43 protein-coding genes are annotated in these 41,039 nt (G+C 31.5%); 9 read left to right on the top strand and 34 right to left on the bottom strand.

Features of this window, described 5'->3' with window-relative positions; genetic code table 11:
* Nucleotides 1-79 precede the first annotated feature (79 nt).
* From E0K96_RS09595 to E0K96_RS09585, 3 genes are all read right to left on the bottom strand, one after another.
* Nucleotides 80-448, bottom strand: a complete 369-nt coding sequence (locus E0K96_RS09595) for a metal-dependent transcriptional regulator (protein WP_087296707.1) — start codon at nucleotides 446-448, stop codon at nucleotides 80-82.
* Nucleotides 449-491: 43 nt separating this feature from the next.
* Nucleotides 492-1,271, bottom strand: coding sequence for a ZIP family metal transporter (locus E0K96_RS09590; RefSeq protein WP_087296706.1), 780 nt, complete (start codon nucleotides 1,269-1,271; stop codon nucleotides 492-494).
* 102 nt (nucleotides 1,272-1,373) lie between these two features.
* Nucleotides 1,374-2,477 carry a uroporphyrinogen decarboxylase/cobalamine-independent methonine synthase family protein gene (locus E0K96_RS09585; protein WP_168082818.1) on the bottom strand — a complete coding sequence of 368 codons (1,104 nt, stop codon included), beginning with the start codon at nucleotides 2,475-2,477 and terminating at the stop codon, nucleotides 1,374-1,376.
* A gap of 121 nt (nucleotides 2,478-2,598) precedes the next feature.
* On the opposite strand from E0K96_RS09585, the gene E0K96_RS09580 reads away from it, so the two are divergent.
* A complete protein-coding gene (locus tag E0K96_RS09580) occupies nucleotides 2,599-3,507 on the top strand; it encodes a LysR family transcriptional regulator (RefSeq protein WP_168082816.1) in 909 nt (302 codons plus the stop codon).
* 41 nt (nucleotides 3,508-3,548) lie between these two features.
* Here E0K96_RS09580 and gap read toward each other — a convergent pair whose 3' ends face one another.
* The gene (gene gap, locus E0K96_RS09575) at nucleotides 3,549-4,565 is read right to left on the bottom strand and encodes a type I glyceraldehyde-3-phosphate dehydrogenase (protein ID WP_087244524.1); all 1,017 of its coding nucleotides are present in this window, start codon (nucleotides 4,563-4,565) and stop codon (nucleotides 3,549-3,551) included.
* 221 nt (nucleotides 4,566-4,786) lie between these two features.
* Between gap and E0K96_RS09570 the strand changes: the two genes are divergently transcribed.
* Complete coding sequence (locus E0K96_RS09570) at nucleotides 4,787-5,383, top strand: ATP-dependent Clp protease proteolytic subunit (protein ID WP_087244523.1); 597 nt, start codon at nucleotides 4,787-4,789, stop codon at nucleotides 5,381-5,383.
* Here E0K96_RS09570 and E0K96_RS09565 read toward each other — a convergent pair.
* The 5 genes from E0K96_RS09565 to E0K96_RS09545 all read right to left on the bottom strand — a co-directional run bounded on the left by E0K96_RS09565 (nucleotide 5,365) and on the right by E0K96_RS09545 (nucleotide 8,545).
* Entirely contained in the window at nucleotides 5,365-5,784 is a 420-nt protein-coding gene (locus E0K96_RS09565) for a hypothetical protein (protein ID WP_168082814.1), read from the bottom strand. The two genes, E0K96_RS09570 and E0K96_RS09565, sit on opposite strands and share 19 nt — an antisense overlap.
* Nucleotides 5,785-5,813: 29 nt before the next feature.
* Nucleotides 5,814-6,359, bottom strand: coding sequence for a uridine kinase family protein (locus E0K96_RS09560; RefSeq protein WP_168082812.1), 546 nt, complete (start codon nucleotides 6,357-6,359; stop codon nucleotides 5,814-5,816).
* Nucleotides 6,360-7,235 carry a DMT family transporter gene (locus tag E0K96_RS09555; protein ID WP_168082810.1) on the bottom strand — a complete coding sequence of 292 codons (876 nt, stop codon included), beginning with the start codon at nucleotides 7,233-7,235 and terminating at the stop codon, nucleotides 6,360-6,362.
* On the bottom strand, nucleotides 7,225-8,205 hold the full coding sequence (locus E0K96_RS09550) for an asparaginase (protein ID WP_168082808.1): 981 nt from the start codon (nucleotides 8,203-8,205) through the stop codon (nucleotides 7,225-7,227). The genes E0K96_RS09555 and E0K96_RS09550 overlap by 11 nt, the downstream gene beginning before the upstream one ends.
* 73 nt (nucleotides 8,206-8,278) lie before the next feature.
* On the bottom strand, nucleotides 8,279-8,545 hold the full coding sequence (locus tag E0K96_RS09545) for a DUF2624 domain-containing protein (protein ID WP_168082806.1): 267 nt from the start codon (nucleotides 8,543-8,545) through the stop codon (nucleotides 8,279-8,281).
* A 164-nt stretch (nucleotides 8,546-8,709) separates the two neighbouring features.
* Between E0K96_RS09545 and E0K96_RS09540 the strand changes: the two genes are divergently transcribed.
* The 4 genes from E0K96_RS09540 (at nucleotide 8,710) to E0K96_RS09525 (ending at nucleotide 13,022) form a co-directional block, all read left to right on the top strand.
* Nucleotides 8,710-9,249, top strand: a complete 540-nt coding sequence (locus E0K96_RS09540; RefSeq protein ID WP_168082804.1) for a TetR/AcrR family transcriptional regulator — start codon at nucleotides 8,710-8,712, stop codon at nucleotides 9,247-9,249.
* 8 nt (nucleotides 9,250-9,257) lie between these two features.
* Complete coding sequence (locus E0K96_RS09535; protein WP_168082802.1) at nucleotides 9,258-10,592, top strand: MATE family efflux transporter; 1,335 nt, start codon at nucleotides 9,258-9,260, stop codon at nucleotides 10,590-10,592.
* 131 nt (nucleotides 10,593-10,723) lie between these two features.
* Nucleotides 10,724-11,272: a LemA family protein gene (locus tag E0K96_RS09530; RefSeq protein ID WP_168082800.1), complete on the top strand. Its 549-nt coding sequence runs from the start codon at nucleotides 10,724-10,726 to the stop codon at nucleotides 11,270-11,272.
* 1 nt (nucleotide 11,273) lies between these two features.
* A complete protein-coding gene (locus E0K96_RS09525) occupies nucleotides 11,274-13,022 on the top strand; it encodes a DUF2207 family protein (protein ID WP_168082798.1) in 1,749 nt (582 codons plus the stop codon).
* 78 nt (nucleotides 13,023-13,100) lie between these two features.
* Here E0K96_RS09525 and E0K96_RS09520 read toward each other — a convergent pair whose 3' ends face one another.
* The 13 genes from E0K96_RS09520 to E0K96_RS09460 all read right to left on the bottom strand — a co-directional run bounded on the left by E0K96_RS09520 (nucleotide 13,101) and on the right by E0K96_RS09460 (nucleotide 23,795).
* On the bottom strand, nucleotides 13,101-13,571 hold the full coding sequence (locus E0K96_RS09520) for an immunoglobulin-like domain-containing protein (protein WP_168082796.1): 471 nt from the start codon (nucleotides 13,569-13,571) through the stop codon (nucleotides 13,101-13,103).
* A gap of 9 nt (nucleotides 13,572-13,580) precedes the next feature.
* Nucleotides 13,581-15,065: a glycerol kinase GlpK gene (gene glpK / locus E0K96_RS09515; RefSeq protein ID WP_168082794.1), complete on the bottom strand. Its 1,485-nt coding sequence runs from the start codon at nucleotides 15,063-15,065 to the stop codon at nucleotides 13,581-13,583.
* 102 nt (nucleotides 15,066-15,167) lie between these two features.
* A complete protein-coding gene (locus E0K96_RS09510; RefSeq protein ID WP_168082792.1) occupies nucleotides 15,168-15,590 on the bottom strand; it encodes a VanZ family protein in 423 nt (140 codons plus the stop codon).
* Between the two features lie 572 nt (nucleotides 15,591-16,162).
* Complete coding sequence (locus E0K96_RS09505; RefSeq protein WP_087936021.1) at nucleotides 16,163-16,558, bottom strand: DUF2178 domain-containing protein; 396 nt, start codon at nucleotides 16,556-16,558, stop codon at nucleotides 16,163-16,165.
* Nucleotides 16,545-16,769 carry a helix-turn-helix transcriptional regulator gene (locus tag E0K96_RS09500; protein ID WP_479684537.1) on the bottom strand — a complete coding sequence of 75 codons (225 nt, stop codon included), beginning with the start codon at nucleotides 16,767-16,769 and terminating at the stop codon, nucleotides 16,545-16,547. Before E0K96_RS09500 ends, E0K96_RS09505 begins: the two co-directional genes overlap by 14 nt.
* 201 nt (nucleotides 16,770-16,970) lie before the next feature.
* The gene (locus E0K96_RS09495) at nucleotides 16,971-17,480 is read right to left on the bottom strand and encodes a Gx transporter family protein (RefSeq protein ID WP_168082790.1); all 510 of its coding nucleotides are present in this window, start codon (nucleotides 17,478-17,480) and stop codon (nucleotides 16,971-16,973) included.
* Nucleotides 17,477-18,253: an HD domain-containing protein gene (locus E0K96_RS09490; protein ID WP_168082788.1), complete on the bottom strand. Its 777-nt coding sequence runs from the start codon at nucleotides 18,251-18,253 to the stop codon at nucleotides 17,477-17,479. The genes E0K96_RS09495 and E0K96_RS09490 overlap by 4 nt, the downstream gene beginning before the upstream one ends.
* On the bottom strand, nucleotides 18,246-18,998 hold the full coding sequence (gene aroD / locus E0K96_RS09485; RefSeq protein ID WP_168082786.1) for a type I 3-dehydroquinate dehydratase: 753 nt from the start codon (nucleotides 18,996-18,998) through the stop codon (nucleotides 18,246-18,248). The genes E0K96_RS09490 and aroD overlap by 8 nt, the downstream gene beginning before the upstream one ends.
* Nucleotides 18,961-19,689: an alpha/beta fold hydrolase gene (locus E0K96_RS09480; RefSeq protein WP_168082784.1), complete on the bottom strand. Its 729-nt coding sequence runs from the start codon at nucleotides 19,687-19,689 to the stop codon at nucleotides 18,961-18,963. The genes aroD and E0K96_RS09480 overlap by 38 nt, the downstream gene beginning before the upstream one ends.
* 140 nt (nucleotides 19,690-19,829) lie before the next feature.
* Entirely contained in the window at nucleotides 19,830-20,162 is a 333-nt protein-coding gene (gene rpoE, locus E0K96_RS09475; protein ID WP_087245822.1) for a DNA-directed RNA polymerase subunit delta, read from the bottom strand.
* A 9-nt stretch (nucleotides 20,163-20,171) separates the two neighbouring features.
* Nucleotides 20,172-21,833 carry an arginine--tRNA ligase gene (gene argS / locus E0K96_RS09470; RefSeq protein ID WP_087245823.1) on the bottom strand — a complete coding sequence of 554 codons (1,662 nt, stop codon included), beginning with the start codon at nucleotides 21,831-21,833 and terminating at the stop codon, nucleotides 20,172-20,174.
* Between the two features lie 65 nt (nucleotides 21,834-21,898).
* Nucleotides 21,899-23,404 (bottom strand): cardiolipin synthase, encoded by a 1,506-nt coding sequence (gene cls / locus E0K96_RS09465; RefSeq protein WP_168082782.1) that lies wholly within the window; start codon nucleotides 23,402-23,404, stop codon nucleotides 21,899-21,901.
* Nucleotides 23,391-23,795: a DUF1934 family protein gene (locus tag E0K96_RS09460; protein WP_168082780.1), complete on the bottom strand. Its 405-nt coding sequence runs from the start codon at nucleotides 23,793-23,795 to the stop codon at nucleotides 23,391-23,393. Before E0K96_RS09460 ends, cls begins: the two co-directional genes overlap by 14 nt.
* A 133-nt stretch (nucleotides 23,796-23,928) precedes the next feature.
* On the opposite strand from E0K96_RS09460, the gene E0K96_RS09455 reads away from it, so the two are divergent.
* Nucleotides 23,929-25,800, top strand: a complete 1,872-nt coding sequence (locus E0K96_RS09455; protein ID WP_168082778.1) for a transglycosylase domain-containing protein — start codon at nucleotides 23,929-23,931, stop codon at nucleotides 25,798-25,800.
* Nucleotides 25,801-26,098: 298 nt separating this feature from the next.
* Nucleotides 26,099-28,672 carry a cation-translocating P-type ATPase gene (locus E0K96_RS09450; protein ID WP_168082776.1) on the top strand — a complete coding sequence of 858 codons (2,574 nt, stop codon included), beginning with the start codon at nucleotides 26,099-26,101 and terminating at the stop codon, nucleotides 28,670-28,672.
* A 29-nt stretch (nucleotides 28,673-28,701) separates the two neighbouring features.
* Here the strand turns inward: E0K96_RS09450 and E0K96_RS09445 are convergent, their stop codons facing one another.
* The 11 genes from E0K96_RS09445 to E0K96_RS09395 all read right to left on the bottom strand — a co-directional run bounded on the left by E0K96_RS09445 (nucleotide 28,702) and on the right by E0K96_RS09395 (nucleotide 38,920).
* Nucleotides 28,702-29,052, bottom strand: a complete 351-nt coding sequence (locus E0K96_RS09445; RefSeq protein ID WP_168082774.1) for a molecular chaperone Hsp90 — start codon at nucleotides 29,050-29,052, stop codon at nucleotides 28,702-28,704.
* A gap of 125 nt (nucleotides 29,053-29,177) precedes the next feature.
* Entirely contained in the window at nucleotides 29,178-29,585 is a 408-nt protein-coding gene (locus E0K96_RS09440) for a hypothetical protein (RefSeq protein WP_168082772.1), read from the bottom strand.
* A gap of 32 nt (nucleotides 29,586-29,617) precedes the next feature.
* On the bottom strand, nucleotides 29,618-30,721 hold the full coding sequence (locus E0K96_RS09435; RefSeq protein WP_087244449.1) for a metallophosphoesterase: 1,104 nt from the start codon (nucleotides 30,719-30,721) through the stop codon (nucleotides 29,618-29,620).
* Between the two features lie 55 nt (nucleotides 30,722-30,776).
* Entirely contained in the window at nucleotides 30,777-31,676 is a 900-nt protein-coding gene (locus E0K96_RS09430) for an N-acetylglucosamine kinase (protein WP_168082770.1), read from the bottom strand.
* Between the two features lie 2 nt (nucleotides 31,677-31,678).
* Nucleotides 31,679-32,773 carry a DUF871 domain-containing protein gene (locus tag E0K96_RS09425; protein WP_168082768.1) on the bottom strand — a complete coding sequence of 365 codons (1,095 nt, stop codon included), beginning with the start codon at nucleotides 32,771-32,773 and terminating at the stop codon, nucleotides 31,679-31,681.
* Nucleotides 32,770-33,906 (bottom strand): PTS transporter subunit EIIC, encoded by a 1,137-nt coding sequence (locus E0K96_RS09420; RefSeq protein ID WP_168082766.1) that lies wholly within the window; start codon nucleotides 33,904-33,906, stop codon nucleotides 32,770-32,772. Before E0K96_RS09420 ends, E0K96_RS09425 begins: the two co-directional genes overlap by 4 nt.
* A 40-nt stretch (nucleotides 33,907-33,946) precedes the next feature.
* Nucleotides 33,947-34,849 (bottom strand): N-acetylmuramic acid 6-phosphate etherase, encoded by a 903-nt coding sequence (gene murQ, locus E0K96_RS09415; protein WP_087244445.1) that lies wholly within the window; start codon nucleotides 34,847-34,849, stop codon nucleotides 33,947-33,949.
* A gap of 11 nt (nucleotides 34,850-34,860) precedes the next feature.
* Nucleotides 34,861-35,895, bottom strand: coding sequence for a MupG family TIM beta-alpha barrel fold protein (locus tag E0K96_RS09410; RefSeq protein ID WP_168082764.1), 1,035 nt, complete (start codon nucleotides 35,893-35,895; stop codon nucleotides 34,861-34,863).
* A 9-nt stretch (nucleotides 35,896-35,904) separates the two neighbouring features.
* Nucleotides 35,905-36,576, bottom strand: a complete 672-nt coding sequence (locus tag E0K96_RS09405) for a PIG-L deacetylase family protein (RefSeq protein WP_087244443.1) — start codon at nucleotides 36,574-36,576, stop codon at nucleotides 35,905-35,907.
* A 2-nt stretch (nucleotides 36,577-36,578) separates the two neighbouring features.
* Nucleotides 36,579-37,523: a GNAT family N-acetyltransferase gene (locus E0K96_RS09400; protein WP_168082762.1), complete on the bottom strand. Its 945-nt coding sequence runs from the start codon at nucleotides 37,521-37,523 to the stop codon at nucleotides 36,579-36,581.
* A gap of 5 nt (nucleotides 37,524-37,528) precedes the next feature.
* Nucleotides 37,529-38,920: a PTS sugar transporter subunit IIC gene (locus E0K96_RS09395; RefSeq protein ID WP_168082760.1), complete on the bottom strand. Its 1,392-nt coding sequence runs from the start codon at nucleotides 38,918-38,920 to the stop codon at nucleotides 37,529-37,531.
* 218 nt (nucleotides 38,921-39,138) lie between these two features.
* On the opposite strand from E0K96_RS09395, the gene E0K96_RS09390 reads away from it, so the two are divergent.
* Nucleotides 39,139-39,933 (top strand): MurR/RpiR family transcriptional regulator, encoded by a 795-nt coding sequence (locus E0K96_RS09390; RefSeq protein ID WP_087244440.1) that lies wholly within the window; start codon nucleotides 39,139-39,141, stop codon nucleotides 39,931-39,933.
* A gap of 39 nt (nucleotides 39,934-39,972) precedes the next feature.
* Here E0K96_RS09390 and E0K96_RS09385 read toward each other — a convergent pair whose 3' ends face one another.
* Complete coding sequence (locus E0K96_RS09385; RefSeq protein WP_168082758.1) at nucleotides 39,973-41,019, bottom strand: serine hydrolase domain-containing protein; 1,047 nt, start codon at nucleotides 41,017-41,019, stop codon at nucleotides 39,973-39,975.
* Between the last annotated feature and the right edge of the window lie 20 nt (nucleotides 41,020-41,039).

Raw genomic sequence — 41,039 nt, 5'->3', positions numbered from 1 at the left:
GTTTTTTTATTCTATCATAGATGACAATTATTTTTAACTCATAAACCCTTTTATTTTCTACAAACAAAGAAAAGCAATCCTAAGACTGCTTCTTTAAAAAGTTTTGAATACATTGTTGTGTTTCGTCACTAATAATATGTTCAATACGACAAGCATCTTCTTCGGCCTGTTTAGCACTCACACCAATAGAAACAAGGAACTCTGTCAAAATCTGATGACGACCATACACTTTTTCTGCAATACGACGTCCTTCATCAGTAAAATCAATATATCCCTTATCATCTACAACAATCAATTGAGATTCTTTTAAAAGTTTAATTGCACGTGATACACTTGGTTTAGAAAAATCCATAGTATGTGCAATATCAATAGAACGAACATATTCATTTTGATTCTTTAAGATTAATATCGTTTCTAAATACATTTCACCTGATTCATGCAAGTCCATTTTTGTCACCTCATATCAATTTATATCATTATAGCACAACTCATCAGCCTAATGCTACATCTAATATCATCATGATGACAAAACCAATCGCAAAGCCAATCGTCGCAATATTTGAATGTGTTCCTTGTGAACCTTCAGGAATCAGCTCTTCTACAACGACATATGCCATTGCGCCAGCAGCAAACGATAAAAGATAAGGCAAGATTGGCACAAAAAACTGTGACAGGACAATCGTTAATATAGCGCCCATAGGTTCAACAATCCCAGATAACATCCCATACAGAAAAGCTTTTCCTTTAGACACTCCTTCACTTTTTAACGGCATAGAAATAATAGCCCCTTCTGGAAAATTCTGTATCGCAATACCCAATGATAAGGCAATAGCCCCAGCAATAGAAACATCGCTATTGCCCATCAAGGCTCCTGCAAAAACAACTCCAACTGCCATCCCTTCAGGAAAATTATGCATTGTGACTGCTAAAATTAACATTGTTGTACGTTGCAAGTGAGATTTCTTTCCTTCTACCTGATGATCCAAATGCATATGTGGAATAGTACGATCTAAAAATAATAGAAAGAAAATTCCCAATAAAAAACCAACTGCCGCAGGTATAAAAGACAATTTTCCTAAACTTGCTGACATATCTAAAGCCGGAATCAAAAGTGACCAGACTGAAGCCGCAATCATCACTCCAGAAGCAAATCCCAGCAGAACTTTTTGAACACGATTATCCATTTTTTGTTTCATAAAGAAAACACAGGCTGCACCTAATGTTGTCCCAATAAATGGTATCATAATACCAATCAAAACAGATGTATTCATGTTTTAACACCTCTTTTCTTTAGGCATTATCTTACTATATATCATTTTATCTTTCAAAATATATGATAAAAATATGATGCCTGATGACATCATATTGAATCTTTATAAGAAATCTTGACATGAAACTAATAAATCAATCTTTTGCCATTGTGTCTTTTCATCAATACAATTTCCTTCTTCAACTGATGCAAAACCACACTGAGGTGATAAGGCAATATTTTGACCTACTATCTTCTTAGCTTCTAAATAACGTTTTTTTATTTCATCATGACTTTCTAAACGCGGATTCTTCGTAGAAATCAATCCTGCCACAAAAGTCACATCTGTTCCTTTTAATCTTGCCCATGGTTCAAAACTTCCAGATCTTTCATCATCATACTCTACAAAAAAAGCATCATATGGAATTTGACATATAATAGGCGCTACTGTATCATAAAATCCTGAAAATAAAGGATATCCTTTGAAATTTCCTTTACAAAAATGATTAGCAATAACCATATCATGTGGTTTATTTTCTAACGCTTTTGTAGAAACTATTCTAAACCACTCTAAAATCTCAGCCTTTTTATATCCTAAATCATTAACCTTTTTAAGGAATGCTTCATCAATCATATATGTCCATGATGTATCATCAATTTGTAAATAACGACATCCATGATTATATAAATCTAAAATAGCATTCTGATATGCAACAGCAATATCATTAATAATTGCTTCCATATCATGACCATAATATGGCGTCTCCTTTATCCCTAATTGTAAAAAATGGTCAACAAAAATCATATTAGGACCTGATATACATTTTTTAGCTGTAATCCCAGGATATTTTTGAGCCAATTGATATAAATAATCCCATGCTTCAATCTCTGCATGTTGACGTTGACAATCATAACTGATTTTTCCTTCAACCATCCCTAATTCAATGTGATGAACACTTCCATTACGTTCTTTTTGTAAATGACGAGTTGTAAAACCATCAAATTCCTTCAACCAATCAAGATGCCACCAGCGACGTCGAAACTCACCATCAGTTACAACTTTCAAACCATGCTGTACTTCTTTTTCTACAAGTTTAGCAATTTCCTCATTTTCAATCTTTCTTAATTGTTCTAACTGTATTTTACCTTCTGCATACTGTTGACGTGCTTCTTTAATTTCCTGTGGTCTTAAAAACGAACCCACAATATCATATTTCCATTTTATCATACAATTTACCCTCTTTCTTTTTTCTATTATAAACAATGGAAGATCTATTGTATAATATAGAAAAATAATGTTTGTTATAGTTTAAAACTATAACAAACATAAATGCACAGGAGGAATTCTTATGACATTACAACAACTCAAATATGTCACAATGGTCGCAAAAAAAAGATCAATTAATGAAGCAGCAAAAGCTTTGTTCATCTCTCAACCAAGTCTAACGAACGCCATCAAAGAACTGGAAAAAGAAATGAATATTACAATTTTCCATAGAACAAATAAAGGTATTATCGTTTCACATGATGGGGAGATTTTTTTAGCTTATGCCAGACAAGTTATAGAACAAGCTGCATTATTAGAAGAAAAGTTTTTGAACAAAAAAGAACATCGTCCACAATTTTCTGTATCATGTCAGCACTACTCATTTGCGGTCAATGCCTTTGTTGATTTTATAAACCAATATGGCGAAAAACAATATGATTTTACACTTAGAGAAACACAGACACATGAAATTATCGAAGATATTGCTCACCTCAAAAGCGAGATTGGAATCTTATACTTATGCAAAGAAAATGAAAAAGTTATATCCCATTTATTACATAGAAATAACTTATGCTTTACAGAAATGCTTTGCACAAAACCTCATGTTTTTATTTCTTCTAAACATCCTTTATCAAATAAAAAGATACTTACATTGGATGATTTAGATTCATATCCGTATCTATCTTTCGAACAAGGCGAATATAACTCATTTTATTTTTCCGAAGAAATATTAAGTACATTAGATAGAAAGAAAAACATCAAAGTAACAGATCGTGCAACACTTTTCAATCTTGTGATTGGTTTAAATGGCTACACAGTGAGTTCTGGAATTATTGACCATGAATTAAATGGTGAAAACATTATTTCAAAACCTTTAGATATTGACGAATATATGAAAATAGGTTACATCACTCACAAAAACATTCCAATCACGCATTATGCTAAAGATTATATTTCTTATTTAAAAAAACATATTTCATTTTCTATATAAAAAATCTTGGGAATACAATGTACTCCCAAGAAGTTTCTAAATTATTTAGTTAATTCAGCGAAATATTTAATAGTTCTAACCATGTTAGAAGTATAAGAATTTTCGTTGTCATACCAAGCAACAGTTTGAACTTCAGTAGTTCCGTTATCTAATGCTTTAACCATAGTTTGAGTTGCATCAAATAATGAACCATAAGTCATTCCAATAATATCTGAAGATACTAATTGTTCTTCAGTGTATCCAAATGATGGAGTTACAGCTGCTTTCATAGCTTCGTTAACTTGTTCTACAGTAACTTCACCTTCAACAACTGAAGTTAAGATAGTTGTAGATCCAGTAGGAACTGGTACACGTTGAGCTGAACCAATTAATTTTCCATTTAATTCAGGGATAACTAAACCGATAGCTTTTGCAGCTCCAGTTGAGTTAGGCACGATATTAACTGCAGCAGCACGTGCTCTTCTTAAGTCACCTTTTCTATGAGGTCCATCTAATACCATTTGGTCACCAGTATAAGCATGTACTGTTAACATGATACCAGATTTGATTGGTGCTAATTTGTTTAATGCGTTAGCCATAGGTGCTAAACAGTTAGTTGTACAAGATGCAGCTGAAATAATTGTATCATCAGCAGTTAATGTTCCTTCGTTTACACCAAATACTACAGTTGGTAAATCATTTCCAGCTGGTGCAGAAATAACAACTTTTTTAGCTCCTGCATCAATATGAGCTTGAGATTTAGCTTTAGAAGTATAGAAACCTGTACATTCTAATACTACATCTACTCCTAATTCTCCCCAAGGTAATTTAGAAGCATCTGCTTCTTTGTAGATTTCGATTTCTTTTCCATCTACTACGATTGAAGATTCTTTAGCTTCTACTGTATCAGCTAAAGCATATTTACCTTGAGCTGAATCATATTTTAATAAGTGTGCTAACATTTTAGGATCTGTTAAGTCATTGATTGCAACAACTTCATATCCTTCAGCTCCAAACATTTGTCTAAATGCTAGACGTCCGATACGTCCAAAACCGTTAATTGCTACTTTTACTGCCATTTTTATGACATCCTCCTTACTAATAATTTATGTCTATATTATAGTCCACAAACCCAAAGAAATCAATAAAAGTTGTGCGCTTTATATAATTTTTTTCACAAGAATGAAAATCTTTTCTCGTTTTTTAACTTCGCTTAACTCAATATTAACGCAAGAAAAAATCAATTTTCTATGAATAATCCAACACAAATTTCTCTATAATGAATTATGGAGGTACACTTATGCATTTTATACCCACTGTGATATTAAAAAAGAATTCTAAAGAATATGCTTATGATATTTTCTCAAGATTATTAGAAGATCGCATTATTATGCTCTGTGGTGAAATTAATGATGAGATGGCAAGCTCCATTGTCAGTCAGCTTCTCTATCTTGAATCATTGGACAGTCAGGCTGATATTGATATGTATATTCATTCTCCAGGTGGCAGTGTTTCCGCTGGTTTAGCTATCTTCGATACGATGAATTTTGTAAAATGTGATGTCTCAACCATCAGTATTGGTCTTTCAGCCAGTATGGGTGCTTTTTTATTAGCTGCTGGCAAAAAAGGAAAACGCTATGCATTAGAAAATAGTGAAATTATGATTCATCAGCCTCTAGGTGGAGCACAAGGTCAAGCCAGTGATATTGAAATTTCTACCCGTCATATATTAAAACAAAAAGAAAAGCTCAATCGCTTATTAGCTCAAATGACCAATCAACCCTTACGTCGTATTAAAAAAGATACTGATCGTGACTATTTTATGAATGCCTATGATGCATTAGATTATGGATTAATTGATGAAGTATTAAAAAACAATCAAGGTGAAACACTTTGATTGTTTTTTAGTATAACTTGTAATTGCCCATCTTCTAGATTTAAACTTTCAATAGGTAAATCAATCTCATATTGAATCTGGTTATCTTTCCAAATGATATGTGAGTCTTGTAAAAAAGACTTCAGAAAACTCATAATAGGAAACTGTAAAAATAAATATTCAACCTTGCCTTGAATATTTTCAAATACAAAGTGCTGATTTTCATATTTCAAATTGAACTCACACAAAACATCAACATGATATTGATTATACAAAACAACTGATGTCAACAAGAGATGATCTTCTTTTATTTTCAAATTCATTTCCTGTAAAACAACATCATACTTTTTTAAAACTGACTGTAAAATAAAGGATAATCCTATTTGCATTTCTGCTTCATTTAAAATCACCATATCACCCATATATTATATGTATAGCGTGATCAAATATGTCATCGTTCTAAAACAGGATACTTTTCAAAAATATCAAAAGCATCAAAATATTGATTTTCCATTGGAATCCAGCGATGAATAAACTGATCTATTTTTTCTGGATTCCTTTTGAATAAACGTTCTTTTTGCATAAGTGGCGAAATCTTCAAAACAACTCCATGCGTATAATAACGTTGTAAAGAAGGATGTAACGCATAGCTACCTTCTATAATGTTAAAGGGTGAATAAGGTATTTCCTGAACTGTTTGAAATGACATCGTCTGACAGTCAAAAGGCTGATAAAAAACAGATTGTTGTAAAGATAAAGGTTTTAAGACCGTTTCTAAAAAGCGTTCATAATGCACATTACCACCAGGTTGCTGCAACCTTTGTGGTGTACGCATTTCTAATGGCAAAAAGAAATCATCCATATGAAAAACATGCGCATGCCATTTTTCTTGTAAACTTTGAGCCAAAGTTGTTTTACCACTGCCACTCATCCCATCAATAGCAAGTAAAAATGATGATTGCTTTGATAAATCATCCATCAGTTCATCCATTCTCATTTAAGCTTCTCCTTCTTGATTTTGACTTTTCACTAAAATAAAAGTCGATAATAAAACAAGTATACATCCTATCACTTTCAATAATGTTAATCCTTCATTCAACCATAAAACACCAACAACAATACTTGTGATAGGCTCTAAAGTTGATAAAATAGCTGTTAAAGATGCACCTAGACAATAAATACCTTTTTGCAGTAAAACAACGCCAATCAAAGATGTCAGCACAGCAACAACAGCTGATAAAATATATGCTTCTATTGGCATGATATGGATACGTCCCAGTACCATGGCTAAAATCAGTATCACGATCGTATTCATAACGACCAGATAAAAATTAAAAACATAGGGACTCATATAACGAATCGAAGAATGATCCATACCCACCATATAATAAGCAAAGAAAACACCTGATAAAATTGCTAATAAAGCACCTAATAAAGAAGATGCAGATGAATCCATAAAACAGAAAATACCTAGGATGGCTAAAACAAGACATAAAATCTGTTGCTTGTTGAGTTTTTGATGATAAAACAAAAAATTCATACAGCATACAAACAATGGATATAAAAAGTGTAGAACCGTTGCACTTCCTACCCCTATATATTCATAAGATGAATACAATAAGACAATTGTCAATGTATTTCCAAAAAAGCCTACTTTGAAAACATCTAAAAGCTGCTGACGATTCAGTCGTAATGATTTTCCCTGATAAAGAACAATAAATAAAAATAACGGCAAGACAAATAAATGCCTTAAAAAAGCCAATTGTATACCATTATTCCCCATTGCATATGTCATTTTCCCAATAGCTGGTGTTACTCCAAAAAGAATAGTGGCAATCATTGTAAAAATAATACCTTTACGTTTAGTATTCATTAAAAAACTCCTTAATTCTTTGACGATCATGTGTATATGTTAATGCCAACATTAATAAAACTCTGGCTTTTTGTGGTGTTAAAGTATTTCCTGGTATACAACAATGATGAGGATCAAACACTTCATCATCAAAGACAATACCTTGTGACACTCTTGAACAACGGACAAAAATAATGCCCTGTTTTGATAAATCTTCAATCGCATGTAACCAGTCCTGACTATAATTCCCACTTCCTGATCCTGTTAATATAATTCCTTGATGATTTAAAGCTAATGAATAGAGAATTTCATGACTTGCACCCGCATAAAAATAAGCAATTCCTACTGCTGGTAAGTCATTATAATTTTGGCTAGAAAAAAGAGATTGAAGAGTATGTTTTTTAAATGTTTTTGAAAAGAAATGAACTTCATGGTCTTGCATATAACCCAAACATCCAAATGCCTTTTGTTCAAAAGCATCCACCTTAAAATTATTGACTTTTTGGATATCTCTACCCGAATATATCGTACTCGAAAAAAGCCCCATGACACCTTGATTATAGGCTTCATCATCAGCTGCCAGACAAACAGCCTGATATAAATTATAAGGCCCATCAGCACTGGTTGCTGTGGCAGGACGCATAGCCCCTGTCACAACAACTGGTTTAGATGTATGTAATGTCAAATTCAAAAAATAAGCCGTTTCATCTAAAGTATCTGTTCCATGGGTCACCACAATACCATCAATATCATCACGTTCAACCAGTTCATTAATCTGACGTGACAACATAATCCATCTTTGTGGTGTCATCTCATTACTATCTACATTCATTAATTGATATTCTTTAATATGTGCAACTTGATTTAACATAGGAATAGATTCAATAATTTCATTAACATCCATTTCTCCTGCATGGTAGGCTACAGCTTTTCCTATCTGTCCTCTCCCAGCAATCGTTCCACCAGTTGCGACAATTGCAATTGTTTTCATATATTCTCTCACCCACAGGACATTCTATCATTTTATGATTGATGAAACAATAAAAAAACCACCTGTTTGGTGGCTATTCTATCTCTTGAAGTAAATAATTCTCATCTAAAAGTGGTTTAAAATTCAAACAAGTTTCACGACTTGTTTTTTGAGATATTTCTGACAATAAGATAGGTGTATACTCATCATTTAAGACTGTGTGAGGATTATCTTGAATGAGATGTAAAATAATCTTTAAATCTCCATCTTCAATTACAATATCATGACGATAACAAAGATTCTGTAAAATCTTTAAAGTCATCTGTTGTAGACGATGGTTCAAGCGATATAAATTCATCATAAGCTCTCCTCCTTTTTGAGTATATTACGAAATTCTTATATACTTTTCTTATTTAAATATATTATAATAGATTTAAAATATGTATACAATGTACACATATTCATGATTTATACAATATTAGACACATTGGTTCAAACTGTCCAATATTGAAGGAGGGGATTTGAATGAGAACTGAATATCGTAACGCAACACGTTCAAAATTATTAATAAAAAAAGCTTTTATTGATCTTTTAAAAGAAAAACCTGCCAGCAAAGTGACAGTCACTGATATTATTCATGAAGCCAATATTAGTCGTGGGACATTCTATGCCCATTATTTAGATACAAAGGATTTACTAGAAAGTTTTCAGCGTGAATTCATTGAACAGATTTTATATTTTACACGTAAAAATCATAAGCTGACATTAGTTGAACAGCTCAATACATTATTAATGAAAATTTTAGATATTTTAAAAAATGACTATGAAACATATTGTATTTTATCTAATCAGGATTTTACATTTGAATTTTATAATGAAATGAGAGATGCAATGATTCAAGAATTACAACAGGAGTTTTCTCTTTCTCCAGAGACCAAAAGAAGACTTCATATATTCATTGGTGGTTTTATGATGTTATTAAGAGAATGGCTTCAAAATGAAAATTTTGAATCTATGGAAGAATATGCCCACACAATGTCTGATCTCATTCTTCATAATTTATAGGGGGGGTTATGAATAATCAGTTAACACATGGTTCTATTACTAAATCATTAATTTTCTTTGCGATACCGATGATTATTGGGAATCTTCTTCAACAGTTCTATAATGTCGCAGATACCTTCATTGTTGGACAGTTTCTTGGTTCCAATGCTTTAGCTGCTGTAGGATCTTCTTTTACTTTAATGACCTTTTTAACATCTGTTATTCTAGGGTTATGTATGGGAAGTGGAATCTTATTTTCAATGTATTATGGTGGTCAACAAATAGATAAAATGAAAACTTCTTTTTTTATTTCTTTTATTGGCATTATGATTTTTACAGTCATTCTAGAAATATTATGTCTCATTTTTATTCATCCTATTTTACATTTTATGAATATTCCCCAAGATATCTATCAACAAAGTTATGATTACTTATTTATCATCTTTATCGGTTTCTTTTTTACTTTTCTTTATAATTATTTTGCTTCTTTATTAAGAGCATTAGGAAATTCTAAAGTGCCTCTTTATTTTCTTGCGATTGCAACCATCATCAATATTATTTTAGACGTTTATTTCATTGTCTCTTTTCATATGGGAGTCAGTGGTGCTGCCCTTGCGACAATTATTGCGCAAGCGGTGAGTGGTTTTGGTATTATGATTTATGTTTTCATCAAACAAAAAGATTTATTACCAACACGTCAACACTGCTATTTTGATAAAGACATTATCAAAAAGATTAAAGATTATTCATTATTAACATGCATCCAACAATCTGTTATGAACTTTGGTATTTTGATGATTCAGGGATTAGTCAATAGTTTTGGTGTCATCACTATGTCTGCTTTTGCGGCAGCTGTGAAGATTGATTCTTTTGCCTACATGCCTGTACAGGATTTTGGCAATGCCTTTTCAACCTTCATCGCTCAAAATCAAGGTGCCAATCTGCCAGAACGTATCCACAAAGGACTCAAATCAGCTGTCCTGATTTCTGGTATCTTCTGTATTTTCATTTCTTTAATTGTCTATATTTTTGCACCTACACTCATGCTGATTTTCATTCATCCCGAAGAAGTTGAAATTATTCGTCAAGGTGTTGAATACTTACAGATTGAAGGTATGTGTTATTTAGGAATTGGATGCTTATTTTTACTCTATGGCTATTATCGTGGTGTTGGAAAGCCTGGCATTTCTGTTGTTTTAACAATTGCCTCTTTAGGAACAAGAGTCGCTTTGGCTTATGCCTTCGCTCCAATATTAGGGACTGTTGCGATATGGTGGGCTATTCCTATTGGCTGGTTCTTAGCTGATACTATTGGTATTATTTATGGTATAAAAAAAGAAAACTGGACAAAACCAAGTAGATAAGATCAAACGCTTATCTACTTTTTTGAAATAAATATTCCATAAAACAATTCTATTTTATCAAATGATTTAACAAAAAATTCACAATTTTTATCAACGAATAGTATATAATGTTGTTATAGGAGGAAAGGATTATGATATTAATAATAGTAGGTATTCTCATTGTTGTTTTGGTATTATATGTGATTGTCTCATATAATGCCCTAGTAAGAGAAAAAAATAAAGTGAAAACAAATTGGGCACAAATTGATGTTGTCTTAAAAAGACGTGCTGATTTGATTCCTAATTTAGTTGAAACTGTCAAAGGTTATGCTAAACATGAAAAGGAAACTTTGGATAGTGTTATGGAAGCCAGAAACACATATATGAATGCTTCTATTCCAAGTGAACAAATGGAAGCAGCGGGAGAATTAACACAGGCCTTAAATAAGATTATGGCTATTAGTGAAGCTTATCCTGATTTAAAGGCGAACACAAACTTTGTCAGTTTACAAAACGAATTGACACAAACTGAAGATAAAATCAGTTTTGCTAGACAATTCTATAATGATTCCGTTTATAGTTATACAAATAAGTTAGAGATGTTCCCTTCTAGCATAATTGCCAGTCTGTTTCATTTTGAAAGATTTGATTACTTTGAAATCAATGAAAATGATAAAGAGATTCCTGAGGTGAAATTTTAATATGAAAAAGAAAATATGTCTGATATTTTCTTTACTACTCATTCTCATACCATCGTTATCTTCTTTGGTTTATGGAGCTGATGCCAATTTAAATGACATCTCTATCCATACAACTTTAAATAATGATGGAAGTGCACATGTGCAGGAAATTTGGGATATCAATATTGAAGAGGGAACAGAAATTTATAAAGTTTTTGATAATATGGGTGATTCTCATATATCGAATTTTAATGTTGTTGATGATCAAGGCAAGCGTTATCAAAATATTGGTGAATGGGATGTTGATCTTGACAAAGAAGACAAAGATGGCAAATGTGGGATGATTCAAGATGGTGATCGTTATGAACTCTGCTTTGGTATTGGTGAATATGGACGAAGAACCTATACTTTTGAATATGATATAGCCAATTTTGTCCAACAATATCAGGATACTCAAGGATTTAACTATGCTTTCTTTTCAGAAATGGAGTTAGAACCTCAACATGTCAAGATTACCGTTTCATCTTCACATGATTTCAACAAAAACAATGCGAAAATCTGGGCTTTTGGATATCAGGGTGTTGTCTATTTTGATCATGGTGATGTCATTATGGAAACACAAAGTGCTGTACCTGAAGGTGCTAAGATGCAATTATTGATGCAAATTGATAATGAAACATTTACAAACGCTCATGTTAATGATCAATCTTTTCAAAAGATATTAGAAGATGCGATTGATGGCAGTGAATATGAAGACGAATTTTATGATCAGGGAGATTATTACAACTCTTTCATGTATAAAGATAATACTGCGATGATTATCGCTATTGTCTTTGCAGTGATAGGATTGATTGGTGCAGTTGTCGTCGTATTGATTGTGGCTTATACAAGAGGTCGTGTTGATTTTCAATTCAACGATCATATTCCATTAAATCATGAACCACCAATGTTTAGAGATATTCCTTGTCAAAAAGATGTATTTCAATTCTATTACTATGCTAAAAAAGTAGGTTTGATTACTGATCAAGATCGTGATGGCCTGATTGCTGCTATTCTATTAAGATGGATTAAAGAAAACTATATTGAATTTCAAAAAGAAGAAGTCAAACAATTCCTCTTCTTTAAAAAAGATGGTTATTCAATAGATTTAGATAACGATATTCCTATTACACATCCATTAGAGAAAAAGTTATTTCAATTTTTCAGACAGGCAGCTGGTTCTAATCAGGTCTTAGAAACAGATGAGTTTGAATCATGGTGCAAAGAAAATTATGAAAAAATTGATGAATGGTTTGAAAGTATTGATGAATATATTGAAAATGAATTAAGAGATCAGCATTTATTAACATTAGAAACAACATATACATCATTTTTAAAAATCAGATTCTCACATAGCACTGATACTTATGATGCATCTATTAGAGAAGAAATGGAACATATCATAGGTTTAAAAACTTTCTTAGAGGAAATGAGCCTGATTGATGAAAAAGAAGTCATTGAAGTCAAGTTATGGGAAGAATATCTCATCTTTGCTTCTATTTTACAGATTGCCGATAAAGTTCAGGAACAATTAGGAAGATTATGTCCAACCTTCAATGAACAATCACAATTAGATACGATTTATACAATGCATATGGTTCATATGTTCTCACACAACAGTATGAAAGCTTCACATGATGCTTCTATAGCTGCAAGTGGTGGTGGCGGTTCATCATCATTTACAGGAGGCGGAGGTGGCTTCTCTGGTGGTGGCGGAGGCGGTGTCCGCTAAAATGAAAACATGACTTTTGAAGTCATGTTTTTTCATTTTCTAGTCATAAATGTGTTCTTTAACGTCTAGCGTAAACTTCTATTCAATCACAATCTCAGCATAATAAGCTTTTTCATCATAGTCACTGCCACCACGAAAATCCTGTATTTCCTTACCAATGCGATATTCTCCTTGCGGTAATGTCCCATAAAGGTCACTCCATTGAATATCCCATTGTGTTAAGTTTTGCATTTTAATGGTATAAGACAAATCTTGCCAAATAGGTTTTTCTGGTGTTGAAAGTTCCTGCCACTTTCCATCTATCTTTTCTTCAATCCAGTATTTTTCACCTGTTTGAAGTTCACCTGTGATCTCTCCACCATTTTGGCTACAAATCAATGTTAAGCCTGTATTGCTGACATCTGTTGTGGACAAAGCAATTCCCCAGCTATCATCAGTTTGAATCAATTCAACAGTTGACTGATCGTCTTTAGCTGTTTCATCGGCTTGCTGACACCCTACTAATAAACATGTTAATAAAGTCAAAGCCGCAATTCTTTTTGTTTTCATAAAACCCTCCTATTTAAATACACATGTTGCTGCAATTGCTTTTTGCCACTGCTTATAATATTGTAAAGCTTCTTGTTGATTCATGATTGGATGATATACTTGAGCAAATTGATGATTTTTCTTGATATCATCCTGACTTTTATAAAAACCTATAGCTAAACCAGCTAAATACGCTGCTCCAAGAGCTGTTGTTTCTTTAACTTGTGGCTGTAATATATCAATATTAAGCATATCACTTTGAAACTGCATTAAAAATGCATTACTTGTCGCTCCTCCATCTACTGATAGACTTTTTAAAGAAATATGTGCTTCCTGTTTCATCACTTCGATCACATCACAACTCTGATAAGCGATAGACTCTAAAGCTGCACGCACAATATGATTTCTTGAAGTTCCTCGTGTTAAGCCAAAGATTGTTCCTCTAACATCATTTTCCCAATAGGGCGTGCCTAAGCCAACAAATGCTGGGATGAGATACACACCTTCATTATTCTTTAAAGATTGAGCCATAGCTTCTGTTTCTCCAACATTTTGTATTAAATGAAGACCATCTCTTAACCATTGCATAACACTTCCACCAATGAAAACAGACCCTTCTAAAGCATAAGTGATTTGTCCATGAAGTCCCCATGCAATTGTTGTCAATAAACCATTATTTGATGTTACAGGCGTATGACCAGTATTCATTAAAATAAAGCATCCTGTTCCATAAGTATTTTTGATATCTCCTGATTGAAAACAAGTATGTCCAAATAATGATGCCTGTTGATCACCTGCAACTCCACAGATAGGTGCTCTAAAATGCAATCCACTCATTTGCGTTTCATCACTGTATCCATATATACATGAAGATTCTTTCACCTCTGGTAACATACTGCTAGGAATATCAAATAACGCTAATAAATCATCATCCCATTTTAAATCATGAATATTATATAACATTGTTCTTGAAGCATTGGTATAATCTGTCGCATGTACCTTTCCACCAGTCAATTTCCAGATCAACCATGTATCAATCGTTCCAAATAATAACTGATCCTTATGTTCATAATCAATATGATCCAATATCCATTTGATTTTGCTGGCACTAAAATATGGATTAATAATTAATCCTGTTTTTTCTTGAATCATAGGACTATAACCTTTTTCAATCAATTCATCACAAATATCCTGCGATTGACGTGATTGCCAGACAATGGCATGATAAACAGGTTCTCCTGTTGTTTTATCCCATACGACCGTTGTTTCTCTTTGATTGGTTATTCCAATAGCTTTAATCTGTGAAGACTGAATATTATCAATCGTAAACAATGCCTGAACCACTTCTACGACTGAGTTCCATATCTCTTTAGCATCGTGTTCTACCCATCCTGGATGTGGAAAATATTGTTTAAATTCTCTTTGTTGCATATGACATAAATGTCCATGTTGATCAAATAAAATAGCTCTGGTACTTGTTGTTCCCTGATCAATTGCTAAAATATATTCTTTCATAAATACCCTCCTCACTCTATTATAACAAGTCTGTAAATAAAAAACGACTGATTCCATATCAATCGTTTCAAATTTACTAATTCCATATCAATATTTTTTTATTTAATTGACATCTCCCATTTTTACACAATGAAGTATTTTAATTACAAGTGGTTTGAATAATAAATATAAGATATATCCAATCATACCTCCTGTCACATTTGTTATTATATCAGTTATATCTGATGATCTTACACCATTTATGAATGGTTGTAAGATTTCTATACCTAAACTTAATAGAAAAGTATAGAAAATAACTTTTAATAAATTTATCTTTTTCTCTCTTACTAATGGTAATAAAAATCCAAAAGGAATGGTCATAACTATATTTAATACTACCTGTCTGATAAAATCGCCTCTTCCACTTGCTACATCAACAAACGGAACTAAGTTCATCAATTCATAAGGATGATTAAATATAAATGGTAAAGATACTAATATAGGCATTAAAGTCAGATATAATACAAAAGATAAGTATATATACATTATCGTATTTATAAATAATATATCTTTTCCTTGTACTTTCCATTTTCTATAAAACACAAAAATATATATGAAAAACAAAACAATAAAATCAAATAGTTCTCTCATGTACATCTCCTTTATATCTCATCCATTTGAGCATAATCTTTTGTTGATTTCCAATAATTTATTTCCACTGATTTTCATTTATATTAAACATGTATTTACAAACTTTATGAGTTCATTCATGCATTATGCTATTTACCTTTCTAAAACTATACATCTATTAACAGAACTTTATTTTTTTCATTTATAGCTTCTTCCCTTTTTTATTACTAGCTAAATGACATTTTCAACTTGAAGTGACTGAATATATTTTACTTTAATCATACTTCTCCACAAATGAACTCACAATGAAAAGTCATCTAAATAATTACATTTCTAAAATGTAAAATAAGATAAAAAGATTATCTCATTTACTAATCTAATGATATCAAAAGGAAGTGAAATCAACTCACTTCCTTGTATTTATCTATCTTTTTATGTGAAAACTGATTACTTTTCCAATCTATCATAGTTTTTAAATTAGTTTCTAATTACATTTTTTTCTCAAGCATAGTACTGATAGTAATTAAAATGATAGGCTGAACTGTAATAATTGTTCCAGTGATAATTGCTGGAATGACATAATCTAAGCAAATAAATATGACAGTTGCTAAACCCAATAATACAGTATTAACCATGTTTGTCACATTTCCTGCTTTCTCTTTAATCAAAATATTACGTTCGTCCATAACGCTAATTTTGTAATCAGTATCATTTTTCATCATTTTATTATGTAAAATTTGAACATGAGAAATACCAAAAACCGCACTAAATAAAATTGCAAGACCAATATCTACCATTTTTGAAAAATCAGTAAAAAGAATGATAAGAATTAACAATAATGAAATCATATAACCAACATACCAAATCTTCTTATTCTTTTTCATTTTCAATCTCCTCCTCATAAATGAAAATATCTTCAATGCTCATATGAAAATATCGCGCAATTTTAAAGGCTAATATGATTGATGGATTATATCGTCCATTCTCTAAAGAACCTATTGTTTGCCTAGAAACCTCAACAGCAATTGCCAAATCTTCTTGCTTTATGCCTTTTTCCTTTCTTAATTCTTCTATTCTATTTTTCAGAACAATCACCCCATTACGGAAAGTTTACTTTCCATTCTTCCCATTTTATTTTAAAATATACAATCATTTATGTCAAGTAAGCTTTCCATTTATTTATTTCTTTTTACCTTCTCCTTTCATCATTTTATTTTTCTAGGTGTCATTATTTCAAGTGATTATAGTCTTATACATAATTATAAATGAAATCTAATGATATAAAAAAAGAACAATCTATTGAAATTGTTCCTTTTTAACACGTTTTAAAATCTCAATTGCAACAAGTCCTGTTAAAATTCCTGTTGGAATAGATGTGACAAGTAATGGTAAAACATAAACCATGATACCTGCAAATGAAAATATAAAAGCAACAACAGCGACTTGTCCAATATTATGAAAGATAGCTGACACAATAGATGTAGAAACCATTGGTAGTTTTACAAATTTATAAATAATAGCTAAAGCTAAACTGCTTAAAAAAACACCACCACAACTAATAAAGAATGGATTCTGCATAAAAATACCTGTTAATAAACTAGAAACCAGAACTCTAAATATATTCACAATAAACATTTCTTTAATACCATAAAGATGAATAACGACTAAAGAAATAATATTAGCTAGCCCTAGCTTTGCACCAACTGGCAAAGGAACAGGAATTGCTGCTTCTACTGTATGTAAGACAATCGCAATCGCACTTAACAGGGCTAAATAAACCATTTTTCTTGTTTTTTTATGATTCATACTGCACTCCTTTTTTGTATATAATCTAAAGCAATCTGCTTTAAAGTTTGATATTGTTTATTCACTTTAAAATCTACAGGATTTAAACGTTGAAATGAGCGTTCAACCCAATGGTTGTCTTGAATATATTGAATACTTTCTTGAAAATACAAATCAAAAATAAAAGCAATATAAGATAACCACATATCAATATGTGTGTGTCGATCAGGCGCATAAATCAACTGTTGATGTGAAAACTGTTGATAAATTTTTTCAGAAATCTGCTCATGATTCACCTCATCTAAAGATACATATAATATATTCTCTATTTTTTCTTCTTCTTTTACTCTAAAATTATCTAATTTATCTGCATCTCTTATTAAATGAATAAATAATAATGTTTTCTCATCAAAACCATCTTCTACCTGATAACGATTATGCTGTTCAATAGCGTGCTTAATGATATCATCATATTGATCATCCTCAATAAACTCTCTAATAAGCCCTTCATCAAACAGCAACTGACTAGAAAACAAGGCATGATCAATTGTTTTATGATCAGCAAAGCTTTGATATCTCATCCATTGTTCAAAACGTCCAATATCATGAAGCAAAGCAATGAGTGAAGCTAAATCACTATCTTCTTTTGACAAATGGAGCTTATGACACAAATATTCACTACACTCCATAACTTTATAAGTATGAATGATTTTTAAACGAATAGATGGAATCGTGGAATCATAATGACTGATATATTTTTGAAAAGCCCTTTGAGCCTTTAGTAAATCAATCATGATGAATCACCTCCAAAAGTTTCTGTAAATCTTCTACCTCCATTTGACCTGGGGCAGACGCTTGATTCACACTGGCAAATGTCATGGCAGAACCTGTTAATTCTCCGACAATTCTTGAAATTTTCCCGATTGATCCCATAGACATTGTGACAATAGGTCGAGAAAGTCTGTGTGACATCTCCATTGTTATATTTAATAAGTCAATCACATCTTGATAACGATGTGGCATAACAGCTATTTTACATAGATCTGCACCGAGAATTTCCATATTCTCTAAATATTGTTTCATTTCCTGAATCTTTGGTGTCTGTTCAAAATCATGATATGACATCAGAACTTTCACATGATTTTGATGTGCTATATCAACCATTTGACAAACCAATACATTGCCACTCATCAATTCTACATCAATCATATCAATACATTGACTTTGACATGCTGTTTTGACAAGTGCAAGATATGCTTCATCACTTAATTGGATTTGTCCCCCTTCTCTAGCAGAACGATATGTCAATAATAGTGGTTTTTCAGTTTGATTTCTAATTTGCATCAGTAAATCCTGGACTTTTTGTAAATCATGAATATCCTGATAAAAATCAATACGTAATTCTATAATATCAAATAGATAGGACTGTAAAAACTGAATCTGTTTCAATATAGAAGATGTTGTTGTTTCTACAACAGGAATACAAACTTTAGGTTTTCCTTCACCTATCTTCAATTGTCGAACTTGACATACACTCATAATTTTCCTCCTGATGACATGCTTCTAGAAACAAAGAAATTTCTTTTACTGTTTCCTGAAATGCATCTCTTAATAAAAAATGATTGCCATGTTGAATAATTTTCACAATTCCATAAGGTAATGACTCCCCTATATGGTTTGTATCTTTTGCATCAATCATATCAAATTCTCCTGCTAAAACCAAAACAGGAACATGAATCTGTTGAAGCTGTTTATACTCAATTTGAGGCTGTGTTAACATTAATTTATATAATCGAAAAGTTAATCTGGCTTTCTTTTGATAAATAGAAAAAATAGCTAGACATATCATTTGTAAATAAAAAGTCAAACGATAAAATCTTTTGATATAGCGTGGTTTGGTATTCGCACCAATAGATATAATATGCTTTAAACGTGAATCCTGCATTCCCAGCATGAGTGAAACAATACCACCATCACTAAATCCTATCACATCGTATGCAGTAATGTTTAATTCATCCATAACAGCCATAACATCTTGACACATCTGCTGGTATGAGAGTTCACCTGCATGAACACTTCGCCCATGATAACGAGAATCTATACATATACATTGATATTGTTTTGATAAGAGATTGACTGCCTGATCAAAAATATGATGATCTTCGCCATTACCATGTAAAAATACTACAGGAAATCCCTGTCCAGTCACTTGATAATAAATGTCTTTCATTTTGGTTCACCTTTTTTATTATAATCATTTTTCCTGTTTGAGTAAAATACTTTCTTTTTAAATATATAAAATCCTGAAAACTCTATTTCAATAACATCATTAATAAAAAACAAATCACTTCAATGTGATTTGCTTTTTTATTAATTATAATCATCTTCAATTAAACCATCATCAGAATCTTCTTCAGATGCATCTTCTTCATCATCAGCATAAATATCATTCATATCAATATGCACTTCATCAAATTTATGACGACTTCTTAAATCCCAGCGATTCTCACCTACTGTAATAAAACGTCCATCTAAAGTAATGTTTGTATAAAATAAAGATTCATTTTCATCTTTATCTTCTTGATTAAATCCTTTGATTTCAGAAACTTCCTGCCATAATTTATAAAAATCAACTGGCTTTTTCTTCTTTGTCATTAAATCAAATGCAACATCTACCATTGAACTTTGTCTATAATCAATCATAATATCCTCCTACATTTTTTCTGGTGCATTCACACCAATTAAATTTAATGCATTTTTTAAAGTGATTTGAGCAGCTTTCACTAAAGCTAATCTTTGTGATGATAAATCAAGATGATTTTCATCAATTACATAACAATCATTATAGAACGAATGAAATAATTGCGCAAGTTTTTGAATATAATTTGCGATTTTATGAGGAGCTCTTTGTTTAGCACTTTCAATCACTTCATCTCTAAATTCATTAATGTGTTTAACCAATTCAATTTCTTTTTCATGAACCAATAATTCATAATGATTGGCAACTTCGATATGAGCCTGCATAGCCTGTCTTTCAATTGAGCACATTCTTGCATGAGCATATTGTGCATAGTAAACAGGATTATCATTTGACTGAGATTTAGCTAAACCTAAATCAAAATCAAATGGTGAGCTTGCTGCTTTAGATGCAAAGAAATAACGTGTTGCATCAACTCCGATATCTTCAATTAAATCTTTAATTGTCACAGCATTACCAGTACGTTTACTCATTTTGACAACTTCACCATTTTCAACCATACGAACCATCTGCATAATATCAATGTTAAGTTGATCTGCATTATAACCTAATGCCTGTATAGCAGCTTTCATACGTTGAATGTAACCATGATGATCTGCACCTAATAAGTCAACAAGATACTGATATCCTCGATCTAACTTATTTAAATGATATGCAATATCAGGAGTTAAATATGTATAGCTTCCATCACTTTTAATTAAAACACGGTCTTTATCATCACCAAATTCAGTAGATTTAAACCATAAAGCCCCTTCACTTTCATAAGTATATCCCTGATCTTTTAACTTTTGAATTGTGGGTTCAATTTTATTATTTTCATATAATGATGTTTCACTAAACCAGACATCATGTTGAACTCTAAATTCCTTTAAAATATCTTTGATTTTCTGTAATTCATGTTCTGTCCCAATTTTTCTAAAATAAGCAATGGCTTCCTCTTTAGGAATATTTAAGAATTTATCACCAAATTCTTCTTTCAAATTTTCTGCAATTTGAATAATATCTGGTCCATGATACCCATCTTCTGGAAGTGAGGCATCTTGTCCAAAAGCCTGTAAATATCTGGCATATAATGACAAAGCTAAATTTGTAATCTGATTACCAGCATCATTAATATAATACTCACTTGTCACATCATAACCAGCAGCTTTCATAATACGACAAATACTATCACCAACCGCAGCTCCTTTCGCATGTCCTAAGTGAAGATCACCTGTTGGATTAGCAGATACGAATTCAATATTATATTTAATCCCTTGACCAAAATCAGAATATCCATAATGATCTTGTTCATCTAAAACATCTTTAATCACTGATGTCATAGCATCTTTCTTTAAAAAGAGATTGATAAAACCAGGTCCAGCTATTTCTACACGTTCAATATGTCCTGCTTCTAAATCTAATGCATCAATAATAGACTTAGCAATCTCTCTTGGATTTCTTCTTAAAACTTTTGTTAATTGCATTGCCATATTTGTAGAATAATCTCCATGAGCTTTATCTTTAGGAATTTCTATTACAATCTGTTCAAGGGGATAATCTTCCACAAATTTTAAATCAATAATTGCTTTTTGTAAGACCTTCTTTAATGAAAGTTCTATTTTATTAACAGCCATAGTATCCTCCTTCTTATCATACTTTTAATACAATATCATATTTGACGATATAGTCAACATTTTTTCTACATTAATGGTGCAAATAACCTTAAAAAAGCTTCATATATTCCTCTAAAACGACGACTATCTTTAAGCGTGACTTTTTGGCTTAATGCTAATGTTTCTTTAAAATCTTTCGAAATATCTTTAATGACAGATTTTTGGGTCACCATCACATTACATTCAAAATGTAAATACAAGCTACGATAATCAAAATTAATGGTACCAACGGTTGCTATTCTTTGATCACATAAAACCATTTTAGCATGTAAAAAGCCAGGTTTATATTCATAGAATTCAACCCCTTCTTTCATTAACGAGTAATAATAAGAGCGTGTCACATGATACACATTTCTTTTATCTGGAATCCCAGGAGTAATGACTTGAATGCGCACCCCTTTTCTTCTTGCCAGTAAAAAAGCTTTCATCATTGTTTCATCAATAATAAAATAAGGCGTCATAATAAGAATTTCTTTTTGAGCCTGATTAATGAGATTCAAATATATATTTTCACCCGTTTCTTCATGGTCAACAGGTGAGTCTCCATAAGCCACTACATATCCATCCTGTTGAATAGGTGGCAATTGATGAGGTTGATACTGTGCATAATCATCATCTTGATGTTTATAGGCATTCCATGTTGATAAAAACATGGTTGTTAAATTCCAGACACCTTGTCCCTCTAAACGAATACCTGTATCTTTCCAATGCCCAAAACGCACTTTCACATTAATGTATTCATCAGCCAGATTAAAGCCACCACTATATCCAATATTTCCATCTATAATACAAATTTTACGATGATCTCGATGATTCATCGCAACAGAAACAAGCGGTATAAAAGGATTAAAGACAACACATTGAATTCCCAGTTGTTCTAACTTTTTTTCAAAATGATAAGGAAGTGTTGTTATACTGCCAACATCATCATAAATAAAACGAACTTCTACACCTTCCTGAACTTTTTGAGCGAGAATTTTTAAAATATTTTCAAACATCAATCCTTCAGATACAATAAAATATTCCATAAATATATATTTTTTAGCCTGACTGATATCTTTCAATAAATCTCCATAACAATAGTCACCTAACGAATAATAGCGACACTTTGTTCTTAAATAAGTTCCATATCCCAAATCAGATAAATAATGAAGCGCATCCTGTTTGGACTCTGTCAGGGTTTTGGAAACATCATCTTCTAATATCGCAACTTGACCGATTTCATCTAAAGCAGGCTGTAAAATTCTACGTATCTTATGAGATGGTTTCTTATTTCCAATCAATAAATATAATAATCCCCCAAACATTGGGAATAATAAAACAACAATAATCCATGATATCTTATAAGAAGGATTCTCATCTTTATTAACTAACCATAAGACAACCATCAAACTGATCAATCGCATCAGATAATGAATCCAAGAATAATGTTCCAATAATTCTCTACCTATTAAAAATACCCATAATATTTGAATCAAGATAAGAAAACCAAAAACAAAAATACGATTTAAAAATATTTTAAATATTTTCATGTTCGTCCACCAGACAATAGGCTTTCATTGTAATCATGATATAAACTGTAGAAATTAACCCTTGCTGATCATACAATTCATATTTCATTTTCATGCTATCTTGATTATTTTGAAATTTCAGTAACTTTGTTTTTAAAGCAACTGAACCATAAGGTAATTGATATTGATTCCAAAGTGGTTTTTCTTTATGAAATTTTAAAAGTGAATTTCCATGTTGTAAATGCACTTCCTGATCATCATAAGATATTTGAATATGTCCTTCAGGTGTATCAAAATCAAGACTTGTTTTTTGATTTTGATGAAATAATCCTTTGGCTTTATATTCAATTTTATGCTGATCATGATCTTGCTTAAAAATTGCTTTATAATGAATTTGTTTTGTTTGATACATTTGACATCACCGCCTACATTATAACAAAACCACACTGAGAAAGTCACGTTTTATTTCTTATTCCCATATTTTCCATGAATCATGAATATTATTCATAAATATCGGCAAAAATGAAAAAATGAGGTGATAAGTCATGATCAAATGTATCAAATGGTTAAGAAGAATCATTATTGCTGGTTTTGTATTTATGATAAGTGTCTATTCTATAAGTTATATCATTGAAGCTCCTGATTTGAATGGTGGTCATATTATAAGAATGTATGATCAAAATGAACAACTTTTTTATCAATCCCAACAACAAAGTAATGATGTACAGCTCAAAGATGTTTCACCTTATTTTTTAAAGAGTATTGTGGCTATTGAAGATCATCGCTTTTATGAACATCGTGGTTTTGATCCCGTTGGTATTTTACGTGCCATTAAAGCCAATATCAGTGAAAATGGTCGTGTCGAAGGAGCCAGCACAATATCCCAGCAATATGCCAGATTAATGTTTTTAAATAATGATAAGACATGGTCCAGAAAAATCCAAGAAGCTTTTTTAACTGTTCGTCTAGAAACGCATTATAATAAGGATACAATCTTACAAGGTTATATTAATACTGTTTATTTTGGACATGGTATTTATGGTATTCAAAATGCCAGTCTATACTATTTTAATAAACAACCCCGTGATTTAGATTTAAATGAAGCCAGTATGTTGGCTGGAGTCATTAATGGTCCTGAGTATTATTCACCATTTAAAGATATCAAAGCAGCTAAACAAAGACAAAAAATCGTTTTAGATGCGATGGTTCATGAAAAACAGATTACACAACAACAGGCAAATCAGGCTTATCAAAGTGAATTCAAACTCAATCCTCATCCATCTTCTACCATCCAATGTGCTTATCCCTATTATCGTGATACGGTTATAAGTGAGCTAAAAGAGCTTGGCTTTTATAAAGAAGAATATGTCAATCAGGGTTTAAATATACAGACAAGTTTAAATCCCCAAATCCAAGATCAGCTCAATCAAACCATTACCGAACAAATGAAAGATCGAGAGGAATTAGAAGTCTCTAGTATCATATTAGATAGTCAGACATCTGAAGTCTTAGCATTGGTGGGTGGTAAAGATTATGCCACTTCACAATTCAATCGTGCAACCCAAGCTTCACGTCAGGTTGGTTCTACTATCAAACCATTACTTTATTATATTGCTTTAGAAAATGGTTTTACGCCTATTACCAAATTCAAAAGTGAACCCACTACTTTTCAATTAGAAAATGGAAAAACATATACACCAACCAATTTCAACAAAAAATATGCCAATGATGATGTTACAATGGCACAGGCGATTGCGGTGAGTGATAATATTTATGCAGTGAAAACACATATGTTTTTAGGAGAACAGGCATTAGTGAATACACTTTCTCAATTTGGATATCAACATATTTCTCCTCATCCTTCTCTTGCCTTAGGAACTTTAAATACCAATGTTTATGATTTTTCTGCTATTTATACCACACTTGCTCATCAAGGTATTTACAATGATGTTCATACGATTACCAAGATTACAAATAATAATGGTGATGTTTTGTATGAATATAAGCCTCAAAACAAACAGCTTTTAAATAAGGATACCTGTTTAATGATGAGTCAATTATTAACTGCACCTTTTGAAAAGTCCTTTCAATCCTATACAACACCTACGATGGTTAATTATCCTACAAACACAACATTTGCCACGAAAACTGGTTCAACACCTTATGACTCTTTATGTGCAGGCTATAATCCACAATATACTATTTTAAGCTGGTGTGGCTATGATGATAATCGTGAAATGAATATGACTTCAGATACGAGAATTCCAAAAGTCATTTTCCAGACAATGGCAAACTTTATGCAAAAAGAAGAACTCTGGTATGAGCCATCATCAGAACTCAAAAAAATACCAATCAACCCATTGACTGGAGATTATCAGGAAAATGGACTTGTTTATTGGTTTAAAGATAGTGCATAATCAAAGCCAAATAACCTTTCCATAGTGTTGATTTTTATCCATTTATATCTATTTCATGATGAATAACAGTCAACTTTCTTCACAAAAATAATTCAAAGATTTTCTATTTACATATTTTGACGAGTATGTTAATATAATGGCAATGAGGGAGTAGTCTCACAATATGTGTGATGTTATCAACAATCGCGAATAATTTATTATTCTGGTGCATCTTAAAGACAAGACTCGTTAAAGACATATAAATCTTTAGCGAACTTGTCTTTTTTGTTTGTTGAAGATGAAAAATGGAGGAAAAAGTATGTATTATCAAAAAAGTATTGATCAAACATTAAATGATTGTCAGACAACAAAATCGGGTTTATCAACTCAAGAAGCTTTGTCAAGACAAGAAAAGTATGGCAAAAATGAATTGGCTGAAAAGAAAAAAGAAAGTCCTTTCTTGATTTTCTTAAAACAATTTCAAGATTTATTAGTTATTATATTAATTATTGCCGCCATTATCTCTGGATTAAGTGGTCAGCTGGAAAGTACACTTGTTATTGTTGTGGTCATTGTCATTAATGCGATTTTAGGAACAGTTCAAACATTAAAAGCTGAAAAATCATTAGAAAGTTTAAAGAAACTTTCTATTCCTAAAGTCAAAGTTTTACGTGATGGACAATTATGTGAATTAAATTCTAACGAATTAACAATTGGTGATATTGTTCAAATTGAAGCAGGTGATGTTGTCAGTGGTGATGGTCGTATTATTGAATCAGCATCTCTTCAAATTAACGAAAGTGCCTTGACTGGTGAGGTTGATAGTGTTGATAAAATCACTGATACTATTGAACAGGAAGTCATTGTTGGAGATCAGAAAAATATGGCTTTTTCTGGAAGTTTAGTCACAAATGGTACAGGACGTTATATTGTAACAAGCATTGGAATGAATACTGAAATCGGTAAAATCGCTTCTATGTTAAATGAAGCAAAAGATCGTAAAACACCTTTACAAAAGAGTTTAGATGATTTCAGTGGTAAATTATCTGTTGCGATTATGATTATTTGTGCCATTGTTTTGGCTTTAAATATTTTCTTAGCTCATGAATCTTTACTTGATGCTTTAATGATTGCTGTTGCCTTAGCTGTAGCTGCTATTCCTGAAGCTTTAAGTTCTATTGTGACAATTGTTTTATCTATGAGTACACAAAAAATGGTTAAAGAAAATGCCATTATTAAAAATTTGAATTCAGTCGAAAGTTTAGGTTGTGTATCTGTTATCTGTAGTGATAAAACAGGAACTTTAACACAAAACAAAATGACACCTCAAACAATCTATTTAAATAACAAATTATTAGAAATTGATGATTTAGATAGTCATCATCATGATCACAATGTTTTATTAAAAGCATGTTTATTATGTAATAATGCTGTGATTAATGGAGAACAAAGAATTGGAGATCCAACTGAATTAGCTTTAATTGATTTGGTTCATCTTCATACACAAAATGATTCAGAATTTGAAAATACTGCTATTCGTCAAAACGAATTACCATTTGATTCAGATCGTAAATTAATGAGTGTTTCTTCTTTAAATCATTTATATACAAAAGGAGCACCAGATGTTATTTTACAAAGATGTACATCTATCCTTATCAATGGACAAAAAGAAACATTAACAGAACGTTATAAAAACGAAATCCTTCAACAAAATCAAAATTATGCTAATGAAGGATTACGTGTCTTAGGTTTTGCATATAAAGATTTAGATAGTCATGATATTCAATTAGATGATGAAAACAATCTAACATTTGTTAGTCTTGTTTCCTTAATGGATCCGCCAAGACCAGAAAGTGCTGATGCCGTTGCGAAATGTAAAATGGCAGGTATTAAACCTATTATGATTACTGGTGACCATGTTGTGACTGCCAGAAGCATTGCGAAAAAGATTGGTATTTATGAAGATGGTGACTTATCTATTGATGGTCAACAATTAAATCAAATGAGTGATGAAGAATTAGATGAAAAATTAACACACATCAGTGTTTATGCACGTGTTGCTCCTGAACATAAGATTCGTATTGTCAAAGCCTGGCAAAAACGCGGAGATATTGTAGCCATGACTGGTGATGGTGTCAACGATGCTCCAGCACTTAAACAAAGTGATATTGGAGTTGCTATGGGAATTACGGGTACTGAAGTTTCGAAAGATGCTGCAAATATGATATTAACAGATGATAACTTCTCTACTATTGTTAAAGCAGTTATTACAGGACGTAATGTTTACCGTAATATCAAAAACTCTATCAATTATTTATTATCTGGTAACTTTGCAGGAATTATTTGTGTATTTATCGCATCACTTCTTTTATTACCTACACCTTTCTTCCCTGTTCACTTATTATTTATGAATCTTATTACCGACTCTTTACCTGCAATTGCGATTGGTATGGAATCTGGGCGTAACGATGTTTTAAAAGAAAAACCACGTAAAGCTGATGATTCTATTCTTAACAAATCAACTTTCTTCCAAATCAGTTATGAAGGTATTGTTATTGCTATTTGTACAATGTGTGCATACTTAACTGGATTAAAAGGAGATCCTTTAACAGCTTCTACAATGGCCTTTGCAACAATCTGTTTAGCTCGTTTATTACATGGTTTCAATTGTCGTAGTTCTCAACCACTATCAAAAATTGGTTTCTTTACAAACCGTTCAAGCATTATTGCATTTATTATTGGTTTTGCATTACTACACTTCATCTTATTTGTTCCAGCAATGCATGGATTATTTATGATTCATACAATTTCTATAAATCAACTTCTTGTTATTTATGGATTTGCTCTTTTACCAACAATTATTATTCAAGCGAAAAAAATGTTAACAAAATAAGCAAGCCATTTGGACTTGCTTATTTTTTATTATCCTTCTAATGTCTTGAGAATGTCTTCTACAATAGCACAAGCTGGACAATCACAATATTGAGCTCCCTGTGCTTGGATTTCCTGACTATGACGTACAATTTCTTTGGCTTTACTTTCACCAAAATATATCTGTCCATCCTTTGAACTTGCAAAGGCAATTAAATTTTCAATAGGCATGATATCTTCTTTTAATTCTGCCATATATTGTTGTGTCATCAAAGCTTCATTTTCACTTCCTACTGATTTTAACCATTGTTCCGCCATTTCTTTTAATTCCTGACAACAAGTCGGTGTCTTGATTAACTCCTGTGTTTTATGTACCACTTCATCCAATTGTTTTGCATTCATATCTTTTTCCTCCCTTTCTTTTATTCTACACCTTTTTTAAATACAAAACATCTTATCAAATAAATTCATCATCACTCATAAAAAATGTGATAAATCCTATCACATTTTTTCATGTTATAAACTTTTTAAAGAAAGGCTTTCAATTCATCTATGTATTTTTGAGAAATTTCCTCAAATTCATCACTATATTGTTTCACCTTTAAATCGACATGATGATCTTTATTCAATAAATGTGCCATTGTCATAACTGACTGATTACTTCCTTCTATTAACATCTTTGTAATTTTAGCATCGTCTGTTAATAATGTTTTGATTTCAATCATTGACTCTAACATCACTTTATTTTTCAAATGATCTTCAGTATGAGAGTCATCACGTGTTATTTTGTTTTTCAAATCTCCATAGGCTTTTCTTTGATGTAAAACGATATCACGTAATTGATCATTTTCAATTTTATCAATCAAATGATCAATAGCCAGCAAGCCCATGTTTAAACCATTTAACAATTCTTCAATATATGTTTCATTATGCATTATATTATCACCTATATAAGTATAAACTCATTTTATAAATTTATACACTTGACATCAATCCAGCCCACTTCTCCTTGATGAATCACATATGCATAATGACTATAGATTCCTATAACTTTTACAAGATCACCTTTTTTGGCTGAGATAAAATAATCAGTATAATCATCTAAACAATATGTCTGATGATGACGCTTATATAAAAACTCGTTTTTTATTTTTAAATATTGTTGCGTTTCCTTTTGATAACACTCACTGAATTCCTCACCTTTTTTGATGACTTCCACTTCAAAGTGTGGATATGCAATTTTATGCTTCTCATTTTGAGATATTTCTACATCAGATATAACATGATGATATGGCAAAGGTTGAACATATTCTTGTGAGTAATGAATAACACCATCTTTAGATTCAATAATTAATGCATTTAATTGTGAAATAGATTTGACACCCGTTCCCCCATCAATACAAATGATTTTTTTCTTTTCATCAATGATAATATCATTACATATTTGATTTGGATAATAATTGGATGTAGGTAAATGACCTACAATAACCATATCATCTAAAAGATGTCCCTGATGGTAAAAATATTTCATTTCCAACAATGAAGATAAAGAACTGTTTTTATAATCTTTTCTTTTTTCAATACCTGCATGAACAAATAGAAATTGATTCAACTTTAATGTAACAGGTAAGTGAGATATAAATGCAATTTCATCATGTAAATAATCAGCAATCTGTTTTTGAATACCTAGCATTGTTTCATGCCCCTGATCCAAATGTAAACGATGATAAACTTCACGTATGCAGCCATTGCTGGAAACACGCTTTAAATAACCCTGTATCTGATTTGCCAGTTCAGGTATTGTCAACAATGCGTCTAATGCCCATTCACAATTTCCCATGAGTACAAAAACACGATCACGTTTAGATAGTTCTTGAACATAATGAATGGTTTCAATAACCTGGTCACCTTTTTCTACAAAATCACCTAAAATAATCAGATAATCTTCAGGCGTGTATTTCACTTTTTTTAAAAGTGCCTGAAATCTATCTAAATGACCATGAATATCACTAATGACTATGATTCTATATTGACCTTTAATCGTTTTTACCAAATGTTTGGGAGTTATCATTTTATCACACTCATTTCTTTATTATTGTAACATAATTCAAAAGAAAAGATACTCTTTATTTTTTGAGTATCTTTTGAGTATACATACACCCTAATAAATATGCTCCATATTCTGGTGAATAAAGCGGTGACTGTAAATAACATGATGTCGTCTGTAATATTTCTTTTAATGGCTTTAAAATATATTCACCTGCCTGAAAAACGCCTCCTATATAAGATACTGGTACGGCTTGATGAAAATCTCGAGCTAGAACTTTTATCAGTTGACCAAGATAACTTGCGGCATTTTTATAAATCTGCAAAGCATACAGATCGTTTTCTAAAGCCAATTCATAATTGATTTTTGCTAAAAGTGCAATGTCTTTTCTTTCGTTTTGAAGATGATGACGATATGAAATGATATCATAGTCATTTTCTAATAATAAACTTTCTTTAACTTTATCATACAATTTTGTCTTTTCTAATCTTCCGTCAACTTGTTGACAATATATTTTCATAAGCTCTTTTCCCATCCAATAAGCACTACCTTCATCACCTAACTGATAGCCCCAGCCACCACATCTTTTTGTTTGTCCATTCAAGCATGAATAAGCGATGCTGCCTGTTCCTGCAATCACAACAATACCATCCTGATTAGCTAATGCTCCTGCTAAAGCTATTTGAACATCATTATATAAAAGATACGTATAGCCCTCGAAAGCTTCTTGGCAAATATCTTCTATTTGTTTTCTTAAATCTTCCTGATTTCCATATCCAGCCAATCCTGCAACAATCAAAGATTGTTTAGAAGGATCCAATAACGTAACATTCTCTTTAAGAATGCGTACACTTTCTTGTTTTGACTGTGTCAAAATATGAATGGATCCAGCAGACTTTTCTTTTATAACTTGTCCATTTTCATCATAAAGCACAAATTTTGTTTTTGTTCCACCACCATCTATACAAATATAATTCATGTTTATTTCACTTCTTTCAATCTAAATTTTTGCCATGGTTTGATATCATCAAGAATAAATATTTCCTCTTCTTTAATATGACCAACTACATTGGACATTCCACTGTTTGGCATATCTTTTAAAGCTATCTGAAGTTCTCCAGCATAATGTCCATATTGACTGCTTTCAATAATAACATCACCACGATGAATCATTTGTGGAGTATTAATCAATTCAAAATGATGTGCTTTATATTTAACACGACTTTGTGTAGAACGTATCATGTAGCTATTTACATCTCCACGTTGAAAATGGAGTTCTTCAAATAAAATTTTTCTTTCCATTGCTGGTAAATTCTCTATAGGATCAACATCGAAAGTAACGAGATTTAAGTCTAAATTTTCCAATGATTTTAATTCTTCTAAAGAAGGATAACAATTAGAAATGATAATATCATCAATGACATTGAGAGCCAGCATATGTTTGATTTGCGTGATTAATGAAAGATGTCTATGCATTTCTAAGGTTGGCAGACCATTTGTAACTGGCCAAGACCCAAATGTATTTTCATTTTGACTTGTGACAAAAGCAGCTGTAGGAATGCCATAGCTGATAAAACGCTCTGTACACTTCATAAAATAATCTAATGATAATCCACTATAATTATGGGGATAGAAATTATGACATCCCAATAAACAATACTTATTAGGCTGATAATCCATAATTGTATCAAGTGTATGAACATCATTACTCATATTGATTTCAATCTTCAACCCATAGGGATTATAAGTCATCAAGGCTTCCTCACTTCCTGAAAAACCAGCGTCTAAACGTAAACCATCTGCTCCTATCTCCTTAAAAAAGTGTAAATCCTGATAACTAATATCTAAGTCCTGAAAAACTCTTGGTGATACGTCTACAATGATTTCAAATCCTTTTGACTTTGCATATAGATTGATATCTTTAAAATCTTGAATAATTTCCTCTTTACTTTTATTAACGGATAAAAGACAAGAAAAAATACGTGAAAAACCTAATTTTGACATCTGATCAATATATGCTTTGATTTCTTCTGATGATGATTTTTCTGGATAAATAGAGATACCTAATCTTCTCATGCGTTTTCCTCCTTAACTAATTGACGATCATAACAAATGAAAAATGGTAAATAAATGATCAGTGAAACAATAATCATTCCTATAATATAAAGAATTGAAAAGATTTGACCACCCGTTGCCCAGAAGCCTCCAAAAACAGATGGTAATACCCATGGCGCAAGCATAACAGGTATATTGACATAATGATAAGCCATCATTATATAAGTACAAAGACTCATAACGATTGGAGCGACAAGAAAAGGAATTCTTAAATAGCGATTTTGAACAATGGGTGCACCAAAAATCACAGGTTCATTAATATTGATAAGTCCTGATTGAAGAGTCTGATGACCCATTTGTCTAAGATGGTGACTTTTCGCAAAAAATCGACATAAGAGAACTAATCCTAATGTAGCACCTGAACCTCCAATCCATACAAACCATTGATAAAAACCTTCAACTCCAATATAAGGAATAGCCTGATGATTGATATAACATATTAAATTTACCATCAGCATTTGTGTCCAAAAAGGTCTAGCCAAGATTCCTACCATAGCCACACCATGAATCCCACTTAACCAGAATCCACATGTCAATACAACTATAAGTAAAATCCCTATTATAGACGTTAAAAAAGATAAACATAATTGAACACAGCTAATGAAAAGACCTATATAGATATTTTGACAATAAATTAATCCCATAATCAATAAAGCTGTGACAAAAACTGGTACAAGCTGTTTGAAATAGGCTTCAATCGGTTCAATAAAAAAATGGATTTTCTTTTCTAAATAGAAAGAGATATGATAAATTATAGCCAAATATATCATATGCACAAATAAAACTGGCAGAGTCAAAGTCAAAATAGAGTATTGTTTTCCATAATAAATAAAAAGCATACTCAAAAGCACAGAGAACAACATGAAAACAGGATTCAGTTTTTTTCTTTGAATATATTGAAACGCATACATCATTTGTATCATCAAAAAATATATACATTCTATATATGGATAAAAGATAGAAAACCATTGAAAAAAGACACTAATTCCTAAAACAACAAAACATAATGTCATATGTACAAATGTCATTTTAAGTGCCTGAATAAAATCTAAGTTTATTATTTTATTAATATAATCATTGATTTGTTCACTCATTTTTATTCTCCTAGAAAAATAACAGACTGAAATCAGTCTGTTATTGATTTTGAATTGCTTTCTTTACAAAGCCTTGACTGCTTTCTAATCTTGACTTGGCTTCTTCAACAGTACAATTTAATAATATTTTAATAATCGCAACTTTAACATGTCGATGACACTCTTCAAATGTTTCTTGAGCTACTTCATAGCTACATCCTGTTGCTTCCATAATAATTCTTTTACTTCTTTCAACCAGTTTTTCATTAGAAGGTTTTAAATCAACCATTAAATTCTGATATGTTTTTCCTATTCCTACCATGGAAGCTGTTGATAACATGTTTAAAACAAGCTTTTGTGCTGTTCCTGCTTTAAGACGTGTGGAACCAGTAATGACTTCTGGACCTAAATTCATATCAATAGCTAACTTTGCAACTTTTCCAATCTCACTATCTGGATTACAAGCAATGCTGATTGTATATGCACCTATTTTATTGGCCTGTTTCAAAGCACCTATAGTATGTGGCGTTCTTCCACTGGCAGCAATACCTACTACAACATCTTTATCACAGATTCCAGCCTCCATGATTTCTCTTTGACCATCATCTTCATGATCTTCCGCTCCTTCTTTAGCTTTAACGAAAGCTGACGGACCACCTGCAATAATACCATTCACTTCATTTGTTGTACTAAATGTTGGAGGACATTCCACAGCATCTAATATTCCTAAACGTCCACTTGTTCCACTGCCTACATAAAAGAGTCTTCCACCTTGATTTAAAGCCTCAACAATTTTTTCTACAGCCTTTTCGATTTGAGGCAAAACATCATGAATACGTTGTGGAACAAGAGCATCTTCTTCATTCATAACTGTTAAAAATTCATGGATACTCATATCGTCTAAATTCATTGTTTTAGGATTTCTACTTTCAGTCACTAAATGAGAAATATGAATATGACCCATAAAATACCTCCTTATAGTCTTACAAATCTAATTTTTGTGTTTGCATTAATAAAATCTAAAACATCTGTATATTCGGGATGGATAAATCCAATTGTATTTGTTCGTGAAATAAATGATAAATCCTGTTTCATCAAAGACACTTCACCACTATATCTGCCCGCTAATTGATTTTCCATAACAATATATCCACGTTTACGTAATGTACTTTTTTGAATAGGAATATATGGTTTTCTTGGTAATGATAAACGAATCAAACTTTCTGATTGATCTTTTCTGACTTGAATATTTTGATCATAAAGATATTCATATCCCTTTTCCAAATAGCATGGTATTGTGATGATGTTTTCTTTCATATAATCATTTATATATTGAAGCGTACTCATTTCTGCCTGACTATCACCGATAAAAACATCGTCAACACAACAATTTTGTAATAATTCTATGGATGCGATATACGGATTCACTGTACGATGTTTTTCCACTGTTGGTAAACCTTCATATAATGGAAATCTTTTCAGAACATCCCCACATACAAAAGCCTGAATTGTTAATCCATATTTTTGGAAGATTTTATTTTTTTCTTGAAAATCCTTCAATGATAAGCCTGTATCACTATGTGGATAATAATTATGTGTAACAGCAATCTTTGATAAGTCAACCCCATGGTCAAGTGCATCTTTTAAATAATTTTCATCAATAACACTGGCATTTAACATTAAATAGAAATCTTTTTGTAAGTCTTTAATAATATCATAATCGTCAAAACCATAATCTAATCTTAATGCTTTAAATCCCATGTTTTTTAACTGTTGATAATCCTGATTTGGAATTTTTAATTTATCAAAAGTAACTGGTGAAATATCAGGTACAACCTGCAATTCTAATAATTGACATTGATTTAAAAATAAGGGTAATTTTTCATCCAATGAAGTATAATCTTCCTCAGGAATTTGAAGTGAAGTAAATACATACTTCACTCCACATTTTTTAGCTTCTTGCAAATAATGTAAATCTAAATCCTGAAAATATACTGATATACCTAACATAATTTTCCTCTATTCATTATTTGATAACGGTGCATGCATATAAGCCTTAACAGGTGAAGGAATACCACCTTCAATAGCTCTGACCTTCAATTGTGCCTGATAATATTTTTGATAAGGAACATCATTGACTTTACCATTAAAAATTGTATATTTTTTCAATGCATCAAACCACATTTGTACTTGTTCATCCGTAATTGTTACATAACAAGTAGGTGTAAATCCAATTAAATCTTCACAGTTTTCACCATATAATAATTGAATATTTATACCTTCTCTTCGTAATCTTTGAACAGCAGCTGTAACTGTTTCATATGTGTAATAGTGACGAGGATGCATTGTACCTCTCCAATGAGTGACAACCAAATCTACTTTTTCTTTTTTAAAATAATCCATTAACATCTCAATGAATTCTTCCTGACTTGGAAGCGTAGCAGAAGTGTATTTCATATTATAACATTCACATTGCATTGCTTCATCACAAGCCACATTTTCTTGACGAATATTATCTAGATACTCTTGCTTTTCTTGTTCAGTAGCCCCTTTACGATCCAATCTTCCTTCTGTCACATTAATCATTGTACAATGTGCACCTTGCATAGCATATTTAATAAGTAATGGACCACCCATAAGTTCAGCATCTAAATGATGTCCACCAATACACACAAGTCTTTTATATTTCATGACTATACCTCTTTTCTATACAATTGATATGTTCTATAGACTTTTACATCATGTCTTTCATAGAAACGTTGGGCAGCACCATCTGTCCATAGGAAATAAAGATAATAAATACCTTTTTGTTTCATTTCCTGCATCATATATTCAAACAAAACACCACCAATACCTTTTGATCTTAAATGTTCACTTACACCAAAAGGTCCAAAACGAGCATCATTTCCATCAATTTTTCTCATGCAGAAACCAAGAATATTTTTTTGTTCATCAACAACTAACAAAATAGTATCTTCTGCTTCTTTCTTTTGCATTGCTATTAAAGCATTACGTTTCCATCCTGCTCCAAAATTTTCTAATAAATAGTTTAATAAAGGAAGCATGTATTCATCATTATAGCGAATAATATGAATACCATCTTTTTCTAATGAAGCAAGCTTTTCTTTATATTGATCTGCCATATGATAATCCCATAGACTTCTTTGCATACTGACAGATTCTGCACGATATACATAATTTCTATTTTCGAAGAAAGAAATCGCTTGTTGATATCTTTTATCAATTCCAGGGAAGAAATAATTTGGACTATATGCACATAAAGTTATTTCTTTTGTCCCCATATCTTTCAATCTTTTTTCAACTTCATCACATAACATGGTTCCTATTCCCTGATTTTGATATTCAGGAAGCACTCCCATAATAACAATCCAACCACGATTTTCTTCTAATCCTCTTTCTAAATATGGGATTTTTCTTCTTACTCCATAACAAAATCCTACTACTTTTTCCTGATTCAATGCAAGTAAAAATAAATCTGGATTAAAATTTTCATCTAATAGAATAAGCTGTTTGAATCTTTCTTCATCAATACCATCATAAATTAAGCTTTGATTCCAGCAAGTTAAGACTTGCTGAAATCTTTCTTGTTGAAAACTTTCTAATCTTATATTTTCCATATACATTACTCCATCTGACTATTTTCTATTTCGGGGGATGATGCTTCATTACCTTGTAACTCCATTTCTTGTTGAGCAGCCAATTCTGCTTTTAATTCTTGTCTTTCCATAACTTTAAAGAATGGTAAGAAAATAAAGAATATAATAACAAAGTTAATCAAACTAATAATCATAGCTGAAATTTTAAATCCTGAACCGATAAATGCCATTAATGGAACAGGCATTGTCCACACAACATTAGCCACAATAGGCGGTTCAATTCCAATAGTAATTAAAATAGCATTGAATACAAATAATACACAGAATCCAATAACCCAAGGTACAAACATAAGTGGATTTAAGACGATTGGCAATCCATACATAACTGGTTCAGCAATATTGAATACTGTTCCAACAATTGATAATTTACCTAAGACTTTAAATCTCTTAACTGATGAAATCACACAAAGCAATGCAACTGGGAATACACTTAATCTGACATAAGCATTAACCCAAATTGATGAGAATAAGTAAGGAATATCTTGACCAGCCGCAAAAGCAGCCAAGTTAGAAGCAGCCATACTTTCCCAAATTGGAGTCATGATAGATCCAACAATATTTGAACCATGTAATCCAACAAACCAGAAAATACGATCTAAGAAAAATGCGAAGAATTGAGCAACTGGTCCACTTCCTGCAACGACAAGATGAGAACTCAAATCATTAAATAATGTCATTAAATTAAATCCAGAGATATTTCTTCCTACAAATGCACAGATAATCATAATAACTGTAATAGGAATTAAACTTGTAAATGCATCTGCAACCATTTGTGGTACACCATTTGGCATTTTAATTGTAATATTTTTATGCACAAGATATCTATAAATTTCTACAGTTACAATACTAATTAAAATAGCAGTAAATAAGCTTGGTGCACCTAAAATATATGCAGGATAGTCAAAGTTTTGTGATAAAGTTGTGAAATCAACAAAACATAAGAATCCTATAAGCCCTGCAATACCACAAACAATACCATTAACTTTTTTATCATAATTTTCATGATAATATTCACCAAGATAATAAGCATTTAAAATAGCTGTCAATAAAGCCATTAAGTTAATACTAATGAATACAAGTTGTGTCAAACCAGGTCTTATAACGTCAATCACACCATTGATAGCTTCTGCAACGTCTGGCATTCCTAGACCTGTTCCTTCAGCAAACAGTCCTCCTAAGTTTAATACAAGTGTTGCTGTTGCCCCAAGTATCATATACGGCATGAAAACGATAAATGTCTTTTGTAGAGTTTGCAAATAACGAATATTTGAAATGCGAATTAACGGTGGAGCTAAACGATTTTCAACAAAATCACTAATTCGCTCCATGAGATTCCCTTTCTTCTGAATATCACTCATAGTTTTCTCTCCTTCTAGTCCCTCTCTTTTTTCTTTTCATAATCGCGATTTATTATTTCTAGAAACCCCTTACATTGGAACTAATTTAAGTATAGCACGCTTTTTTCTCATTTACAATACTTTTCCCAAAAAAAATGGAACTTTTCTCAAAAGCTCCATTTTTTGCTTATTTACACGCTTTTTTAAATCATGTTATAATATAAGTATGAGGTGATTGCATGAATCCTAAAGAACATATCAGGCTTCACGAAGCAGAATTTACAAAGTCAGAAAAAATCATTGAGGATTATGTCTTGAAAAATTTTGATACTATTTCTTCATATCCTATTCAAGAAGTTGCTAAAAAATGCAAAGTTTCTAAATCAGCATTACTAAGGTTTTGCCAAAAATGTGGATTTAGAGGATATAGCGAATTTCGTTATGAAGTATCCCGCTATGTCCATTCTATGGTAGAGATGGATGAAAACGATGACGATAGTTCTTCTATTTATTTATCTCTTTACGCCAATAGAATTCAACAACTTCAACAATCTATTAACTTAAAATCTCTAGATCATATTATTCAACTTATTAAAAATGCATATAAAATTAAGATATTTGGTATTCATGAAACAGGATTATCAGCTCAATATTTTTCTTATCGTCTTTGTACAATTGGTATTGACTCTGAAGCCATAGTCAATTCAAGCATTATGACTGAAAAAGCACTTATGTCATACAAAGAAGATTTAAATATCTTTCTATCATTGTCAGCTGAAACAACTGTTATTAAAGATGCTATTCAATATGCTTATGAATCGCAATCAAAAATGATTTTAGTAACTCAAAATAATCATCATAATTTTCATCAAAAAATTGATAAAGAAATTATTTTACCAACTTTCAATAATGAAGACTTACATTTTTTCATTGATTCTCAAGCTCTTGTTTTTATCACAATAGATTTGATTATCAATCATCTAGCAAAAAGTCTACATAAGCAACAAAATAAAGCTATCTACACAACTTTATAAAACATTTTGAAGATTGTTCATCAGCAATCTTCTTTTTATTCAATTCTCAATATCATCATTGATATGCTTCATCACAAAATCATGAAACTCTCTACGCCAATTCAATATCTCTGTATTTTCTCGTGTAGGATGAACTCTATTAGATAAAACAATTATTGCAATTTGGTTCTCCTGATCAATCAATATTGACGTACCTGTAAAGCCAGTATGAGCTATTGTTTTTGTAGAATTCAACGATGAGAAAAGACTATCAGGAGTATAGGTCAAAAAACCTATTCCTCTAGGAACCTGATTTTTCAAAGAAAAATTTGTAAACATATCATGAATATATTGTTCTTCTAAAAATGTTTGATTTTTATATTTTCCATTATCCAAAATCATTTGTGCATAATGTTCTAAATCAAAAATATGAGAAAACAACCCCGCATGACCAGCAATCCCATTCATCATGATAGCTTTGTGGTCATGAACTTCTCCTTGTAATATATGATGAACATATGAACTATATTCAGTCGGTGCACATTTATTTATCTGTGTAGGAGAATATTTTGTATCATACATTTCAAGTGGTTTTAAAACTTGTGATTCAATCACTTGATCAAGTGATTGATTTGATATTTTTTCAAGAATATACCCTAAGATAATATATCCTAAATCCGAATAAATCACTTCTTTTTCTGGAACAACTTGATTAGAAAATTCACAGATACGCTGAATAATCACTTCTTTATTTTCTGTCATTTCCCAGTCAAAGTCTGCTGGTAATCCCGATGTATGTGTCAACAAATGAAAAAGTGTTATATCTCTATTTTTAAATTCAGGTATGATTGTATAAACCGGTGTATGATAATGAATTCTGCCACTTTGAATGAACCTCAATATTGCAGGTGTTGTTCCTACAACTTTTGTCAAACTCGCCAGATCATAGAGTGTATCTATTTTGTTAGTTTCCTGATAAGGATAGGCAGCTTTATAACCTACACAATAATATTCAGTTGTTTGATCATGAATAATCGCTACACAACAACCTGGAAAGATCTTTCGATTGACTGATTCTTTAAGAAATTGTTCAATCTTTACATTCATATGCATATCTCCTTATTAAA

Origin of the sequence: Massilimicrobiota sp. SW1139 (assembly GCF_012027715.1) — a bacterium.
Classification (GTDB): domain Bacteria; phylum Bacillota_I; class Bacilli_A; order Erysipelotrichales; family Coprobacillaceae; genus Allocoprobacillus; species Allocoprobacillus merdigallinarum.
The sequence above is the reverse complement of the archived record's forward strand: the minus strand, read 5'-3'. Positions and strand labels throughout refer to the sequence as shown.

Bases quoted from the DNA above. Each gene is read 5' to 3' on its own strand.
- E0K96_RS09595 (WP_087296707.1), bottom strand. From the start codon at position 448: ATGGACTTGCATGAATCAGGTGAAATGTATTTAGAAACGATATTAATC.
- E0K96_RS09590 (WP_087296706.1), bottom strand. From the start codon at position 1,271: ATGAATACATCTGTTTTGATTGGTATTATGATACCATTTATTGGGACA.
- E0K96_RS09585 (WP_168082818.1), bottom strand. From the start codon at position 2,477: ATGATAAAATGGAAATATGATATTGTGGGTTCGTTTTTAAGACCACAG.
- E0K96_RS09580 (WP_168082816.1), top strand. From the start codon at position 2,599: ATGACATTACAACAACTCAAATATGTCACAATGGTCGCAAAAAAAAGA.
- gap (WP_087244524.1), bottom strand. From the start codon at position 4,565: ATGGCAGTAAAAGTAGCAATTAACGGTTTTGGACGTATCGGACGTCTA.
- E0K96_RS09570 (WP_087244523.1), top strand. From the start codon at position 4,787: ATGCATTTTATACCCACTGTGATATTAAAAAAGAATTCTAAAGAATAT.
- E0K96_RS09565 (WP_168082814.1), bottom strand. From the start codon at position 5,784: ATGGGTGATATGGTGATTTTAAATGAAGCAGAAATGCAAATAGGATTA.
- E0K96_RS09560 (WP_168082812.1), bottom strand. From the start codon at position 6,359: ATGAGAATGGATGAACTGATGGATGATTTATCAAAGCAATCATCATTT.
- E0K96_RS09555 (WP_168082810.1), bottom strand. From the start codon at position 7,235: ATGAATACTAAACGTAAAGGTATTATTTTTACAATGATTGCCACTATT.
- E0K96_RS09550 (WP_168082808.1), bottom strand. From the start codon at position 8,205: ATGAAAACAATTGCAATTGTCGCAACTGGTGGAACGATTGCTGGGAGA.
- E0K96_RS09545 (WP_168082806.1), bottom strand. From the start codon at position 8,545: ATGATGAATTTATATCGCTTGAACCATCGTCTACAACAGATGACTTTA.
- E0K96_RS09540 (WP_168082804.1), top strand. From the start codon at position 8,710: ATGAGAACTGAATATCGTAACGCAACACGTTCAAAATTATTAATAAAA.
- E0K96_RS09535 (WP_168082802.1), top strand. From the start codon at position 9,258: ATGAATAATCAGTTAACACATGGTTCTATTACTAAATCATTAATTTTC.
- E0K96_RS09530 (WP_168082800.1), top strand. From the start codon at position 10,724: ATGATATTAATAATAGTAGGTATTCTCATTGTTGTTTTGGTATTATAT.
- E0K96_RS09525 (WP_168082798.1), top strand. From the start codon at position 11,274: ATGAAAAAGAAAATATGTCTGATATTTTCTTTACTACTCATTCTCATA.
- E0K96_RS09520 (WP_168082796.1), bottom strand. From the start codon at position 13,571: ATGAAAACAAAAAGAATTGCGGCTTTGACTTTATTAACATGTTTATTA.
- glpK (WP_168082794.1), bottom strand. From the start codon at position 15,065: ATGAAAGAATATATTTTAGCAATTGATCAGGGAACAACAAGTACCAGA.
- E0K96_RS09510 (WP_168082792.1), bottom strand. From the start codon at position 15,590: ATGTATATATACTTATCTTTTGTATTATATCTGACTTTAATGCCTATA.
- E0K96_RS09505 (WP_087936021.1), bottom strand. From the start codon at position 16,558: ATGAAAAAGAATAAGAAGATTTGGTATGTTGGTTATATGATTTCATTA.
- E0K96_RS09495 (WP_168082790.1), bottom strand. From the start codon at position 17,480: ATGAATCATAAAAAAACAAGAAAAATGGTTTATTTAGCCCTGTTAAGT.
- E0K96_RS09490 (WP_168082788.1), bottom strand. From the start codon at position 18,253: ATGATTGATTTACTAAAGGCTCAAAGGGCTTTTCAAAAATATATCAGT.
- aroD (WP_168082786.1), bottom strand. From the start codon at position 18,998: ATGAGTGTATGTCAAGTTCGACAATTGAAGATAGGTGAAGGAAAACCT.
- E0K96_RS09480 (WP_168082784.1), bottom strand. From the start codon at position 19,689: ATGAAAGACATTTATTATCAAGTGACTGGACAGGGATTTCCTGTAGTA.
- rpoE (WP_087245822.1), bottom strand. From the start codon at position 20,162: ATGATTGATTATAGACAAAGTTCAATGGTAGATGTTGCATTTGATTTA.
- argS (WP_087245823.1), bottom strand. From the start codon at position 21,833: ATGGCTGTTAATAAAATAGAACTTTCATTAAAGAAGGTCTTACAAAAA.
- cls (WP_168082782.1), bottom strand. From the start codon at position 23,404: ATGAAAATATTTAAAATATTTTTAAATCGTATTTTTGTTTTTGGTTTT.
- E0K96_RS09460 (WP_168082780.1), bottom strand. From the start codon at position 23,795: ATGTATCAAACAAAACAAATTCATTATAAAGCAATTTTTAAGCAAGAT.
- E0K96_RS09455 (WP_168082778.1), top strand. From the start codon at position 23,929: ATGATCAAATGTATCAAATGGTTAAGAAGAATCATTATTGCTGGTTTT.
- E0K96_RS09450 (WP_168082776.1), top strand. From the start codon at position 26,099: ATGTATTATCAAAAAAGTATTGATCAAACATTAAATGATTGTCAGACA.
- E0K96_RS09445 (WP_168082774.1), bottom strand. From the start codon at position 29,052: ATGAATGCAAAACAATTGGATGAAGTGGTACATAAAACACAGGAGTTA.
- E0K96_RS09440 (WP_168082772.1), bottom strand. From the start codon at position 29,585: ATGCATAATGAAACATATATTGAAGAATTGTTAAATGGTTTAAACATG.
- E0K96_RS09435 (WP_087244449.1), bottom strand. From the start codon at position 30,721: ATGATAACTCCCAAACATTTGGTAAAAACGATTAAAGGTCAATATAGA.
- E0K96_RS09430 (WP_168082770.1), bottom strand. From the start codon at position 31,676: ATGAATTATATTTGTATAGATGGTGGTGGAACAAAAACAAAATTTGTG.
- E0K96_RS09425 (WP_168082768.1), bottom strand. From the start codon at position 32,773: ATGAGAAGATTAGGTATCTCTATTTATCCAGAAAAATCATCATCAGAA.
- E0K96_RS09420 (WP_168082766.1), bottom strand. From the start codon at position 33,906: ATGAGTGAACAAATCAATGATTATATTAATAAAATAATAAACTTAGAT.
- murQ (WP_087244445.1), bottom strand. From the start codon at position 34,849: ATGGGTCATATTCATATTTCTCATTTAGTGACTGAAAGTAGAAATCCT.
- E0K96_RS09410 (WP_168082764.1), bottom strand. From the start codon at position 35,895: ATGTTAGGTATATCAGTATATTTTCAGGATTTAGATTTACATTATTTG.
- E0K96_RS09405 (WP_087244443.1), bottom strand. From the start codon at position 36,576: ATGAAATATAAAAGACTTGTGTGTATTGGTGGACATCATTTAGATGCT.
- E0K96_RS09400 (WP_168082762.1), bottom strand. From the start codon at position 37,523: ATGGAAAATATAAGATTAGAAAGTTTTCAACAAGAAAGATTTCAGCAA.
- E0K96_RS09395 (WP_168082760.1), bottom strand. From the start codon at position 38,920: ATGAGTGATATTCAGAAGAAAGGGAATCTCATGGAGCGAATTAGTGAT.
- E0K96_RS09390 (WP_087244440.1), top strand. From the start codon at position 39,139: ATGAATCCTAAAGAACATATCAGGCTTCACGAAGCAGAATTTACAAAG.
- E0K96_RS09385 (WP_168082758.1), bottom strand. From the start codon at position 41,019: ATGAATGTAAAGATTGAACAATTTCTTAAAGAATCAGTCAATCGAAAG.